The sequence below is a fragment of the Siphonobacter sp. BAB-5385 genome (assembly GCF_002261125.1).
In the GTDB taxonomy this organism is placed as follows: domain Bacteria; phylum Bacteroidota; class Bacteroidia; order Cytophagales; family Spirosomataceae; genus Siphonobacter.
The window spans coordinates 1-57,671 of the sequence record NZ_NMPS01000178.1 but is presented as its reverse complement, the minus strand read 5'-3'; the positions used below and the strand labels follow the sequence as shown (position 1 = coordinate 57,671).

Sequence of the window (57,671 nt, the reverse complement as noted above, 5' to 3'; positions counted from 1 at the left end):
TGTTGTCACTGTATACCGATGATGGGAATGGCCGATTTGAATTAAAACCCAATGAAATTCCCAATCCGATTGTTTTTAAAAGTCCCGCTTCAGTCGTAATCGCACGGCTTTCCGCCAATTATATGGATTACAATGACTATGTACTCCGAAGTGGAGACTCCCTGCTGATTAGCTACCGCGATTCGATCCCGCAACTGAACATTCTGCATCGAAAGCCATTTCCGGCTGATCTTCGGGTAGATGAGCTAATTCGCAAGGGCGTGGGACGTACCGAAAAATATACACCACTGGGCTGTTATATGGATGCGGGAAAAATTTACATGCGGGACATCATAAACGATCCCGCCGTGATGAAGAAAATCGCCACCCTGACACCGGTGCAAAACATTGCCCGCATTGACAGTGGCATCGCCCGGGTCAAGCGGAAACTCTACCCGCAGGTACTGGCGGATCTCGCCGTGGCCCATATCGTGCTGGATTCTTTGCAACAGGCGGGTATGCTATCGCCGGAAGTGTATGCTTTTCATAAAGAGAAGGTACAGATGCGGACGAACCTGGTCGAACTGGAAGCTGGACATCTTTCCAGTGATCGTATTCAGGCGATTTTAGCAGACTACAAGAAAAATCCCTACCACTATCCGGAAGTATACCATCACGAATTCCTGGATGCAGTTGCCGATCGGCTCGTGGCCCGAAAGGCCCGATTTATGGACCTGAAAGACGGAGTAAACCGGGATTACCGCCAGGCATTTGAACTGATCCAGACGAGTGCCCTGTTTCCGGCTCCGGCAAAAGACTATCTGCTCACGCGGGAAATGTATCGAATCGCCCGGACCTTTTCCCAGGCTGACTTTCTGCACTATCACCAGACGTACAAAGGGCTGGTGAAGGATACGCTCTACACGCAGTCTCTGGAAAAAAACTTTGCTTTGAAGTTTGATCAGCTACGAAACACCACGCGGTCCCTGGTGCTACTCGACAGTAAAAACAAACGCATTACCCTCGAAGATCTTAAGAAACGTCACGCCGGAAAAATCATGTACGTGGATTTCTGGGCCAGTTGGTGTGGTCCCTGCCGGGCCGCAATGCCGGAATCTATGCACCTCCGCAAGGCTTTACAGGAAGAAAAAGTCGTGTTTGTGTATCTATCCATCGATAATCAGGTTAAACCCTGGCTAGCAGCCAGTATGCAGGAGCAGCTCAGCGATTACCCGGAAAACTATCTGATCGTCAACGCCCAGGCTTCCGATTTCATCAAGGCAACGAAAGTACAGGCCATTCCCCGGTACATGATTTTTGACAAAAAGGGAAAGCTCACCCACGCCAATGCTCCACGGGTTGAAAGTAAGGAAACGGCTGCACTGTTGAGTAAACTGGCGGCGAATCCCTGAGGGAGTGACAAAACGGGTATTCTCCTGCTTCTTGTAGCACCGGATTACACGAACGGGCAGGAGAAGACAGGAGGATCCATCGGGGCCTAAGCAGGGTAGATCCATTGGTGGGTCCTCAATCGTTCATTCATCGGTGGTCCTGTGTACGGAATTCAATCCCTTCTCAGGCTCAACGCGTACAGGATTTTGCTTTCAACTACTTCAGCTTTCTCCGCAACCAGGCTCGTACCGGTTCATCGTACCACTTTAAGCTGGCATACGCCAATCCAATGGCTCCCGTAAACGTGAGTAGTGCGTAGGGCCAGGCCTGGCTGAGGGTAATGCCTTTGTGATGACTCACCCAGGCTACGTAAAAATACACCAGCACGTAATGCGTCATGTAGAGGGGATAGGAAAGATCACCGAGGAAGGTGCAAATTTTCTCTTCCATAGGCGTATGCACCACGCCACTGGCACCGAGGTAAACAATGAGTGGAAAGACCACGATGATGCAGAACGCTTCATAGAGACCGTTCATCCATAGCTGAGCTTCACCGCCTAGGCGTGGCATCAGTAAAACCACCGCAATCAGCAGGCTACACCAGAGAAAGGCATGTTTGATAGCTACGGGTCGGGCTACCCGAGATAGAAGCAGTCCGGCAAAAAACGGATAAATCGTACGGGTGATGCCGATCTGCATGTGTTGAGCATTGAGTGTCCAGCCACCCGCAACGTCTCCATTGGGGTTTGTAACCGCAAAATGCAATAGTACGGCACCGGCCAGTATGACAAAAGCAGTCAGGGCCTTCGTCGATAATTTCCTCAGTCCCAGAGCGTAGAGTAGGTTGGCGATGTACTCGAAAAATAAGGACCATCCCACACTATTGAGCGGATGCATCTCCTGCCAGCCGCGTATATCCATCGAAAGGGGGATCGGGAGAAGCGTATAACCGATCAGCGTAACAAGAATCAGCTTCCAGACCGGAACGGTATGAATGAGCGGCCAGATCGGGGAGTCGGTAAAGTAAAAGGTAACCGCACCAAGGGTCATGCCCCACACCACGAGGGGTTGCAGCCGCTCGAACCGGCGACGAAGAAAGCCGCCCACGGTTAAGCGGTTCCATCGGTCGTCGTAGGCATAACCAATAACAAAGCCGGATAAAAGAAAGAAAAAATCAACGGCCAGGTATCCATGGTTTACTACATTTTCCAGGCGGCTGCTGGCCAGCGGCTCGGCCAGGTGAAAAAAAACGACCAGGATGGCGGCTACTCCCCGGAGCCCATCCAGGATTTGATAATGAGGCTTGGTGCCTAATTGATGGTTATGCATACATAGTAAGACCCTTGCGACTATACGCTGGTTTGAGCAGGCACGAAGCGGAAGGTAGGTTTAGATTCTCTGCCAGTTTTCCCTTCAGTATAGGGTGTGCATTCGCGAACTGCGTAGGCTTGCTTTTACCGTTGAGGTCCTGGCGAGAGCGGAGGCATGTCCGAATACGGAATCGAACGGACCGATTTCAATAGTATACGCAAGAACTCGAAAAAAGCAGAAAGGAACAAGACCAGCGATGGAGTAATGAAGGGAATAGCCTTTTTAGACAGGTGTAGCCATACAACCTGTACAATCAAGTAGATACGACCAGCTTGCGTGAAATATAAGTAGTTGTACGTGCCAGTTGACCAGAATTTTCCCCGAAAAAATGGATAGAACAGTCAGGATATTGCAGAAAAAGAGTTTTGCCACTAGGCTGCTTTAGCAAAGGCTCATCCCTTAGGGTCAGTGTGGGCTGATGCTCAGAATCAGCTGCTTATAGGTTCATTGCCTCAAAAGCCGAATGATCAAAGAACAGAAAGTATCACTGGCTATCGCCTGGGTATCAGAACAATCGGGTGATACCGGGAAACTGAAATCTTATAGAGAAAATAAATCATACGTTTTGAAGTATGCTCAGGGAATGGCTGATTTTACCCGTGGGCCCCTACTGGTTTTATTTTTTTACGGCGTTTCCAGACACCTTGACAAGTAGACCCGTGAATAATTTTTTACTCAGAAAATATCAAAAAACCGTCAACAGTATCGCCTTTTACCCGGCGATCATCTCCCTGGGATTTCTCATTTTGTGTGGAATCATGATCACTTTAGATTATTCAACGCAGGGAAAATTGATCAAGAGTGAGCTGGTGTGGTTACGTTTAAGAGATGCTTCAACGGCCAGAAGCATCATCACGGCCATTGCCGCTGGACTGTTGTCGCTAACCGTATTCAGCTTTTCAATGGTAATGATCGTGCTGAATCAGGCGGCCTCTCAGATGAGTAACCGCGTACTTGGTCAGTTAATCGGGAATAGGTTTCAGCAAATCGTTCTAGGCATTTATATCGGAACCATCATCTATGCTTTCTTTCTGTTAAGCACGATTCGGGATGTCGAATCAGGAATTTACATTCCGGCCCTTAGTATCTACCTGCTAATGTTCTTTACGATCTTCGATATTTTCCTGTTTATTTATTTTTTACACTACATTACCCAGTCCGTTAAATATGAAGTAGTGATCAAAAAAATAGTTGAGGATACGCTGGATGCAATGAAAAAAAGCTGTCCTCATTCGCAACCTGTTCCTGCCCAGCCCTTTACGCATACTTCTCATTTTGTCAAAGCTACCGAGTCGGGTATCTACGAACGGATTGATCTGGAAGCTCTGCAATCGCTTTGTTCGGAACACGGTATTCAGATTAATGTAGTCGTTACTCCGGGTACGTTCGTGCTACCAGGCACTCCTTTGATGGGAGTAAGTAAAATGATTCCGGAATCGCTGGAAAAGCAAATCATTGACTTGACGTCCGTCAGGCATAATCAAACCATTCAGGGCAATTATTTTTACGGGTTTAGCCAATTAAGAGAAATTGGATTGCGAGCCTTGAGTACAGGCGTAAATGACCCCGGTACCGCTATTCTTAGTTTGCACGCCCTGGTATCCCTCTTCTTGTACCGGTCCAGTCATTTTCCGGCCGAGGCGGTTTACGATCAGCAGGGAAAAATTTTAATAGTCATTCCTGAAATCAGTTTTGATGCGTTGGTTTTGCAAAGCCTCCGACCACTGTGGGATTACGGTCAGGATGATCGATTATTCTGTAACGAAATGCATTTGATGTGTCTGCAATTGCAGGGGCTTACTTCCCACGTAGTCTTTAAGAAACTCCTGTCTGACATCGAGGCAAAGCAATCCACTTTCAATGCTGATTACAAATAACATCATTCATTTGTAGAACCGGACAGGTCGAGGATACTGCCGTTTTACTACTGTTCTCTTCTGATCAATACCGGCCTGGATATAAATAGTGTGTTATCGGACGATGAGCCCTGAAAACTATGGGAAGTTCCTGTAAATCAGTAAACCATTTGACGCGTTCCGTAGGTACCTCAAGCGGGATGCACATAACCTTCGAAGACGCATTTAGCCAGAGAATAGTAATAAAATGGGCTCAACGGACAAAAGGCGTAACAGCAAGCCAGATAACATAAGATACTGGTACACTGTTTTTCCCTAAAAAAGTACGTGTTCATTTACAGTAATTACCAGCATTTTGTTGAATTAAAATCAACCCCTTTAGTAGAATTGTTCAATTATAAAACGATCCATCCATGCAATCATTTATAAAAATCAAGTGGTCGAATGTCACAGCCAATGTCCTGATGTGGGCTTTCGTCCTGGTGTTGCTTCAATCCTGTAACTCAGAAAAATACAATTTTGCTACTTCAACGGTCGTGCCAGCCGCAGAAGGAAGTGTAGAGGTGGAGAAAGATGGCAACGATAACTATGAAGTTAATTTGAAGATTACCAGATTAGCTGAACCCAGCAGACTTACGCCACCCCGGAAACTCTACCTGGTTTGGGTACAAACCGAGAAAGACGGAGTAAAAAACATTGGACAGTTGAAAACGGATAGCGGATTTCTTTCAGATGAACTCAAAAGCTCTCTAAAGACACTGACGCCCTTTAAACCCATAGGATTTTTAATTTCAGCAGAAGACGACCTCAATGCCGCTCAACCCGTCGGGCAGATCGTAATGCAAACCGAAAAGTAAAGTAGGACGTTAGTGACGAGGGTTCTTCGCAATAGTTTCAAAAATCTTCTCCGGATATTTGAAACCTGTGTTGACGTTACGAACCAAGCTAGACGGATTAAACCACAGGTCGATCCGTTTAGGTACTGGAGTGGCCCAAACTAATACATCAGGAGAGATCAACCCCTGAAAACCATTGCTTTTCAGGGGTTGATCAACGAGCCAGCAACCTCTTCAATACTTCCTCGCTGTTTTGATCCGTAGAATCTAGTTCGACGGCTTTTGTGTAGGCAGCTATCGCACCTGCTTTATCCCCTCGCTTCAGGCATAAATCGCCCAAACGGGCGTGTACGATCGCTTCCTTGGGAAACTGTTCTTTCGCAATCATCAGTATTCCTTCGGCTGCGGGCAAATTGGCAGGGCGTTGCTGGAGAAAATCATAAGCCATGTAAGTGAGTTGGAAGACATTCAGATGCATTGCTGCGTACCCCTCCATGGCTTCCTTGATCCGGCCCATTCGGATTAGTTCGCTGGGTAAGTACTGGTCCTCAGCCAGACGCGGCCAGGGCGTTTTTTCCCACGCCAACCGGAGCGAATCGATTTTACCCGATGGGCCCCGACTGAAATAGGCATGGGTCGTGTAATCGGTCAGGGCGATGGTATCGGGGCTGATGGGGACGCAAAGGATGGGTTTGCCATTGTTGATCTGCTCGACAAGCAAATTGCCCTCCCGCCTGATTTGTACCACTTCATCGGCACCCCGCTGGTAGCGGCCTACGTACGCGTTCAGGAGCGAATCTGGTAAAACTTGCCTGACCAGGGGCCTGGGCAGAAAGTCTTTCCAGTTGTAAACGGGTGCTACGGCCCGACGAATCTCTTTGGCTAATTCATTGGCCCCATTGTCATTGTTCATCATGACTATTACACCATTACCGCCCGTCAAACTTCCCGTAACTTCAGCTAAAAATCCGGCATTGACGCCCGTGTGGGTAAAGTATCGACCGTCTTCACCCGTGCTTGTTTGCTGTCGCAGTAAAAAGACTCCCAATCCCATCTGTTCGTCATAGAATCCGTCACTCACCTGAGTCTGGGGTGTCATCATTGCCTGAGCCGATGCCTGTTGTAATAGACCACGTTTTCCCCCGTAACTAGCCTGAATGTCAATCAGAAGCAGAGCCAGATCATGGGCTGTGGTGTACAAACCAGCCGCGGCCTGTTGCGGATAGACGTAGGGCATGCCTTTAAACCAGCTATTGGACGAATAAGCCCACGATGCCCGGGTAGCTAGTGAAGCGGGAAGAGGTTGGGCAAAGGTTGAATGCCGCAACCTGAGCGGCTTAAAAAGTAACTCGTCGGTTAAGGTTGCAAAATCTTTACCCGTTACGTCCATCATCGCCAGCTGTACTACCAGATAGCCACCACCGGAATAGCGGAATCCCTGATTGGGTTCACTGTTGACGATTACGGGCCGACTTTCCGTGCCGGGTTTACCCGCCAGAATATCCACAATCGATGGCAGGGGCGTCTGGTTGGGTGTGAAGCCAAAGTAGGCGGACTGACTCGTTCCGCCGCGGTGACTCAGCAGCATCCGCAGGGTTATTGGAGTTCGACGCGTAAATTCATTCTCCGGCAATTTCCAGGAAGTCAGGTAGTGATTGATGGGGGTATCCAGGCTAAGTCGCCGCTGCTCAACCAGGCGAAGGGCCGCCAGGGCAGTTACTAACTTAGAGATTGATCCTGCTGAAAAGAGGGTATGCGGGGTGACTGGCTGGCGAGTGCTTGTATCCGCCAGACCGTACGACTTGACCCAATCGATGTGGTAGTTGCGAACAACGGCGATGCTTAGCCCCGGAACCTGATGATATTGTCTGCGTTTTTCAAGATTCCAGCCCGATAGCCCCGCGATGGGCACGTAAGGCATCAAACCCGTCTCAACAGCAGCGATTCGGTCGGCCCGCTTTTCGGGTACTTGAGCAATGACGAACGGGAGGAATTGGGCGAGGCCAAGCCACGTGCAGAAAAACCAACGCAGGAGTCTGTAGGATTGCATGATCGACTGATTTGACCCAAAGGTGTACGCTTTACAAATCAGGATCGTCCCGAATCATAGAATGGCACTTCTTTTGGTACATTTTTGGCGTGCAGCCGGTTTGCTCCTTGAATACCCGATTGAAGGTGGTTTTGGACGGAAAGCCCGCTTCCAATGCCAAAGCCAGGAGCGTAAATCGCTCGGCGTCTCCGGCTTCCAGGCGTCGCTTGACTTCTTCCACGCGATGCGTATTGATGTACTCAGCAAACGACTGCCCAAAACCCGTATTGATGGTTCGGGAGACGACGTTGGGAGAAAGCCCAAGCCGGGCTGCCAACGAAACCAGCGTAAGCTCCGGGTTCTGATAAAGCTTTTGGTAGTGAATAGCCTGTTGAATCTGGTCCTGATGTTCTTTATTGACGGACGAGGCTGGTAGTATCTTCGCCGGGAGATGTACTTGTGTAAGGGTGTGACCGGTGAGGGCGGCGATACAGGTAAAAATCGGGAACAACTGAGCGGTAAAAAAGAATCGGGTATCTTGAGGTGATAAATACAGGAAGTTGATGAGTGGATCAAGCAGTGCCAGTCCGTAGAAGAAAGCAAGACCCCGTAAGGCAGGTTTCATCCAGCCTGCCGGATCAGGTGTCTGTTGCACTCGTTTTCAGCTAAGGTAAAGATAGCTGAGCATCAGTAGACCACTGACGTAATACTCCACATAACGGGTGTAAGGTTTATGAACCGTTAGCCAGAACCAGGCTTTGGTAGGGAGCGGTTGAAAAACCAGAATCAGATAAAACAGGATCTGTAAGGCAAGCGGAACAAAATGCCAGCTAGTGAAAGGTTGGGTTGGCGTAGTGCGGGCCCGCACATACCCGTAAACAAACGCACCGAAACCCCAGGAAAAAAATAAAGGCGAAAAATAGAGCCAGCGGTTGCGATAGTAAATGCCGGATCGACTTAAAAAGTAGTCAATCACCTGACAGGTGAGTCCAACGATTAGCAGTGCTAACCACCGATGGGCTGAACGTCTGGGCTGAAGTAAAAGCCTGCCCGCCGTGGTAATGCCCTGAGCAATGCAGAAAAGATCAAAGAGGTTTCTTAGGTTTAAATAAGCCGTCATGGGCAAGTGAAGCAGGAATTGGGCTCACCTAAAGTACGGATACGCCGTGAATTCTGCAACAGAGGAAAATATAGACAGACACAGACCCGAACGTACCTTTCCCGGCGAACGAGTTACCTATTGAATAGGATCCAAACAAACATCCCGGCACCTACAGCACCGGGATGTAAAACTTCCGCTAAAATTGATAATCATTTTTGCACCAGGGGCACAAAACACTTCACTTATAAACCCGCTGATTCTAGTGATATCAACCGGTTCGCAATCTTCAGCCTTACAAAGGGAATGATCTGTTTAACGAAGTCTTTTCTGGGGCTATGGGTAAAATGTTCCTTTCTCCTTTCCTGGATAGCCTTAGCTAAACCGAACGGTTTTAGGCTCATCGGCTTGAGAAGAAGAGCTGGTTTGATTACATAAATCAGGGCGTTAGCTGTACCGTTTTGGAGTAGATCAAGTCAGAGACATTTCTGGTTTTGATTCCGACGCGAGCGAAGAGAAAGCCCGTTTTCCTAAGATTAGTTTTTTCACTATTGGACAGGGTTTTCAAATTTAACGTAAGGGTATTGGTACCCGGTACGACATTGGTAAACGCCCTTTCGAGAACCTTGGACGTATTATCCACAATAGCAGTAGGAGTCAATTGAATCACCGTTCTTTCCATGACAGCGGTGGAAACTACCTGCTCAACGTTGAAGGTGGCGGTAAATACCGAATCCTTGTAAGTGCTCGTGTAATTACTCAACCAGAAATAAGGCGTTACTTCAAAGTTTACATTTTTCTCTTCCCCTCTCAAGGTAAACCGCAGGGTGTCCGTATTGGGTACCCAGGGACCCCGGCCCGGCGTCAGGTTGAGGTAGTAATCGCCATCGAATGCATTAATGGTATAAGTGCCGTCTTCTCTGGAAAATACTTTGATGAATCCCTGGATCCAGCCTTCGCCCGTCTGGTGAAGCTGAAGCATGTTGGATCCGGTGGCATCAGAAGCCGTTCCCATCAGTTGCATGGGCTGACCTTTGTATAAAAACTGACCCGAAACCCTGGAAGTAGGATAATCCCAGTTATCAATTTCCGTGCTACAGCTCATCAGCAGACACACCGGCAGAACGAGTAAGAGACGATAAAAAAGCGATGCTATAGTCATGAGATCAAAGCTTATTGTAAAGGATTGTACACCAGTTTGGGGTTGTTGGCTCGCCAGCTTGGCTGAATGGCCGCGTAATAATTCATCAACGGGAAGTTGCGGGGGTTTGGAGCCATTTTATAGGAAACCTGTTTGGTAAACACCCACTTGCCATCGTTCGCGTCGCCCGGAGCTACTACTTTGTACGGGAAGAGCGAATACATCTGAGCCGTCGGATCATTCGGTGTTCCATTCCAGATGGTGTGAGCTAACCGCCAGCGTTTCAAATCCCAGTACCGGTGATCTTCAAAAGCAAATTCAACCCGGTATTCATTCACAATATGGTTGAAAGTGATGGACGATTCGGTGACGGGCGTAATACCGCCCCGGCGGCGGGTAGCATTCAGGTTCGTAACGGCCTTGGCTTTATCCCCAAGCTCGAAAGCGGCTTCGGCGGCAATCAGGTAGGCTTCGGCGATACGGAACCGGGGCCACCACATCTCGCTAAAGCCTGGGTTTAGGCCTGCATTGGGAGCTTCATCCAGGAATTTCCGAACCAGAAATCCGGTTTTGTTCACAAAATTGTCGGAATTGGCTACCGGACCGTTAATCGACGTAACCAGATTGCCCTGCGTATCCCGACCGCCAGCGGCGGAAGTCCGCAGTACATACTCATTACCCGATTTGTTAAGCTGACCCGCCTGAAGAATAACGGGGGTTTGACGGTACGGGGCGTTGGGATAGATAACCGTTCCCCAGAGCCGGGCATCCTTTCTGGAGAAAGGGTCTTCGACGGAGTTATAGAATACGTAGCTACCGTCATCGTTTCGAGTTTTGATTTGCGGAGCACTACCGTCTTTGTTTTCAAAGGCTTCCACCAGATTCAAAACTACGCCCAGGGCATTACCCTCCGTAAAATCCCGCTGGGAATACGGCATGGTAAAATTCGTAAACTGCGTCACTACGTTTGGACGTAACCGGTCCATTGCCCAGATTACTTCCGTGTTGCCCGCTTTTACGCTCGTTGCCTTATAAAAAGAGTCGCCCAGATTTGTAGGGTCGATTTGTAAAACATAGGGTCCCTGCTGAATCACCTGTTCGGCGGTTTCGAGGGCTATTTTGTAATACTTACTGGCCTGATCAGCGGGAATACCTGCCTCCCAGTTCTGCGTTCTGACGCTCGGAGTAATTTTGTTACCGTAGTTGGCAATGGAGGCTGCGTATATTGCAGCCCGTGATTTAAGCATCAGGGCCGCCCATTTATTGGCAACACTTCCATTCGTGGTTTTGGCAGCCGTTAATTTGGTAGCGGCCAGGTCGCACTGAGCAATTACATAATCGTAGATGCCCGCTTCGGTCGAGCGTGGTACCTGAAACTGCACCGGATCGATACCCGACTGATAGGTATAAACGGTATCGCCTAAAATCGGCATGCCTCCAAAACTGCGGGCCATGCAGAAATGATACCAGGCTCTTAAGAAAATGCACTGAGCCTCCAGGTTGCTACGGTCTGCTTCCAGCAGGGACGAACGGGCCGCACTGGAGCGAATGCCAACCAGAAACTGATTCATGCGTCGAACCAGTCCGTAATCATACGTCTGAAAGAAGTGACGGGGAATTACTTTTTCGTCATCCGTAGTGGTTGGCGGTCCGTACGACAGGTTGGCCTCATCCAGCAAGTGATAATTGCCGTGATTACTGTTGGTCTGTCCATAATTAACGGAAGCATAAAAGTTTGCCAGAACCGATTGAGCCAGGGCTTTGTCGGTAAATACCTCACTCTCAGGTAATATATTGGTTGGCTCTGTATCCAGTTCGGTTGTACATCCTGTCAGGTAAAACAGGAATGCCAGGGTTAGGAAACCAAGAGAAATTTTCATGATCTTTCGAAATAAAGGTATTACAGTTTCAGATTAAAGCCGGCATTAACTAACCGGGGGTTAGGATAAGCTATCCCTGAGTTAGCCGTCATTTCCGGATCCAGTCCACCGGGCATATTCGTCAGGGTCAGAATATTCTGAGCAGAGACGTATACGCGTAAGCCCGAAAGCTTGGCTTTTTTAATCATACGGTCCGGTAGCGTGTAGCCAAACTCAAGGTTACGTAACTTCATATACGTAACGTTTGTCTGCCAGTTGCTGTTGGGCCAGTGGGTATTCATCCAGTTATTGACGCCCTTGGTCAGCAGGGGGTATTTACCGATGTTGAATCCACTGTTTTTATCCCAGATGTCTTTGTACCAGGTAGAGTTATCGGCGAGGTATTGCGAAACATTGGTATTGCCATCAAAATATCGCATCACCCATTGCTGTTCGTACGTAAACTTGGAACCTCCGGCAAATTCGGCTCTGAAATCGAATCCTTTCCAGCTGGCTCCGGCCTGAAAGGCAAAGTTTAGCCAGGGCGTTCCACCGTTTACACGATAGGTAACGTTTTTCATATCCAGATCCGTGATGTATCCATCGTTGTTGGTATCCTGGTAGATGTAATCACCGGGACGAAGGGTCGTATTCCCATAGTGATCCTGATCGATGGGGTGATTGGCAATTTGCTCCCAGCTTTGAAACTGCCCAACGGAAACGAGCTGAAAGCTACCATCCCGGAAACGGCCTTCGGTACTGCCAAGGTCGCGGTAACGATCGTAGGAGTTGGCCCATCTGGGTTTGTAACGCGTGCCCGTAATCCAGCGGGAAAACGTAAAATTACCACCTACGAAATAGTTGAAATCCCGCACGTTGTCTTTCCAGCTTAGGTGCATTTCAATACCCTTGGTATGATCGCTGTTCAGGTTTTCAGCGGGTAAGCTAAATCCAATTTCGTTGGGTAACAGTACATCATAGCGACTGGCTAATTCACCCGTCTGGTGACGATCAAACCAGTCAAAACCCGCCGTCAGACGATTGCCCAGTAAACCTACGTCTATACCTAAATCCAGAACAAACACCCGACCCCAGGTAATATTATCCGTAGCCAATCCCGTAATACGGCTGGAAACCACATCCCGACCATCCAGAATAGCAGAGCCCTGATTAAAGTTATAACCGGTAATATAGGTCAGAGCACTTCCCAACTCCCTGCCCAGTACCCCGTAAGAACCACGAAGCTTGACTTCATCAATTTTCTGACTCAGAAAAGTATTGTTTTCCAGAATCCTTCCTGCGAAATCCGGTACGCCAGCGATCCCGAAGGGAAGAAGCCAAAGCGTTTGCCCTTTTTGTAAAAGTAGGACCCATCATAACGACCTGATAACTCCAGAATGTATTTGTTATCGTAGTCGTAATTGAAACGGCCCAGAACACCCAGGCGACTCTGATTAAAAGGAATGGCGTCTATTACGTTGGCCGTGGATTTGGTCGTGAGGAATGGAATACCATTCGCTTCCTGATTTCCCCAGATATAGACCCTTGAATAGTTTGCTAACTTCGTTTCCATCCCCGTAACCAGATGCACGTGATGTTTGGCGAACGTTTTTTCGTAGTCGAGTTGTACGTTACTCGTCATTTCCTCCGCGTTCTCTACGTTACGTTCCAGATAACGGGCATTGCCCTGATAAGCAATGGTATACGCGTTAGTAGGCTGGTCGAAGCGGTACAACAGAGGCGATTTCTCCCGCAGGTCGTTTCGGATATTTCGGTACCAGTAGCTAACCAGAGCCCGGGCTTTAAGGCCGTCAAAAATGCTGTATTCGGCGGTGCCGTTGATTTGCATGATCCGGATTTGTGATTCGTACTTGCCGGACATTTCTTCGTTGATCCACCCGTAGCTGAACTGGGGATCAATAGCCGAGATTCCCGGGTAACGGGGATCATCATTGACGAAAGGCCGTTTGGTCGGTAAATTCCGGAAGGCGGCCTGCAGGGCAAAATCGTAATCGTCTCCTGGAAGACCCGGTTGCCGATTGCGTTCCAGACGGCCATTCATTAATACGCCTACTTTAAGCTTCTTAGTAATATTGAAGTTGACATTGCTTTGAAAGTTGGTCCGGTCGAATCCGTGAAAATTCCGAAGCATACTCTTCTGCTCGACACGGTTGAGGCTGATGTAGTAATCCGCGTTGTCACTTCCACCGGAGACGTTCAGGCTTCCGTAAATTTGGGGTCTGGTTTGCCAGATGTAATTGTACCAGTCGAAAGACTGAAAACCCGGCTCGGTTCCCCGCACCCATTTATCATACTGTTCCCGGTTGATAGTTCGGGCAGCATCGGGCACATTATTGTAGGTTTCGTCCTGAACAATGGCTTTCATGTACGTAGCTGCATCGGCGGGCTTGTTATAACCTGCCGGAATCTGGAGGCCATAGTAGCTTTGAAGCGTAATGGTTGGTTTCTGATTACGCTTTCCTTTTTTCGTGGTTACGACTAACACGCCGTTGGCTGCCTGCATCCCGTAAATGGAAGCGGATGCATCCTTTAGAATGGAAATGTTTTCGATATCATTGAAGTCCAGCTGGGCAAAGCTGCCATAATCTTTCTGAATCCCATCAATAATAACCAGCGGAGTCCCGTAGTTACGGATTTCAATGGCGGGAGCACTGCCCGGACGGCCCGTAGTCTGACGAAAGGCAATACCCGGAATTTTACCAACCAGGGCCCCGGCTGCCGTTACGGTACTGGCGTGTGACAGTTCTTCGGCATTAACCGTAGAAATCGCCCCGGAGACGGTTTCTTTCTTATTTTTCAGACCGAACCCTACTACGACAACCTCATCGAGTACTTTGTTATCATCCCGAAGCGTCAGGTTGATGGAACTTTGCTTGCCTACGCGTACTTCCTGGGTTTTGTAGCCCAGAAAACTGAACAGTAACTCATCTTCCTCGCTGTTTACTAAAACTTTAAAGGTTCCATCGCTGGTCGTAACCGTTCCACGGGTGGTTCCCTTAATCAGGATATTCACCCCAGCAACCGGGTTTCCTTTTTCATCGGTCACGGTTCCGGTTACTGGAATTTCCGCTCCCAGAACGGTTTCTTTCTTTAAAGTTGAGGCAGGTGGCGTAATTCGCTTCAACAGAATCTGATTACCGGCTGATTCGTACGTAATCTGGATCGGGTTTAAAATCTCATTCAGTACCGTCTGAATGGGTTGATTCTGTGCCTGGTAACTAATTTTTTGCTTGGACTGAATGATTTCCCGGCTGTAGATGAATTTGACACCGACGAGTTTTTCTATCTTTTTGAGAACATCTTCGACGTTCTGGTCTTTGACGACAATAGAAATGCGGCGGTCCAGATCATTTTGAGCGTGAACCTGGGCTGGCAGGAAAAGCAGGAGACTGAAGAGCCAGCACACCATCGGCAGCACGGTCCGCGGATAGCCTTTTAGGACACGTAAGGGTAGAAGCATTGTGGATAGAGGTTTTGGAGTTTATAGAAAAAATGAGCAATAGAGGTCTTGTTCTCCATCGAATAGAGAAAGCGTGAGAACAACACTGGAACAGTTTAAGGATCGGTCGTCAGGTCACTTCAATCGCTAGCGTTCTGACCATTCAACGGTTAGGGAGTACAGCTATGGCCAGTGACGTAAATCGTATCTCCTTGTGTTTCATAAGAAGCTTCAACTGCCGAGCAGATCAGCCTTAGTTTTTCAGCAAAGGGTACGCCGTTTAAGTCACCCGTAAAGGTGCAGCCCTGTAAATTGTGCGGGTCAAATTCGATTTTGATGTGATACGTGTTCTGAAGTCGGCTAAGTACCTCAGTGACGGGAGTAAATTCAAAGTTTTGGTTATCGTTAAGTACAGAGGTAAGATTTTGTTTATGAAGGGCAGGAGCCAGGGTTTGCTTGGTTAACTGATTCGTGATAATATCAAGTTTAACCTGTTCATTCTTTTCTAAAACTAAATAGCGATCAGGGTTTTTCATGGAGTTTACCGTAACCGTACCCGTTTTTACTTTTACAAAGGCAATCTTCTGATCCCGAGAGGCCTGTACCTGAAAACTGGTACCCACTACCCGAGTAGTAAGAAACGGTGTGTAGACCCAGAAGGGGCGAGTTTTATCTTTCACTACTTCAAAGAAACCCTCGCCGATCAGGTAAATTTCCCGTTGATCAGCCTGCATGTTGTACCAGAGCTGCCCTGCCGGGGAAAGCAAAACCGAGGAGCCATCCGTAAGGCTAATGAGCTGGGCGGACGGGCCCGTATTCACAACTTTCTGCCAGCTGTTTTTCGTAGCAATGATTTTCTCTTCAATTGGAGCGGTATTTGAACCAGTTGTTGAATTCCAGATAAAATCTTTCAGGAAAAAACCGATGATGACCAGAGCTGCCAGGCCTGCCAGCGGAGCCAGCCATTGCAGTCCGGGCCGGAACCTGCGAATCCTGGAGGTAGTAAGGTTTCGTTCGTTAGCTTCGTGAATGGCTTGCTTAATCTGCTCGATTTCACCCGTATGCTGAGCTTCTGGCTGGACCTTGTCACTGAGAACCAGGCAGAGGGCAGCGGCCTGTTCGTATAAGTCCCGTTTGTCTGGATTTTGCCGGAGCCATTCCTGCCAATAGGTGTAATCCTGGGGTCTGCGACCCGTGATCCACTCCCGGAAGGCATCATTAGCTAGAAAGTCCTCTAAGGTATCGAAAGAAGTCATGGATGATCCGGCTTCGTTGGCATGATTTACTGCTTATATGCAGCAACTCACCGGTCATACTCTGTTTAATGCTAAAATTTTAAAAATAAATACAAAAAGATAAAGAAGTGCTGGGGCTGACAATGGTTCCTCATTTTTGACATGGCCCGGGTCAGGAAATTGGAAACCGATTGCCGATTCACCTGCATGACTTCAGCAATCTCCCCAATGCTCATATTCTGGTAATAGTGCAGGTATATGGCTTCCCTTTCACGGGAAGAAAGCTGATTCATTAGCAATTGCAATTGCTGAACACGGCTGGAGAAGGCTTCATTCTCAATCAGGATCGATTCCCCGCTGATGTTTTCCGGAGTTCCCAGCTCCCAATCCAGGTCATGGGTAATCATTCGCTTGGAAGAACGAATGTGCATGAAAATATGATTACGAAGTCCCTTGAGCAGATAATGTTTCACCGATAGGGTGTCATTAATCTGGGTTCGGTTCTGCCACAGTTGTAAAAACAGATCCTGTATGCAGTCCTTAACCACAAACTCGCTGACGGAAAATTTCTGACCGTAGTGCTTTAAGGTAGCATAATATCTTTCGGCAATAGTACCTAGTGCCGCTTCATTGCCAGCAAGATACGCTTGCCATAAATCAGAATCAGTGCTGGTCGTATACATCGCGGAAGTCAGGTAATGGATAACAGATGAGAGCCGGGTAGTCTAAAAAGCCTAGGAATACATTTTGGGATTATGCAATTTTTACTATATACCTGTACATTTTCCAGGAAAGTTTACTAGTAAACAGTCGTATGAAAGCATGGTATAGGCATTTCAGTTCAATCAATCCATGCAAATTTATTTATATAATCTATTTTTATCAATGAATTGTTCAATGAATGTTTTTTCGTTGGTGTAAAAATTTTAGCCGAGTGTTGAATCCAACTAATTCAAGGAATAACGTACCTACGGATCGTGAGTAATCTCAACCCATTATGGTTTTTTTTCGCCAGAGTTCGTCCTTTTTAATGCTTCGGTAGTAAGTCACTGGTAGTGAATTCCTTACCTGCATATAATCTGGTGTTGAGTATACGGAGTCATCTCTACGAGCTGTTTTTAAGGTGAAGACTGTACGCTGAACACGGCTCCTGCCGATACCTGATTTTCCTACACCAGGCTTTCGTTATTTTTTGGCAATCGAGCATCTTCTAAAGGTTCAGACTTGTCATAAAGTCTGTCTACGTCCTTGCTCGCCACGATTCAAGATAGGTCTTCGGCAAACTCATCCTGTATTTTCGGGTTTAGGTAAGTAGCTATAATAGCTTTACAGGCCTGGGAGCCTTTTGTAGGTTTCCAGGTCAAAGCCATGTATCGTATGTCTTCTTTCTATAATTCTCCCGTCGCGATTCTGTATCAGGCCGCCCTGCCTCCCGTCAAAAACGGCATCATCAAGCCCATGAAACCCGGAGGCTATTCCGATAGCGGGGCGGATATGGCCTTCACCTTACAGCAGGCGGGCATTCCGGTCGTAACGCCAGTCGGGCATCCGGACCCTACTCAGGTCTATGATTGGGTTTTCCCGGATACCCGACAGGGAATTGAGCAAGCCTTAACCCTGGGAGCCAAAAGGCTATGGCTGAATACCATTCTTTTCGAAACCCACCCCATCCAGCACTATTTAAATCAGGGAATTCCGGTTGTTGGTCAGGACCCGAGTCTCGTAGAATTGTATGACGACAAATGGGATACCAACGCGTTGTTACGAAGTAAAGGTTTACCCATTCCTTCGGCACACATTCTCCAGCGTGTTGCGGAGCTTGAATCCATTCTCCAGCAAGGACTCTTACTGCCAGTTGTCGCCAAGCCCATTCGGGGCAGAGGAAGTGCGGGCGTTTCGCTCATCCATACGCCGGAAGAATTACGGGCTACAGTAAAAGCCATGCTGCAATCAGCGGAATTTGGTGATGCGATTATGATCGAAACCTATCTCCCCGGTCAGGAAGTAACCCTGACCGTGATGCCTCCGGGAAGGTATCATCTGGAGGGGGCAAGCGTAGCAAAAACCCGGTATTGGAGTCTGCCTCCCGTCAAACGATTTAATCATCAAAACGGCATTGCCCCTTACAATGGAGTGGTAGCTGTGGTGGCCAATAGTGCAATCGTTTCGGATGAAGAAAGGAGGACGGAGTCACTACAGGTCCTCATGCGACAGTGTGAACAGGCGGCGGAAGTTGTTTCGGCCAGGGCTCCCATTCGCATTGACTGCCGGCAAGACAATCAGGGCACTTATTATTTATTTGACCTGAACCTGAAACCAAACATGACCGGTGCGGGTCGTCCGGGGCGTGAAGATCAGGATAGTTTGTCCGCCTTGGCCGCCCGAAGCATTGGTTGGAGTTACCCGGATCTGCTGGTAAACATGCTCGCTCAACAGTGGCACCGGTAAAACCATAACAGGACTGGATCAGAATTGACTAGCTACGTTTCTAATCGGGTTGTTCGCTTTACTCATTTTTTCTTAGTTTAAGGGTCGTTAAACACTCTTAGTAGCATTTTCCCCTGTTCCTGGCAATATATGTTCCTTACCCTGTATGATGAAACCTTCTCCGGTCAGCAGCTTCATAGTCTGGTCCTGGAAATAAACACTGAACTGGTGACGGTCAAAGACCTCATCACTGCCCGCGTTTTAGCTGAAATTGAATGTTTTACGCAAAAAATGCCTGCCAAACCTTTCGTGGTACCCGCAGAGGCTGATGCGTTGACGGAGACTTCCCTTCGAACAATTGATGCTGAAAAGCAAGTTTACGTAGCCCTGGATGCCTTCGAAAAAAACGGCTTTTTCATATTGGTGGATCATGTGCAGGTGGAAAGCCTGACTGAGCAAGTTCGCGTTGCTTCCGATACTAAAATTAGCTTCATCAAATTGACGCCACTGATTGGCGGTTAATGTAAAAAACTAGTGAAAATACCTTTGAAATACAGCGTACCATGGATTATTACGAAAACCGAAACGCTGCTTTTTTTGCAGAAATAGCGAACGAATCTGAGTTTGAGCGAGTCATTCGCGAGCTTGGGAAACAGTACCTGCTAAAAAAGCCAGAAGGGAGTGCATATGAGCTAAAACTGCGGGAATGTCCCCTATATACACAGCAGGTAGCTTTATGGGAAAATGCTAAAAAGATTGCCTTTGTCCTGCACTGTTTAAGTACGAGAACCAAAGGTGAGCATGAGGTGGCGTTTACCCTTAAACGAAAATTCGTAAGCCAGATCGTGAAAGATGTATTGGTTCTGGACCATCTGGCCATCGCCCAATTATGGGAAGGCTTTAAAGGTCAAACCTTTGATCGTGATAGCTTTGAAGACTGGCCCTTGGTTTCCTTTTTCAATACAATAGTCAAACAGTTTCGGGATAAATCCTTAAGTCCGGAGGAAAGAAATGTACTTGCTCAGCTTTTAAAAGATCAGCAGGAGTTTGATCCTTCCAGGTATTATTATGGCTATACAGCCTTTAAAAATGATCGTATTCGCATCATTGATCAGCTTACGGTTCTGCTAGAGAAGAAAAATAAGGGCATAGCTCCTAGCCTGTTTACCGAAAATGATGGCTTTGCAGGCTTTGCCAATGCACGCATTGAAAGCTTACCCCTGACAGAGCGGGAGTTATGGTATGGTTTGATCGATCTGGCCAAACGTACGTCCGGTAGCAAACCCACTAAAAAATTTCTGTCCGATTCCCAGGTATCCATTCAGAAAGTAGGGGAAGAGCAGTTCTATGCCGTTATTCATTCCTGGTTTGAATTCATTACCAACCTCAGATTTGTATACAAAAAAGTAACGGACTGGGAAGGGATTACCCGGGAACAGGTAGACTTAACGCAGTTCATAGCCGACTACAACCAGGGGATTCTTAAGCCTTTGGTTTGGATGTGTACGCCGAGTTATCGGGAAAAAACCGTTCATATACTCGGTGCGATGGCCGAACGGCTCTATCAAAGCCTGCCCGGGATTGGCGTTCCAAGCGTTGGACTAGCCAATGCCTGTGTGTATGCCTTGTCGACCATGCGGGGAGGAGTGCCTTATCTTTCCCGATTAAAGCTCAAATTAAAGAAACCCAGTTTACGCGAAACGGTTGAAAAGGGCTTACTGGCCGCCGCTGAACGACAAGGAGTTTCGATTCACGAAATCCAGGAGCTTTCGCTGGAACAATACGGATTGACTGCGGGTAAACTTACGGAAAGCTTTGCTGATTACCAGGCTACGCTCACCATTACAGGCGTTGGGAAATCAGAAATTACCTGGTTACTGCCGGATGGTACAACTCAGCAGTCGGTTCCGGCTGCCATCAAAGATCAGCACCTTTCGCAGCTCACCCAGTTCAAAGCTCTGCAGAAACAGATCAACCAGATGCATGCTTCGCAACGAGGCAGGCTTGATCAACTGTTTAGAGCTCAGTGCTCCTGGGCCTTCCCTGCGTTCAGAAAATACTACCTCGACCATGGTTTATTGAGCTGGCTTAGTAGACGATTGATCTGGTCATTTGACGATTCGCAAAAAAAACAGTCCGCCTTTTGGGAGAAGGAGGGTTGGGTGAATGCCTGGGGGGAAGCGGTCATCCCGCACGAAGAGGCACGCGTAAGCCTATGGCATCCGGTACTGGCTACCGCTGAGGAAATCAGGGCCTGGCGAACGTATATGCAGGAAAAGCAGATCGTTCAGCCCCTGAAACAAGCCTATCGGGAAATCTACATCCTGACGGACGCTGAGCTACGCACCTGCACGTACAGCAACCGAATGGCCGCTCACCTCTTGAAGCAGCATACCTTTGAAAAACTGGCGAAGAACCGGGAGTGGAAATACACCCTGGCGGGTACGTTCGACAATGGTCATACGGGCAAAGCGGAGCTAAAAATCCCTGATTTCGATCTTCAGGCAGATTATTACGTTCATGCTCTGGAAAACGGCGAAGACTCTATCGTCAGTAGCGGGGTCTTCAAATACATTGTTACGGATCATGTACTATTTCGTCGTATCAGTACCCGGCAAAACGTTGAATTAACAGACGTGCCTCCGGTCGTTTTTTCGGAAGTCATGCGGGATTGCGATCTGTTTGTAGGCGTATGTAGTATCGGAAATGATCCTACCTGGCAGGATTCCGGCGGAATGGATGAATACCGGGATTACTGGCAGCAGTATTCCTTTGGTGCCTTGTCCGAGTCGGGAATAAACCGGAGGGAAATTCTGGCGAATCTTTTACCCCGTTTAAAAATTAATAAAGTCGCCGAGCTTCAGGAGAAATTTCTGGTAGTAAAAGGAAAATTACGCACGTACAAAATTCATCTGGGGAGTACAAACATTCTCATGGAACCCAATGATCAGTACCTATGCATTGTAGCCGATTACCAGCAAAAAGACCCGGCGAGGGGTTTGTATATTCCCTTTGAAGGAGACGAAGGGCTTTCCCTGCTGCTTTCCAAAGCATTTTTGTTAGCTCAGGATCACAAAATCACCGATCCATCTATTCTTTCCCAGATCAACCTATAACAGCAGTCACGCTGAGTTTATTCAGGCGTCGACTGGCTGTTATGAGTAAACGTTTGCCTGATAGGGAATTCAAAGAGCTTCGCCTGGTAAGTATTAGCCTATGTAGCAAAGGATGTAGGCCTGTTGCTCATCCGCTTGCTGAAAGGTTGCCTTCAGATCCTCCAGATTTTCGCTTAGCTCGCGGGCCGTATACCCCACATTCGGATCATCGGAGTCGGCCCAGGCCCAGGGATAAATATTTTCCTCGTTGAGTTCTTGGGCATTAAAGTTTTGCCGGATGTGATCGACCGGAATGGTTTGTAAAACCTGATGAATGGTCTTGATCTGATCCGGACTCAGGTAAGGAATCATACGTTCAACCGCATCCCAGTAGTCGGCCGTCTCCTCGTCACTTAACGACTCAGGATCAACATTTTTGAAATCATAAGGAGTGATGAACTGATCGGGAGTGAATAGCCGTTGAAGGATTTCTTTTTCATCCTCCGATCTTCCTTTGAGCAGAACGTACTCCAAGCCCATAAAGGTTTTCTGTAGCAGAAGACTAAATTTGGCTTCAGCCATTGCTGCCTTATCCTGACCCTTACTGGCGTGAAGTTGTTCAAAATTGCTGGTATCCAGCGTATACAATGACAGGGATTGTCCCATAAGAAATAATGACTAGACCGTAAGGGGTGAACGTTTTAGTTGAGCTACTTCCTTTTTTAAAGCTGAAGATTTTTCCCAGTATTGAAGCCGTTCTTCGAGGACGGCTGGCATAGGCCTTGCCGTTTTTTGCTGTAAGTCAATGTATTGCAAAAGTATTTTCTTCGTGTTTTTCAGCGGCTTTTCTGCATTCATTCGTTTTAGGATACCTTCTAGCAGCTGACAGGCCACGTCATTATGGGTGGGAGACAGATTGATCATTGCCGCGAGCGTATCGACAAAGCGTTGAACGGGACTATACGCATGATTCAGTAAAACGCCAATAATCTGTGTGAGCAGGTCCGCATCGACCCGCTGCTCTGAAATCAGTTGGGCCAGTATATCCATAGCCAGTTGCCGACTGTTCGCCGTTTCTTTGAGTATCCCTGCTGCCAAAAGCAGATGAGCACTTTCCAGAAGTGGGGTTTCGGTTTCCAGAAGTTGGGTCAGACTCCCCTGGAGCGTACTTTGGGTACCCGACGGACCCGACTCCGATCCTTGTCCACTGCTTCTCAACGCCCTGAAAAACAAAGGTTCAGGCTGATTGGGTAGCAACGAGAACAGATAATGAATACCAGGTTCAATCTCAAAATCTTTCGACTCTTCCCAGACCGTGTATTTTGAAAGATACGATCCATGAAAATGTTGGGAATACAGCAGCGGCAAAGGATTTGAGTCGTAATAAAAAGCATCAGTGCTGAGTAAGAGTAGGTCAATCTCGGGAGAATCTTTGTAGTACCTGTCTTTCTTCACCCGGAAAGTCCTGGTATCCCATTTCGTTTCAAAAGGTCGACACACATTGGGATAGGTTCCGAAAGCATACCTTTCAAACTCCGGATAGATGCCCAGATAATTCTTCGTACGGGCTGCTACTGCCAGAAGCATCGGCCAGATTTCTTCTGAAGCGAAAGATTCTACGTTCGAAGTTTCAATGGAATGAAAGGGATAGGGTTCCAGAGCGTCAAGCGATTCCTGGAGATTCTGATCCGCATTTAGTACATACGTCAGTAAAGTTTTAAAATTTGGCGTACGAAGCTGCTGAGCTTTACCTAAGGCGGCTTCTGTCTGTTCAAGTCGAAGGCGGGCTATTGCTACGGCTAAATCAATTTCATTGATGACAACCTCCGCTTTTTCAAACGCGAACAGACGTTCTACCAGAATCTCGGGATCAATCCAGAAAGGCCGATGCGTGGGTGTACTCAGCAGGGAGAGTCGCTGGTTTGCTTTCGCCAGGGCTTTCGCATACATCATTCGTACCCAGAAAACAGTAATAAATTCATCATTGGAAGCGGGTGATACCAGATGGTTCAACGCTGTCGTTTCAAACCCATTGGACCAATCCTGCAGGAAGCCACGAATGAGCCAAATGGTTTTGCTTGACATAGCCTCAAAATGAAAGCTACTCACCTGATCCTGGAAATCTGTTGGAAGATCGAATCCTTGTTGAAGAAGGGAATCCAGTAAGCGTTCCACTTCTGAAACATCAAAGTGGGTAGTAACCTTACCGATTAAGAATAACAAGTCTTCCCAGTTCGTGACAGCAGTAATACGCCGATCTTCCGTCAGCACCCGTATGAATTTAGGCTGATACACGTAACGTTCGATGGGAGCGGGCGGCGTGGACGATAAAAAGCTTCCCAGTAATTCATAGGCGTTTGCCGGAAGGATGTCGGTATACAGCAACAATTCCTCCCGGAGCCATTCTTCCTGCGGCTGACTCCAGCGGGCAACGATCCGAATGACTTTTTCCTGTATGGAAGCATCTTTTACCAGCAAGGCCGGCAGGGTAACCCGCACCGTTTCGGCCGTAGCTGCGGGATGATAGAGGGGTAATTCTTCCAGAATGAGTAACGCTCTACTAACTCCCAGCTTCGCGTGTTTACCAATCAACAAGAGTTCGCTGGCGAGCAGAAAATCAGCCCATCGAAAAGCAGGATGCCTGCTCAGCGGTTTCAGCTCCTGTAGAACCCAGTTGATTCCTACGCCGTGTTGTGTAGCGAGTACCGCAAACAGCTCCGACTGTACCTGGATTGTTTCTTCAGAGCTAAGCTTAATTTTTTCCGCTATGCTCCTGAGCCACAAAAATTTGGTTCGGTGAAAATCATTTCGGGCCAAGTTGGCAAGTACCTCTTTTAATACATCCTCGGGAAGGATGATTTTTCTGGAAAGCAATTCTGCTACAAAAGGAGTCCCATAGGTTTCATACCCATAAGAACTGGTCAGGTCGACATGGGTAAACAATGACAGCAAATCCCTGGCAAGAGTACTTGTTTCGGTTAATGACTCGATCTCGTCAAAAGTTAACTCCATGCGATCAGGCTAACGACTCGCCCGAATAGATGAGGTTCATAACTAATAAGCTGACGCGATTCGAGTCTTTTCAAAAAGGCATAGGAAGGAATCCAGTACCTTTTTTGAATCATAGTATTAATCCAGCTTGGGAGCCAGGAACCGAAGTTTCTAAACTGGAAGATGCGGATCAGCATATCTTCTTCTACATCCGTTCGTACGGTTAAATACGACGGAATACTCATCAGCTCACTTCTGGTGAAGGTCAGCAATGCGGCCATGTAACAGCTTCGACATTGCTCATTGCGAATGTCCCCTTCCGGTATAAAAAAACTGAAAAGTTGCTGACTAAGCTGGCGAATAGTAGCCTTAATGGCTTTGTGCGTACGCTGTGGCGTGTTTTGTAAAAAGGCAATCAGTTCATCCCGACGGTTGGAAAGAATGAGTTCTTGCAAGGTGTCCTCAGGGCTCATGAGTAAAAGCAAAAGGGGATGTTAGATACGGCTTAGTTCCAGAACTATTTTTTTCAAAGCCGGGTACTGCTGCCAGTGGTTCAAGTGTTCGGATAGGTGATCAGGTAAACGGCGACGATTCATCTGCAACAGATCCTGATAGATTGACAGGAGTTTGGCCGTGTTTTTAGGGGGCTGACTATAAGCCTGATTTAGCAGAATCTGTTCAATGAACTGAATGAGGGCGTCTTCGTGCAGGGGAGAGAGTCGTCGTAATGCTTCCAGGCTATCAATCACTCGCTGGAGAGGAGCAAAATTCTCTTTCAGTAATTTACCCAGCTCCTGTCCCAGTGTTCGGACGTCCAGCTTTCGTTGTTCTATTTTTTGAACGAACACTTCCTGTGCCAGTGCCCGATCCGTCGCTTTAGCACTGATAAATCCCTGGGCGAGTACCATTAATCCGTACTCGTAGAAAACGGCCTCTTCGGGCAGTAGGCTTCGTAAGGCTTTTTCGAGTGCCTGTTGATCCGACTGATTGGTTTTGTAGCGTAAGGCTCGTACCTGCAAAACGCGGTAGTAAAGTGGCTCGCGATACTGAGGAATGAGCGAAGCAGAGAAAAGAAAATCAGCAGCGAAGCTGTAATCCTGCGTCTCTTCAAAACGGCCATGTATGGGATAGTGCAATGAATAAAGTAGCGTCTGAGGAATCTGAGTATGTACTTCACAGGCAAATTCCAGGCGTTGAAATATTACCGGATTTCTACTCCATCGGTGGTTTTGTTGCTCGAATCCATGTTCCCAGGCAAACGGATAGAGCGTCGATACGTTGGGATAGACGCCAAGATCCGTGGTTTTAAATGCTTCCCAGTTTGCCCGCGGGGATTTGGTACGGGCCGCTACTGCATAATAACTCTGGTTAACGGTGACATCCGAACGTTCGCCGGAAACCAGCAAGCGTTGGTACATCTTTTGCCAGAATGCTTTCTTTTGCTCCGGCAGAACTAGTTCCTGAGCCGGGTCAAGTAAAAACTTCAGCACCCGGGTTTCTTCACTCTCTTCCAGCATTTCAAGTCTGGTGAGGGCCTCCTGAGTATTTTCCAGGCGGGTGCGGGCCAGGGCGATGAGGAAATCGAAGGGTTGACAGGCCATTTTTGCCCGCTGATAGCATGCCAGCCGTTCGATCAATACCGAAGGGCTGATCCAGCACGGAGCGTGGGTCGGCGTGCTGAGAAAAGGTAAAGTCGCTGCCCGTAACGATGGGATCTGTTTAAACCGCTGCTGCCAGAAAGGAATAAAGGGATCGTGGTACTTACCAGGCTTGTAATGATGCACTCTGGCGTACTGAAACCCACCAATCCAGTCTCTGAGCAGCAGTGCTACCAGCTGATCCAGGTCCCAGCTCAGTTCAGCGTACGAATGGCTTTTTAGCAGGGGCTTTACTTGTTCCTCGGCGTCTGAGGGTAAGGCCGGCAGGTGCACGATTGCATCCATGATCCGCTCCAGCTTGATTGGGTCATCACTGCGGAGGGGAGTGGTCAGTTCGTACAGAAGTTCTTCCCAGGTACGGATGAAATGAATTCGATTCTGTTCCCTGATAAGCTGAACGTTAGGACTAGGGTCGTAGTGATAGGTAGCCTGTTCCGTCGAGGCCAGACGGGTTTCATAAGCTGCCAGCTTTTCAAGGGATTTCGCCGAAAGATTACTGCCGTACAAATCAATCTGTTCACGTAGCGTTTCATCCTGCGTGTTTCCCCACTGACTGATAATTTTCGTGGCTTTCTCCTGAATAACCGGATCGGTAGTAAGTAAAGAAACAACCGCCAGCTCGGTAACCCGGCTTTGGGTTTGCGGATAGGCTTCAGGAAATTTCAGCAAAATATCCAGGATTGATTTTCGGACATTTTTGGTGTCAGTTCTGCTCAGTACCTGTTCTGAACGCTGTAAAAATTCTTCCCAGGCAAAGCCTTCCTGAAAGACCATTTTTTTTAAATGGCCCATAGCCAGATTCAGTGGCAGAAAAGATTCAGTATTGAGCAGAGCCAGTAAAGGCAACTGCAAACCGAAAAGCTCCGCTGCTGTAGGTTCCAGTCCAGTAAAGAGATCCCTGAACCACCCCAGCAGGTCTTTGCTGAAGTCATCGCGGACGAGGCCTTCCAGGCACAGTTGCAGGATTCGATACCGATCCAGTTGCTTTCGCTCGATCAGGTACCGATAAATGTCCATCCAGGACAGGGCTTTCAGGTTCCGGTTGGCAAAATGAACTTCGGTGGCAATAGCCGTTTCGTAGAAAAAGACCGATTCGAGATCGTGGCTGATTAAAAAGGAGTCTCGTGAAATGGCATACAACAGATTCTCGGGAGTAGAAGTATTATTAAAACGGCTTTCAAAGTAGCCTAAACACATTTCTTCCGCAAAAAGCTTTCGATCGTGCGTAATCACCTCCTGCTCGAGTAATACTCTCAATTTATGGTAAGTCAGTCCATTCCAGCGGTTCTTTTGTTTGGACTGACGAATCCACTCATTGGCCCATGCAAGGGATTGGGCGTATTTCAGAACTTCCACCAGCTGGTACAGAGGCACATCCTTCACGTAGGAGGCTAGGTACTGCGGCAGGTTTATTCGTTCCTGATTGGTAAATAAGGCCAGAGCCGCCAGAAGGAGGAACTCCCCCCGCGATTCTTTTCTGGGATGCAAGCCGATGGTAGCATGATTGGCTTTTGCCAGCTGACGAATACGAACGTTTACCTCCTTGATATCTTTAGCGGGCAAAGCGTCAACCCAGGGTAGTAACGCATCAAAAGTTAAGGTCTTTACCAGCTGTTCAAACTGATCAGGATAGGACATGAAGGGAAGAATAAAAACGCAAATTAGGACTGAAGAGCTAACTGAACGGCTAATACGTGTTTACACGACCCCCGTAAGCCCTCGTGGGACGCATACCAGGGACAGGTACAGCGGGCTTTGTTGCCTTCAATCAGTACCCGGTAAAAATTATCTTTACTACCTCTTACCCGGGCCTGAACACGATCAGACGTTTGCTCGAGTATTTCGATTCCATCGGCTTCCAGCAGCGACTGGGCATTTTTCAGGCGGGGGTTCAGACTCAGGATACGGCTGGGCCTGAAGGGCAGTTTTCGGTAGAAGAACTGGTGATCGATTACGTCGTAGCCCAGCAGTCCCATGGCTGAAAGATGCATACTCACTCGATTCAGCACAACGGGGTCGAGGTCTTTTTCCAGGGAAAGCAACGTAGGGTTAAATGCTTCGTTGGTTTGGAAAAGCTGTCGGGCTCCCTGAATATACGACTCGGGTACGGCCTCCATCAGCGTATCCAGAATATTGCCTTCTCCGGAAAATCCGCGTTTTGTTTCTCGGGACAGTGTTAGTAAGAACCGCAGAGTTCCGAGCTTGAAAACAAAGGCAGTGGCCTGTTCATCCGGACTTTGAAAAACGTCCAGACCCTCCTGCAGAGGCACAAGAGCCTCCAGCAAACGAAGCCGGTGTAGCCCTCCGATTCGCAGGGATTTACCCGAAGCTACGGGACTGAAAACCGGACGATTGGCCCGATAAGTCAGAAAAAAATCGTTGGAAGTTTCTCCCCTGGGCAGAGACTGGAAGAGCTGAAGGGTTTGTACTTTACTGTAGGAACCGAAAGGCTCCATCGTGGAAAGATAAGCCTGAACAGCCGTGAGTCCTTTAATCCAGCGAGTGGGTAAGGTTACTTTACGTTCGATGATTTGCTGGCCCTGTTTCTCCAGAATAACTTCTTTTTCGCCCACTGAAAAAAGGAGTTTATCCTGGCGGCTAACGGTACTTAAAGCCTGAATCATGGGCTCGTTGAAGTCAACGTTCGTAGTACCACTGCCCAGAAATTCACCATCCAGCGAGGAAGGTAACATATCGACCCGGGCATAGACGCCGTTACACCCCGAAAATGCTTCCAGCCTCATCAACCCAGCCCCGGCCGTGACAATGGGATCCCGCATGGCTGACCGCTCCGCAGCAGACAAAGTAAAGCGGGAACGAACCACCTTCGATAAAGTCATAAAGGCTCGGGCAGTTACGTACGGGTCCAGGAGTGAGCCCCAGAAGTAACAGGGAATATCTTCTTCCAGGGAATCTTCATTGAAAGCAGCTAAACTTAGGAAGGGACTCGCCGAATGGATTTTCAACGCAGAAGCGTTTGCATAGTGATAGGTGTAGGTAGACACGGTAATTCTGGATCAAATGAAAAGCAAAAGGTACAAACAAATTTGAAAACAAACCAGTACTTAATTTCCCGATCATCTTTAAAACGTATTTTCTGCTATACTAAGATAACTTCGTACTGAAAGTCATTTTATTTAAATATTCTGATAGCTTGATTTTATCTTAATCAATGGATTACTATTTGCAATAATGATAGGATCAAAAAGTTTCAGTGAAAAAGTGTCTGGTAGTTATCAGAATTAATTAGACTTATTTAATTGTATGTTTCATCAAAGTTTTAGATCCAATAGTAGAATGATTTATAATAATATTGAATGATACTTTATTTGTGAAAATTTACTCTATTTGCAGTTATTTGAAAATGCTTTTGTATAACACAGCAATGGTTATACAAAAGCATTTGATACTTATCGAAGGTTTCTATAATTGAATAAATGTTCTGGTGGAAAATTTGCTATTAATACCAGGGCCTGATGCTACCCTCTGATGAACTTATCAACTTCGACTGTATATTCTTCAGCAATAACCTAGTTGATGGTTTTTTGGTAAACTGCTGATTTTGAAAAATTTGAAACTTGTTGTTGCCCTTTTTGCAACGGCTTCGTATAGTTGATGCATTCAGGAAGATGATAAGTAGTTGGTAAGTTAATTAAAAAGTACATAAAGGATATTATCCTGCCTTGGTTGTGTAAATAGAGTATTACATTAATCAAAAGCGGATTTTATAAATAAATAGTATTTAAGCTTTTTTAATTAATTTGATTAAGGTTTTACTTGTATTTATGAAATTTGAGTTATTACTAAAACAATCATTTATTTTCAAGGATTATTGATGAATCTATAACTCTATTTTACAATAATTTATATCAATCTCATCGCATTCTGCTGATCAGTGTGCTGAACGAATAGGGAATTGGTCGTTTGCTTTTATAGAAAGTAGAGCAACGTTTGACTGAGTCCAAAAGCAGTAACTATTGCAGTGTCGTTCACTTTTACAAGCCTCAACGCTACTTGCCTTTTACCTAATACTAACAGTAGCTAGGTAAACCATTTTCAGGGTATTCAAATTTCTAAAAATGCGAATGGTAGAGTAGGACTACGGGACTATTCTGCGGCTAATCATACTAGCCCCAAAGGGCCCTGATTCATAAAAGGCTACATAAAAAATGAAAATCGTTAGGGCCTTGACTCGCTTCATTCTAACTTTCTGCCATGACGATTTCACCCCTGGATTTACTGGTGTTACTGGGCTCTCTGCAGGGCTTCATTCTGGCTGTTGTATTGGTACGCCTACGTGAAGGCAATCGGCTGGCAAACCGATTGCTGGCTGGATTGCTTGGCCTGATGGCCCTGGCGAGTCTGGGTGTAAGTGTTCCCATTACCCACCGTTGGGTGGGCCTTCTGCTTGATTTTTTCCCATTTTACAATATAATGCTGTTAGGTCCGCTGCTGTATTTTTACGTGAAAGCCGTGCTTGACCCTGCGTTTCGTTTGGGAAAATCCGAATGGCGACAGTTGGTTCCGGTGGTGTTGGATTGGGGTGCGAAGTTGATCGGCTGGACTTTTCTGGCCGGTTTGCTTGTAGGGGCAGTAAGTAAGGAGCAAGGCCCCGCCTGGGGTCATTGGATGAATCAGTATGAAACCTATGCCGACCTGCCCCGGTGGATTTCAATGACCGTTTACCTGCTTTTATCCAGACAATGGCTGCATAGACAGGCTATGAATGAACGGGAAACGGAACCGCAAAACATCCGCTGGCTGCAAGGCGTAGTAACCCTCTTTCTGATGTTTCAGGGCGTTTGGCTTTTGCATCTGGTCCCCACGCTTATTCCCTCGATGCGTTCGGCGGCTCTAAGTCAGTTCGGCTGGTATCCCCTGTATATTCCAATAGCCGTACTGATTTACTATCTGGGCTTTAAAGGGTATGTACAAACGTTGAGTCCGGCCGTATCCATCGCTCGCAAACCTAGTTCGACTACCCTGGCGGAGGAGACCGTTCAGGCAGTTCTGCATGCCCTTACCAAAGCGATGGCCGAAGATAAACTGTACCTGGACCCGGAACTAACGGTTCAAAAAGTTAGTCAGCATACGGGCCAGCCCGCCAAATCCATTTCGTTCGTGCTTAATCAGCACCAGCAAAAATCCTTTAACCTGTTTGTCAACGAATACCGGATCGAAGCGTTTAAGCAACGCCTGTACCAGGATCCCCTACAGCAATTGACGCTAACGGGACTTGCCTTTGAATGCGGTTATAACTCCCAGGCTACGTTTCAGCGAACGTTCAAGCAAATGACGGGTCTGACCCCCAGAGCGTATCTCAAACGTCAGACCCCGTAGAAAGTAACGCTCAAATCCGGATTTGAGTAGACTTCTGCTTCGATTCACGCCTATTTGGGCCTGAAATCAATCAAGACGTTTGTATGAAACGAATGCTTAGTCTGGTCACCTTTCTACTTACTTCCTACGTAGCAGTAGTTGCTCAACCCCTCAAAACCCTACCTCATCAGGCGGACGAATACCTGCGATCAGCGAAGGCGGCCTACCGCTTTAACGGGGTCGCCCTGATGGCCCACCGGGGAGAGGTCATCCTTCACAAAGCTTATGGCTTTGCTCAGGTGAGCAGGCCCACGCCTAATGATACGTCCACCCGCTTTCCGATTTTATCAGTTACCAAATCATTTACGTCGGCCCTGGTTTTAAAACTTCAGGAACAGGGAAAACTCTCAGTGGAGGACAAGCTCAGCAAATACCTTCCTGACTTCCCCCATAGCCATCAGATAAAGCTGCATCACCTGATGAACCATACGTCGGGTCTGTTTAATTACACCGAGTTGATTGATGAGGAAGATTCCACGATCGTTTGTCATCCCATTTCCAGACAACTCTTTTTTGATTTGATGCAGGACAAACCTCTGGCGTTCACTCCCGGAAAACAGTTTAGCTACAATAACTCGGGGTATTTTCTACTGGGTCTGGTCATTGAACAGGCGACTGGTAAACCTTATGAGCAGGCAATGCGGGAGCTGATTTTTCAACCTCTGGGCATGAACCATTCGGGTTTTGACTATCTGAACCTGCCGGCTGGTGCCAGGGCCTTTGGATATGATACGCTAACGAGTACGCATGTGTCAGCATACCCGCATCCTGATTCGACCGTGTTGTATGCCGCCGGGGGCATCTACAGCACGGCCCGGGATTTGTTTCAATGGGCCAGGGCCGTGGCTGCCAAACAGCTTCTCGCCGAAAAAACCTGGAAGCAGGCTTTTAAAGAAGGTTACGGCTGGCAAACCGGAACCTATGAAAACAAAGGCTACGTCCGGCATTCGGGGGGCTATCCGGGCTTCATGGCTGAATTCATCTATTATCCAACCGAAGACCTCACGATCATTCTGTTAAACAACTTTGGTACCTATACCGATTCGATCTTTCCAATAGTCATGGACCTATCCAGTATGGCATTCGGTAAACCCTATGATTTATGGCAGGAGAGAAAGGAAGTCGAATTGAGTCAAAATGAACTTGAATCGTACGTAGGAACATACCGACTAAATAAAAAGTACGCTATCGATATTGTAGTAAGGCAGGGGAGGCTCTATGCTCTGGGGCATACGTCTGGTCAAATGCCCGAGCTAGCCTTACACGCTACGAGCCCCGGTCATTTTTTCGTCTGGACCTTTAATAACTACGTGACCTTTAAAAAAAAAGCTTCCGGGGAAGTAAGCGGTTTTGTACTTCGGGAACACGGCAAGGATAGTACCTGGGAAAAAGTAAAATGAGTGGGTCGCGTCTATGCTGGGTCGGGGTATTTTAAGTACCTTGCTGTTTGAAGAATACACCGTTTCGTAAAGGGTTGATCTAGTGTAGCCAAAACCTTTGGGAAGAGGTTGATAGCCGGATTTCACCCGTTTAGGCAAGCGGATGAATGAGTCGTATCCCTTGAAATCCGTACATGCCGAATCAATCCGCTTTCAAAAATCGCTTTGTATCCCTGGACCTGTTGAGAAGTATTGCCATCACGATGGTGTATCTGTTTCACTATGGTCGACTGTTCAAGTCACCTGCCTGGATTACGGATAGCAGCAGTTTTGGCTGGGCGGGCGTTGATCTGTTTTTTGTGCTGAGTGGTTTTTTGATTGCGACGCCCTTGCTGGAAGAAATCAGTCAGCGGCACACGCTGGATCTAAAGACTTTTTTCATCAAACGGTTTTTCCGAATCCTGCCAGCCTATGGGTTTGTCTTAGCCCTCTACTACTTTTTTCCCTTGGTGCGGGAACGCGGAACGCTGGCTCCCCTTTATAAATACCTGACTTTTACCCAGAATATAAACCTGGACATTCTCCATCATAGTGCCTTTTCTCACGCCTGGTCCTTGTGCGTGGAAGAACAGTTTTACCTGTTTTTCCCGTTGCTTCTGCTGATTTTACTACATTTTCGTCTGTACCACCTGGGCCAGTGGGTGCTGTTTGGATTCTTCTGCTTTGGCGTACTGATCCGGTACCTCTCCTGGAGCTACGTGCAGGACTATCAGGAAGGCAGCTACAGTCAATGGTACATCTGGGTGTATTTCCCAACGTATACCCGGTTGGATGGGCTGCTGGTAGGGATTAGTTTAGCGGCTCTTCATCAGTATCGGGCGGGCGGGCTGGAAAAATTACGTCCGTACGCCGCCATCATTTTAGTGAGCGGCTTGCTCGTTTTAACTGCCGGAGCCTTAATCTGTACCGACCTCGCTTCCTTTACAGCTACGCTTGTGGGCTTTCCCATCGTTGCGTTAGGCTACGGAACTATCGTTTTATCGTTAATCCTTTTACCCAAACAGAAGTTTCCCGGGCGAAAGCTCTGGCGAATGCTGGCGGAATTATCCTATAGCATGTACCTGAGTCACAAAATTGTAATTCATCTGACCCAACGCTATGCTGGCGAATGGGGGCTGGCGAAGGATGGTAACGCCATGTTTTTGCTTTGCACGCTTTTAACGGTGGGCGTCGCTTATCTTATGCACATCGCGATTGAGCGGCCATTCTTACAACTCCGTCACAAGGTTTTGCCCACTCCGGTGGTTCAGGTACCCCATGTGGGGGTAGTACGATGAGCTAAGGTTCCGGCCAGAAAGTCGGTTACTTAACGATGAAAAAGGAACCGTTTCCGGGGCCGGTCAAGCGATGTCGAATTCTCCACTGATCCGTTGATGCTTCCTGATTAGGGGAAGTATCCAGATAAATTTCCGGTTAGCTAAGGAGCCTATCCCTAAGTAAACAAAATCATGGTAAAAAGCCTTATGGCTACGTATGATCATTCCCGGACCTGGAGAAATTTTATTTAATCAATTGAAAAGCAACCTTTTGCAGAGATAGAGTGGTCGCTGCGTGAATTCTTCATAAGTTAATCCAGAAAAGGCGGGTTGGTATGCGTTGATTCATTTACTTTAACGCCTCACAGAAGTTCTTACCACTTTTTATAAATCACTGGCTTACCGTACGTGTAACGTGATTCGACCTCAACCCCTGAACAGCCAGAAAACCTAGCCATGAACAGCACTGGTCTATCATCGACACTAAACCAAAAAGGACTATTCACCCGGCCTTATCTAATTGCAGCACTTGCCGTTTTGCTTTTATTTCTGGTTTATGCAGGGATATACACCTTTTATAACGGCTACGATGAACGTTCCGCCAGGCAAAAGGAGCTAAACCTGAACGTTCCAGTCGATTCTCTGTATCTATCTCAGCGTCAGTACGCCAGGCAAATGGATAGCCTTGTGTTACCGTACGTGAAAGCCCGTCAGACCAGTGGTTACTTCACTCATCAGGACCGCCGGATTGCCTACCATCAATACCGATTAGCAGCACCCATAGGCAATGTTATCATCTCCCACGGCTTTACGGAGCGGAAGGAAAAATATCAGGAGATGGTGTATTACTGTTTGAAAAAGGGGTATCAGGTATTTATTCTGGATCATTTTGGTCATGGCAGCTCCTCGCGGGCTTCGAGCGATTCTTCCCTGGTGCATTGTAGCGACTACCACGTGTGGGTGGATGATCTGCAAACTTTTATCGCGACGATTGTTCACCCGCAAGCCAACGGTCAAAAGACCATTCTTTACGGGCATTCCATGGGTGGGGGTATTGCTGCCCGTACCCTGGAAGAATACCCCCAACTGGTAGATGGCCTGATTCTGAATACGCCGCTATTTAAACTATTGATCGAAGGTATTCCGGATTTTGCGGGCGATCCCGTTGCCAGGACTCTGGTGTCTCTGGGAAAGGGAAGTACCTACGCCCTGGGAGCCCGGGCTTTTGATCTGAAGAAAGATAAAGTCTATCACCCGCTCATCCCAGCGACTTACTGCGACGAGAAAGGAGCGTATTGGCATCGGTACACGCTGGGCCTCACGCAGCATCCAAGCTTTGGGGCCTCCTGGGCGACGGCTTCCACCCTGATGGACCTAACGCACTCGGTCGTTAAGCGAACAAACGTTGAAAAGATTACCATTCCCATCTTACTGTTTCAGGCTGAACGCGATGGCTACGTAGATCCCAAAGGTCATTTCACGTTTGCCAATCGGGCTCGTAACCTCGAATTTTACCGGGTAAAGGGAGCGGGTCATGAAATTTATCTGGAGTCGAACGTTTACACCATTCCTTATTTTCAGGAGGTCTTTCGCTTTATGGGAAATGTTAAAAAGCGGCAGTAGAGGAATGCTTGTCCGTGAATGCTTCCCGTATCTGAGGTTGGGCTGGTTACTACAATTGGCAAGAGCCGGGCAGAACCAATAGGTTGCAATCTTGAAAGTTCCAAACAGGTGTAAAGACAGGATTTACGCTTGGTTCCAAGAAATTTGAGTAAACAATCCGATGTTTTGAGAAATTCAGATACGCTTCTTTTCAAAAGCTGTTACTGTTAAAATTATAAACGTATAGAAATAGAAGTTCATACTCAGGTTTCTGCCTTGATACAGTTAATAAACGTTTCTGTTTCGTCCCTTCAATCTCAAAAGCCATTCCCTTCACCCTGACTGGCCGTTCTTTTTTACAAAATGACGTATTCAAACTAACGGTACACACGTATGGAATACATTCGCTTAGGTAAATCGGGTCTGGTGGTTTCCCGGATCTGTCTGGGAACCATGACCTACGGTACGCCCACGGAACGCTGGCCCTGGGCTTTAAACGAAGAGCAAAGTCGCCCTTTTATCCAAAAAGCTCTGGAGTTGGGGATCAACTTCTTTGACACCGCTGATGTCTACTCCAACGGCAAAAGTGAAGAAGTGGTAGGTCGGGCACTGAAAGCATTGGCCTGCCGCGAAGAAATAGTTCTGGCTACCAAAGTATACAACCCCATGGGCCCCGGACGCAATGAGCGTGGCCTGTCGCGTAAACACATCATGGCCGCCATTGACGCCAGTTTACAGCGTCTGGGCACGGACTACGTGGATCTGTACCAGATACATCGCTGGGATGATCAGACGCCCATTGAGGAAACAATGGAAGCTCTGCACGACGTCGTTAAAGCGGGGAAAGCCCTGTACATCGGAGCCTCTTCGATGTATGCCTGGCAATTTGCCAAAGCCCAGTATACCGCCGATCTGCACGGCTGGACCCGGTTTGTATCCATGCAGCCGCATTACAACCTGGTGTACCGGGAGGAAGAACGGGAAATGTTACCCTTCTGTGCCGATCAGCAGATTGGCGTAATTCCCTGGTCCCCGCTGGCACGGGGTCTGTTGTCGGGCGGACGCAGCAGGGAGCGTAACGAAACCGAACGAGCCCGTACGGATGCCTTTGGCAAAAGCCTCTACACTGAAGCAGACTTTAGCATTGCCGATCGGGTGACGGAAGTGGCCCAGCAGCGGGGCCTTCCCAATGCTCAGGTAGCCCTGGCCTGGATGCTTAGCAAGCCCGTCATTACCGCTCCGATTGTGGGAGCCAGTAAGCCTGGCCATCTGGAAGACGCCGTGGCTGCGGTCTCGGTGCAGTTGACTGCCGAGGAAATTCAGCGGCTGGAAGAAGATTATCAGCCCCATTCCATTAAGGGCCATTGACTACTAAAAAGGCAAGGATCCTGGCGTGGCGATCGCGTGGGGTCGCAGGCCGGAATCCTTGCCCTAGTAAGATCAGTACGTAGATAACCAGACTTTCTTAATGTGAGTGTCTGGTTGACAGCTTGTTCTAGTACTGGCTTTGCAGGAAAAGTGATTTTATTTTAAAACAGGTTGTTTTTTCTTTGGGCTGGAAACGGTTTTCCAGGCCGTCTTTTTTAACTGCTCCGCAAAATCCGCATCGACCTCCTGAGGGTGAAAGGAAAGTTTTAGCGGGGATTCCTGAAAAAGAAAGCTGTACCAGACCAAGGAGCCTAAATAACAGCCAGCGGCGTTAGCATGGTGGGAATCAAAGCCTAACTCGTCCTGCTTCCAGAAGTAACCAACGTGCAGGGAGTGATTCTGCTTGGGTAGGGCAGGGGGCCTGGGGTGATCGAAATTGAATTCAGTATCTTTCTTATATCCCCATTGTGGATCGGAGCTAATGGCCCAGAAAGCATCGCCATTGGGAATCAGGGGAATGCCTAACTCTTTGGCCGTGGCATGATAGGCGGCTCTGGATTTTTCCCACATCTGCTGGGCACTGCGGGCGGACTGTCCGTTGCCAATCTGCGTAAAGTCTTTGGAATCCACGCGGTAAGCCCAGGTTTGGTGAAGAACAATTTTGGCCTGCGGTTGCAATTTCTTCACGTATTCGTAAAGCTGCCGGGCATAGGGCTGGTAGGTTTCCAGGTTTCCCGAGAGAATGGAGGCCTGTTGCAGTGTAATGACATCCCACGTGCCTTCGGCAAGCAACATTTTCAGGGATTTACCGTGGTAGGGTTTGCCTTTGGGATCTTCCGGATTTCGTTCGGCCGCCTGGGCGTGATCCCAGTGCCGTTCGAGCGAGCAGCCGCCGAGTTCGGCTCGTCCAATAATCAGGGTGTGGCCGGCTTCCTGACTGAGTTCGGGTAAATATTTGGAGGCATTCTGGGAGAAGCTATTCCCAATCATGAATAAACGTAAGGCATGGCGGTCTGCTTTTTTCGAGGTGGATTGGCCCCAGGCGACTTGTACCAATAATAAAAATAGAACCAGATAGACCGCTCTGGAATGGGTGCTGGAGCAATTGAGGGGATGTTTACGTTCAGGCATTTTTCAAGAATAGGTTTACAAATGGATGGACAAGGTCCTTCTGTCAGCGGTTTGGATGCCTTGTTCAACCGCGAAGATAAGACACCGTGCTTCATATAATGCTATTCCTGAAGGGCAGATGCGTAATGCCTGATGCTTTTACTTTCGAGCAGGCAAGGAAATGATAGCATGAAGAAAGTACGTTAAAATGTAAACGGTTTTTTAAATTATTGGGTGAAACCAATAGTCCCGGAAGAAAAATAATCCCTCATTTTTATCCATTGGATAGGTATAGCCCGGTTGAATCAAATAGCCGTCCTTCGTCCTCAGTAAGCCCTGATCGGTATACGGTAATTGCTGAAGTAAGCTTAAACTACGTTTGAAATTTTCGTGAGACGGCCGAGCCTTTTCACAAGCCGCTTCACCCGTTACTGTAAACGAATAAAAAGGAAAGGTAAACCATCGAAAAGGCTGGAACGTATCCTGATCCAATCCCTTCCAATGACCTGAAGTTTCGCGTATACCTTTGCTGATTTTGTTAATGGTATAAGCCCTGAGATTGCCAAGCACGAGTAAGCTATCGACTTGCCCCTGATGGTTTACCCTGAATTTAAACTCTCCATACATCGTTTCACACTGAGCCGAGGTTTCTTCGGTACTGAGAATTCCCTTCATAATAAAGGCGGATACCGGCTTTTGTCCCTCGTAGGGGTAAAGCCTTGCCTGGATAGGCGTTTCGAAGGAAATCGTTATGTCTTTATCCTGCCCGGAACTCTTCAGGTTTAAAAGGAAAAATAGTGCTGGCAATAAAAATTTTATCATTGTAAAATTGTGGCAACCCGGTCATTCCCAAGCGATCTAATTCAGATTTCTGAATTCCACTGGAGTCCGCCCTGTTTTTTGTTTGAAGAGTTTATTGAAGTACTGCGGATACTCAAAGCCCAGGGAATAAGCAATTTCACTCACCGATTTTTCCGTGCTTAACAGAATCGTTTTCGCTGCTTCAATCAGGTGGTAATGGATGTGATCCTGGGCGTTTTTGCCCGTTTCTTTTTTGAGCAGGTCACTCAGATAGCTGGGCGACAGGTGTACGACCTCCGCCAGGTATTTTACCGTAGGCAAGCCCGTTTCGCGAATGGCCGTCTGCTTAAAATAAGTACTTAGAATTTTGTCGATCTGGATGACTACACCGTGGTGGGACGTTTGGCGGGTAATAAACTGTCTTCCGTAAAAGCGGTCACAATACTGCAAAAATAATTCAATGGCGGCAATCAGGATCGGCTGGCTGTGCCCATCGATGTTTTCCTGTAGCTCGGCTTGAATGGTACCCAGGCAACCGAGGAGGATACTTTTTTCCTTCTCGGACAAATGCAGGGCTTCTGACACTTCGTAGGAGAAAAAATGAAAATCCTGCATCCGGGTATGAAGGGAAGTACCCCGAATCAAATCGGGATGAATGTACAAACCCCAGCCTCCCAAATCATCGGACATCTCCTCCGGTATATCCATTTCAATAACCTGATTTGGTCCCATACTAATCAGGCATCCGTCCTGAAAGTCAATGAGTTTGCGGCCATACCGAATGTGATTACTGGGATAAGTTTTAAACATAATGGAATAAAAATCAGCCGAGAGCTTGACGCTTTGCTGCGGAGGCTGTTCTACCTGGCTAAAATCCAGTACCGCCACCAGGGGATGCTGATGCGGTCCCGACCCGAAGAACCGGAGCAGGTCTGCAAGGGTAGCAAAATGAATAAATTCCTGCATGAGTTAGGTCAGGTTTAACCGCTGTCGCAATATACGTCACCGTAGAGTTCAATCATTTAATTACGTTGCTTCGAATAGACTCATTTGTCTTCGCAAGCACGCCTGTTTGGTAATGTCTTCGTATCGAAAGCTTTGTTCTTTTAAAGCTTTGTTATCGACCCAGACTGCAATTGGCCCTGTAGGCACGGCTGTTCGATAGCCCCTGAGCCTTCCAGGCTGGACCTCGCCACACCTGATCATTTCCATGGCATGAGTCCATTCGCAATGCGATGGACACGAGTAGCAGGAAAAGTGCGACGTTCTCGATACGGACTAAAAGACCAGCTGTATCTACAGGACGAAAACCGCATGCTTACATGCTTATAAGCGACTAAAAGCCCTGTTGTCTTTACAAGCCAAACATCACTTTAACTTCCCGGCGGAAGTCTTCATCGGATAACTGCCGACGCTGATCGATCATTACGGCTGCATCGGCACCCGCGGAATAGCGTAACTGATCGGAGCCATCGGTAGCCGCCTGGTACACTACTCGGGCGATGGTTGCGGGACTGGAGGCCTGTTGAAAGAGGGTGTCAAAAGAGGTTAAAGCTTTGGCAATTATAGGCTGGTACTCGGTTAGCTTCTCATCCACGCTAAGGTCGAGGGAGCGGCCCGTAAAATTAGTCGCTATGGCACCGGGTTCAATGAGTTTCACCCGTATACCCAAAGGTTCCAGTTCATAAGCTAGCGATTCGGAGAAACCTTCTACGGCAAATTTAGTCCCGTGGTACAGGGAGCCCAGCGGGAAAGCCATTTTCCCGCCCGTAGACGAAATGTTCAGGATCATACCGCTCTGTTGTTGGCGGAAATGCGGCAACAAAGCCTGCGTAACGTCAATGAGCCCTATCACGTTGGTATGAAACTGACGAATGACTTTATCCCGGGGAATGGATTCCAGGGGGCCATACGCTCCATAACCCGCGTTGTTCACCAGCACATCGATGGTTCCAAATTGCTCCAGCCCTTCGCGTATGGCATTTTCGATGGTCGCTGGCTCCAGCACATCAAGTTTCGTTACCCATACATTCGGCAAGTTCCGTAGTTCAGTCTCCTTTTCGGGGTTTCGCATGGTGGCAATGACATTCCATCCGCTGGATTGAAATAATTGGGCGGTCTCTTTTCCTAAGCCGCTGCTGGCACCGGTAATTAAAATCGTCTGGTTCATGCTCTTTGTTTTTTTGTGATGCTGCAAAGGTGGGCTGAGGTGGCGGGACACCTGTCATACGAATTCCGGGAGATTGTATGCTTTTTCCGGATTTAAACAGCAGACTGATTCGAAGCTCCGAAAAGTCAGGAATGTTGGGGGGAGTGAATCCCTTTGATGCCATCGCTGGACAGGATTCACTAATGACGATTGCTCAGTTCTGCACAATTATAAACCAACGCCTGATAGGTGTGTGGGTTAGGAAGGTTCCTGTTGTCTAGCGTTTTCCCGGCGTTGGAATATGGTTTTTAACGTGCATTCTACAATCCTACCTTAAACACGCGTATGAACACCTCTGTCATTTCTTACCGCTACAACCGTCGCGACATTGAAGCGGGTATTTTGCACATTGGCGTGGGAAACTTTCACCGGGCCCATCAGGCGTTTTATACCCATCAGGTACTTGAGTCGCCCGATCAGCGGCAATGGGGCATTTGCGGCGTTGCCCTACTTCCCTCAGACGAAGCTCTGGTTCGTAAATTGACCCAGCAAAAGGGCGAATATTCGCTCACCGTCTGCGGACGCGAGGGTCAGGACCAAGTGTATGTCATTGGGGCTTTAATCGAAGTGATTTGGGGTGTCTCGGACCCGGAGGCAGTACTCAATAAAATGGCCGATGAAGCCATTCGTATCCTTACACTGACGATTACCGAAGGAGGTTATAATCTGGATAAAGCTACGCAGGCCTTTAATTTTGAGCACGAAGGGGTTAAACACGACCTCGCATTTCCGGCTCAACCCCAAACGGTCTTTGGGTTTGTTGCGGAAGGACTACGCAGGCGTAAAGCGGCTGGTCATCAGGGCCTGACGATTCTATCCTGCGACAACCTGCAACATAACGGATATACAACCCGGAAGGCGTTTCTGAGTTTCATCGAAGCCCAGGATGCTTTACTGGCCGAGTGGGTGAAAAGCCACGTGACGTTTCCCAACAGTATGGTGGACCGAATTACCCCGGTTACCTTACCCGAAGACGTCCAGCGGCTCAATACCCGAAGTGGGTTAAATGATCAGGTACCCGTGTACTGTGAGGACTTCATTCAGTGGGTGATTGAGGATGATTTTATGGCCGGTCGGCCCGCCTGGGAGCGGGTAGGAGTCGAATTTACCGAAGATGTAAGTGCTTACGAAACCATGAAGCTTAGCCTGCTGAATGCTTCGCATACCTTGTTGTCCTATCCGGCCTTTTTAGCCGGGTACCGTAAAGTAGACGATGCCATGCATGATCCGGTCTTCGTCCAGTTTGTTCGGAATTTTATGGATAGGGACGTTACGCCTTACGTTCCCGCACCGGGGAATACCAATCTGGAGCTGTACAAACAAACGCTGGTGGAGCGTTTTGCTAATCGGTCGGTCAGTGACCAGCTAAGCCGACTGTGTTTCGATGGTATTTCCAAATTTCCCGTGTACATCCTGCCCAATCTGGCTCACATGATTCGGGATCAGAAAGATCTGACGCGGCTGGCCTTCTCATTCGCTTCGTACCGACATTACCTCAAGTATAAAACGGATGGTAGTGGGCAGACTTTTGACATAGCCGAACCCTGGCTAACGACCGAAGATGAGCGGGTTATTGCAAGTGAAGATCCGGTTGAATTTTTACGCCTTTCTGCTTTTCAAAGCCTAAACCTGGGTGTGGTTGATAGCTTTGTCGGACCGTATCAGGCATTTGTCAAACGCATTCAGAGTGAAGGGGTAAAAGCGACCCTGGTATCGATCCTCCACTAACGCATCCCGCAGGCATTCTAGTTTGAACAGGTATGGAATCTAAATCTCAGCCCAGCATCGTACCCTTTGCGATCATTACCTTCATTTATTTTATCATTGGATTCTTAACTACCATCAACGAACAGCTTCAGGCTCCGCTAAAATTTACCTTGTTAGTGGATGCCGGAAGTTTACGGAATACGCTAACAACGCTCATTTCCTTTTTCTTCTTTTCCGGATACCTGATCAATGGGACGCTGGGCAGTCGGTGGGTGAATGCCGTGGGGTATCAGAAGACGATCCTGCGAGGCCTGGGATTTACCATCGCGGGCTTGCTCATGTATTTCACTTCTTCGCTGGTAAGTGATCAGTTTCCCAATTGGACCTTTAGCGTGACCGATGCCCAAATCCCGACCGGCTACCTTATTTTTTTATTGGGTTCCTATCTGATGGGCACTTCGGCGGCAGTAGTCCAGGTGGTGGTCAATCCTTACGTAGCGTCTTACCCGTTACGGGGAACCCAGCCTGTTCAGCGGTTGAATATTACGACGGCCATTAATTCCATCGGTACGACGTCAGCCCCTTTTTTTGTAACCGTAGTTATGTTCAGCGGAATTCCCATGGATCGGATTCAGATTCAGCAATTGTTAGTACCCCTGAGTCTGTTGATAATCACCATTTTGTCGGTAATTCTGATCACGAGTCGCCTCCACATTCCCGACCTGGAAAATACCCGAGCCGGATCCACCGAAAAACTGGAACGAAGCATTTGGTCGTTCCGCCACTTTGTCTTGGGAGTTGCGGCTATTTTTTTTTACGTGGGAACGGAAGTAGCCATCGGTGCCAATATCAACCTGTATGCCTTCGAACGCATGGATGCCGGTCATCCCATTACGTTTTTTGGTCGAACTGATTTAACTATTGCCGGACTGGATTTGGGTATTCACGCCTTGCTTTCTACGCTTTACTGGGGAGGGTTTTTAGTAGGGAGGGCTATCTCCAGCTTTTTCACCACTATTTCGGCCCGAACGCAACTGATTGTCACTACGGTTCTGGCGACGCTACTGGCCGTTTTCGCCATGGTTGCCCAAAACCTCTGGTTTTTAGTAGCCATTGGTCTGTTACACTCGTCGATGTGGAGCTGTATTTATTCGCTCTCCATCCGGGGATTACAGAAATATACCTCAAAAGCGTCCGGCGTATTTATTTCCGCCGTCTTTGGCGGGGCCGTTTTTACCCTGATTCAGGGCGGATTAGCCGATCTGTTCGGCTCCTGGCGTTGGACCTGGTCGCTTACCGTTTTGTGTGAGTTGGTGATGCTGGCGTATGCCGTATTCGGGTATCGGATCCGGGAACAGGATCAGTTGGTTTAAGGTGATTTTATATCGTTTTTCGCTCTTTTGTAAGAGTGGAATGGGGTTAGTGCTACGTAGTCATTAACTTCTGTCAGAGATCATGTAATGGATGAGAGCAATGGGTGCTTCGATGAAATGTCCGTTGACAGGTTCGGGATTCCTGGATCAGGTTAAACTTTTAATTCGATCAGACGGCATATGGCTTTCGACGAATCAGGTGAAGTACCCACAAAGAGGACAGACCTAAATATCTGTTTAAATTGGGTTGCAAAGCAGTAAATAACCGGATTTGCGTGATTATATGGCTAGCTTTGTCGTCTTAATCACACCATTGTTTTGGGTTGTCCCTACACTTTATGCTCAAATCCTTTACCTTCAAAAAGCAGTCTCTCCTACTGGTTGCCTTCTGTTACTTCACCTTCCAGTCCGCTCATGGACAGAATTTCGCTAAAACCTTAAATCCCAGCTTTTATAAAGCCTATGAAACGGGAGCCGCCCCCCGCCATGTGACTGTAGCGGACTTAACTCACGATGGGAACGCAGATATTGTAACGGCCAACGTCGCTTCCCAAACGGTTTCCGTATTAGTAGGGAAAGGCAACGGGGATTTTGCCGCTCCCGTTCACCTTAGCGTTGGAAAAAATCCTTCATCGGTAGCGGTTGGGGATGTTAATAATGATACGCATCCTGACGTAGCGGTCACAAATTCTGGGGATAAAACGATTTCGATCCTGCTGGGTAATGGGAAAGGTGAATTTAGTTCAGCCCGATCATTGCCAGTGCCAGCAAACGCCCAATCGTTGGCGATCGCTGACTTTAATGCTGATGGTAATCTGGACCTGGTTGCAGCGAATAGCTTATCTGCTAGTGTGTCCATCCTTTTAGGCGATGGACAAGGAAGTTTTGCCACGGCATTTACTATAACGGTAGGAGATAGTCCGCAAGCAGTGGCCGTTGAAGACCTTAATGGAGATGCGAAGCCCGATATTGTCACTGCAAATCTGGTGGGCAATGTTTCGGTCTTGTTAGGGCTAGGAAATGCAGCTTTCAGTCCAGTCATGAACTACGCAGTAACTGGACCAGCGGTAGCTGTCAAAATAACAGATATAAACCAGGATGGGAATCTGGATCTGCTCTCGGCAGATCTGTCTGGCAGGGTATCTATCTTACTGGGAGACGGCAAGGGAAGCTTTTCTCTAGTAGGGCAACTACAGGCGGGAGGCGAACTCTCGTCAGTAGCCGTGGGTGACCTAAATAAAGATGGCCTGCCTGACATTGTAGCTACGTTACGAGTCGCCAATGGACTGGCAGTTTTCAAAGGAAAGGGAAATACGGAGTTCGCCGCAGCCGAAGTCTATCAACTAGATATAAATCCATCGAGTGTGGCCCTGGCAGATTTCAACAAGGATGGTTATCCAGATGTAGTGACCGCCCTTGAAGAAGTCTCTAGTGTAGGTATTCAATATGGTAACCGTGAGGCTAGATTTGGTTCTGCTACGGTCTTCAATTTGCCCAATACCCCTAGCTACCTGACTGCTAATGATTATAACAAGGATGGAGTACCTGATTTGGTAACCGCCAATCGTTTTGCAAGTACGGTGTCGCTGCTGACCGGGCAGGCTGGGGCTCTCGGCTTTTTGCAAGCTCAGACGTATCAGGCCGGTTATTCAACGGATCCCAAGGCGTTGACCTCAGCCGATCTGAATGGAGATGGTCACCTGGATATCATAACCATCAACCCGATTCGAAAAAGTCTGACTGTCCTTTGGGGGGATAGTAAGGGCTCCTTTACCGAAACAACGTATGCGATTGCCGGAGCCTCAAATCCCTTCTTTATTGCTTCCGGTGATTTGGACGGAGACCAGCGGCCCGACTTGGTAATTGCCGATGTCACCAGTCCTGCCGTATTTATCCTGCGTAATACGGGCAATCAGACCTTTGCCTCCCCTACGAAGATAACGATACCCAATGCACCGAAAGAAGTGAAAGTGGAGGATCTGAATGGGGATAATCTACCAGACCTTGTTACGGCTGATGCGAGCAGCATATCCGTACTCCTAAACAAAGGAGGAGGCCAATGGGCCTCGCCTGTTAGTTATCCAACCTCGGGGAGTGTTTGGTCTGTAGCTATTGGTGACATTAACGGCGATCAAAGTAAGGACATCGTGGGTGTCATGAATATCGATTCACCGAATACCGCTATTCTTTTGGGCGATGGGCAGGGTGGATTTATTCCCCAAAGCTCAATCCATATGGGATACGACCCCCGATCTGTTGTCTTAAGTGATTTCAATGGAGACCGCAAGCTTGATATTGCCGTTGCCAGCTACACGGATAATAAGCTTCTGGTGGGCTTAGGAAATGGCTATGGCGGATTTTCTGAGGTTACCACCTACACCGCTGGCTATGGTCCTGTATCCCTGGTAACAGGCGACTTTAATGGCGATTTCAAAACTGATATTGCGTTGGCCAATTTGGATGGTAAAGCCGTTTCCGTCTTTTATAATTATTTCCCGGAAAGTTCATTGCCCGTTCGTCTTCTCTCCTTTACTGCTACGCGGCAATTGGAAACCGTTCGTTTGGAGTGGACTACTGCTGCTGAAAAAGATGCCGCTCACTTCCTGGTAGAACGCAGCAAAGATAGCAGGACGTTTGAAGCCATTGCCCTCGTGAAAGCAGCGGGTAACCATGGACGAGCGTACGTAAGTTACGACCAGGCACCCTTGAAAGGACTCAGCTACTACCGCCTTACCCAGGTGGATGAGGATGGCCGTAAAAATACCTACCGTCCCGTATCCGTGCGTATGAGTGGAACGGACTTGATCTACCCGAACCCATCCAATGGTCATTTTGTGGAGGTGGAAGCCAGTGTAGATGCTGATATTCAACTCGCTACGTTGCAGGGACAAAACTTAGGATGTAGGAAAGAATCGATCAATGATCAGAGCTTACGGATCTATCCTAAACAGTCTCTGAAGCCTGGCGTATATCTGTTACGTGTCGGGGAAGTGACGCACAAGTGGATTGTGCAGTAAACACACACGTTCATTAAAAAAGGCAGTGTTCATGAGGGAACACTGCCTTTTTTAATGCGTTATTTGTCCCGTTTGAAGGTCTCAATGCCCAACTAAAACGGACTTTCGGATCAATTAAAGTTTCTCAAACCGCTCTAGGGTAATAAAAGCTACCTGCTTATCCTGGAAATGAATCTGTACCTGATCGAACGAGCGGTTATCTTTTGGGTAAACCAAGGTCCAGGGTAAACGGGCCTTAACGGGATCGTAGATAGCATAGCTGTACCGGGAGGTAAGCACCATCTTCTGAAATTTAGAGGCATAAGCCGGGTTTTTGCTTAGCTCCACCAGTTTACTGTACAATTGCTCGGGCGTGTCACCCGGTTGCAGAACACTTTTGGAATCGATCGCCTCGGGCCATTGGCTTAAGGAGCGGCGATTATTGAGCGTTAAACTTTTGACCTTACCTGCGGCTAGTTCAATCTGTACGCCCGAATCCGTATCGTATGATTCATCCAGCGTCAGCCAATCAAACTGACGAAGGCGATTTTTAAGGTCGGTAACATCGGAGAAATACGTATTGACCTGACTGAGATACGTCAAGGACTTTTGCTGCCGATGCTGCTCGAGAACCGTATAGACTTCATCGACGAAACTATGAATGCCCACTCCCGCATAACTTCCCTGCCGAATGGTATCACGAGCGACGAGCTTGACTGTGATTGGAACGGGAGGATCCGTGATGATTGGTTCCAGCTGCTCTTTCGAGCAAGCCATGAGAGCAAACAGAAAAAATAAAGAAATGCCGGTCGAAAAAAGTCGCATACGGAACATTGGTTTAAAGATTCTCTCTAAGACCCTGATTATCTGCTTTGCGTTGTAAGACGCCACCTGATTTTTATCGGAATGGTACGCAGGGGATCGTAAAAAACAAGGCAGTTGTCAAAGGCGAATGCAACGTTGAGAGGCGGTTCTTCATCTCTGGAAGGTAACTTGATCCGTATTTAAACCCGTTTAATGACCTTCACGATGAAACGATTTTTTGTATACGCTGCCATACCCTTGCTGCTTAATTCCTGTACTTCCACTAAAAACTGGCAAGGCTCTTCAACCCCTGAACGAACCCGGGCAGCATTCAAAGAACTAAACGGTACGCAAAGTTTTACGCTCCGGGTACCGGATAATGATACCTATCTCGCGTACCAATTCAAAGAAACCAGCGGTGAATTAGAGGCTTCCATTCAGTCGCCCTCCTCGGTTGTTTTCAGTAAGAAAATTGATTCGCTGGAAGAAAAGCGAATCCATCTGGTGAATCAGAAAGGAGCCGAGTATAAAGTCACGGTCAAAGGTAAGCAGGCTTCTGGAGCAATAGATGTTAGGTTTGTAGGTGCTGATAAATAAGAGGTAGTTTCCAGTACTTAATGGCCTGATTGATTCACTTAATGCAAGCGTTTTCGCTCCCAGAGGATCTTTCCTGGATTATTCGGCCTGGAACGTAGATCAGTGAACGAGTCATTACTGAAGCTTTTGGTCAACAAAAGCTTCAGTAATCACTCGTTCGTTTGGCAAGTATGAATGGTATGAAAAATAGTATCTTCCTTCTTTTCCTTAGTTTGTGGTGTTATTCATCGTTCGCTCAGACGAACCTGACGGGTCGAGTAGTGAATCAGGCGGGTGAGGGCATTCCGTATTGTGCCATTGGGATCCGACGTACGCCGATTGGTACCTTAGCCGATGAGCAGGGCCATTTTAAACTGACCCTTGCTGATTCCTTACGGAACGCTGAAGTCATTTTTAGTGCCGTAGGTTATCACGATAAGGCCATCGCCCCTTTTCCCGCCGTACCCGAATCGGTCGTGGTTTTAGAGCCGAATGCCCGGGTGCTTCAAACGTTAGTCGTTTCAGCCAAAAAAAACAAAGCGAAAGTAGTGGGCGAAAAGTCACGTCCGATGCTTACGTTTTCGAGGATGTTCGATCAGCACGCTCCTGCCGTTGAGCAGGGCATGTTGCTAACTGTACCGCCGGAGGCCTGGCTGAATGCCTTCAATTTTTACATCATGCCGAGTTCAAAGTACGCCGAGATTACCCTGAAGCTCAATAGTTACGAGGCTTCGAACGGGACCCCGGGCCAATCTTTACAACAGACGCCGATCCTCTACAAAACCACGACTACCGGCTGGCAAACCATCGATCTTTCCAGCTACCAGCTCAGAGCAACCCGGACGGGGAAAGTTGCCTTCACCCTGCAACTCGTTCAGCATACGGCTGCTGCTCAGGATAACTTCATCTTCGGATTATCGGCCAAAAAATCGCTCGCGAATCAGTTACTGTTCCGCTATCAAAGTCAGGGGGATTGGGAAAAACACGCCGGTACTTTTATTGCCAACGTGGCCGTCAGTTACGCGAAACATACGACGGAAACGCCAGCCGACCGTTCAACCGAATCTTTAGAAGAGCCGGACGCAATGACCCGTACGATGCTGCAGGTATACCAACATTATGAAGCAGCAAAAAAGACCCGCTATGGGCAGGATTCCAGTGGTGCCTATGCGGATTTGGGAGATGCCAAGCTGTACTATGAAACCTATGGGCAAGGAGATCCACTGGTCTTGTTGCACGGGAACAACGGGGGTATAGCCGATTTTTACCAGCAAATTCCGGCTTTGTCCAGACACTATCGGGTGATTGCCGTAGATACGCGAGGGCAGGGGAAAAGTACGAATCAATCTTCCGCTGACTATACGTACGACACCTTTGCCAGCGATCTTACTAAACTAATGGCCCAATTAAACCTTCCCAAAGTACATATTCTGGGGTGGAGCGACGGTGGAAATACGGGTCTGTCTTTTGCCCGGAGCTATCCCGAAAAAGTAGGGAAACTCATCGCTATTGGGGCCAATCTTTCGCCCGACGGAATCAAAGAAGAAGTACTGACGATGTTTAAAAACCAGGTAAAGCAGAATTCCGGGGATCATCGCCTGCTTCGGTTGATGCTTGCCCAGCCGCAGTTGACGGCAACGGATCTTCAGAAAATCAATAGTCCCGTATTACTCATCGCGGGTCAGAACGATGTCATTCTGGAATCGCATAGCCAGCTGATGCAAAAACTGATCAAAAACGCCCGACTGGAAATTTTCCCGGAGGCTACCCATTATTTGCCTTTTGAACAACCCCAAAAACTTAACCAATTGGTACTTTCCTTTTTAGGTGAATAATTGTTTGAACACTAAAGTTTTATGAACGAGTACGGTCTTAGTGCACCCTACTCGCTTCTTTTTCAGTTATCCCAGATTTTCGCGGAAAAAGGGAATAAGCTGCTCAATAGCCTCACCCGTAGCCTTTGGATCATCGTACAGATCGTAATGGACGGCTCCAGCCACCACATGAATCTTTTTGGAGGTAGAGGCCGCTTTATTGTACAGTTCAAAACTGTCCCGATACGAACCAAAGCCACCGATTTTGTCACCTACCCAAATGCATAAGGGCTGCGTTAGTAAGTGATCGGTCCGATGGAAGGCTGTCAAAAACAACGGCTAGGCTGAGCCCCGTGTACAGAAATTTATTATCCGGGTTCGGATGTTGTCCGCGGGGCGTCCGGTAGCACTTCCAGCATTTGCTGAAAAAGGCGATTCCTGAAGACTCTTTACTAAAAGCCTGGGTGAACAGACCGGATTTAAACTTCCAGGAATACAGGATTTGCGGGGTAGCAAAAAACAGACTATGCTACCGGACGAACAAGGTTTGATCGGCTTAATGAAAGAGACTCTCCCCACTGGAAAGGCCTATTTTATAAAAGTCCCGACGCGAATAGTCAGGTAGTCACGGCGAAGACGGATGCCCCTCGTACATTTTAAAGCCCTTGAGCTTTAAATCCAGCGGCTGTAATCGCTCGACCGTATGTTCACGTTTGACTTTCATTGCAACAGATCTAGGTATCAACTAATCATTACGGTGACGGAGCGGATACTGAAAAGTCTGGAAACCTTTACTCGTCTTTTAACGGATACTACCTGTAATTTTTGCATACAAAGCATACAAATAGGATGAGCTGGTTTTATAAAGGTGAACGCAGCACTATCCCTTCAATACGTAAAACGAGAGTCGAGGTTAATGTAAAAAGGCTGCTTCCGCGTCCTGTTGCACTTCCACTTGCTGTTTAATGGTTTTCTTACCCACCAGTAACACAATCAGGGCGAGACTGGCAGAACCCGCCATGGCAGCCACCATCGGTAAGGCCGAGGGCTCTTCAAACTGACTCATTAACACCGAGATCAGGGTTCCCATGCCCATTTGTACGGCTCCCATCAACGCCGAGGCACTACCCGCATTTTTAGCGAAGGGGGCTAAGGACAAGGCGGAAGCATTAGGATTGGTAAACCCAATACAGCTTAAAAACAGGAAGAGAAAAACAAGCGTAATGGGCAACGTCAGCCATCCGTTCAAGGCTACCACTAAAAAAGTCAGAGCGATAAGCACCTGACTCATCAGGGCTACTCTGACAATTTGTTCGCTCTTGTATCTATTTAGCACTAACGTATTGACCTGACTTGACCCGATAAATCCCACGGAAAGAAAGGCAAAGATCCAGCCGTACACCTTTTCGTCGGTATGAAAGACTTCCATAAATAAAATGGGCGAACCGGAAACGTAGGCAAAGAGTCCGGCAAAGGCAATGGCTCCCGTGAAGGCATAGGTATAAAACTGCGGTTCCCGTAAGACCTTCCAGAAGTTTTGCAGAATGGGTTTCGGCTTCAGGGAAATGGAGGAGTCGGGCTGGTAACTATCGGGTAGCCACAGGAAAACGGCCAGTAAAATCAGCAGTCCCATCCCCATCAGGATCATAAATACCATTTCCCAGCCAAATACCGAAGTAACGTAGCCACCCACGGTAGGGGCAATCATGGGGGAAGCTCCTACCACGAGCAGGAGTAGCGAAAATACCTTGGCGTTATCCTTCACCGGGAACAAATCGCGGACCATGGCAATGGAAGCAACCGAAGCCGCACAACTACCAATGGCCTGAATGACCCGCATGAAAATCAGACTATCGATACTTTCGGTATATGCACAGCCCGCCGAGGCCAGGATGTAGATCACCAGTCCAACGTACAAGGGTTTCTTCCGCCCAAACCGATCGAGTAAGGGTCCGTACAATAATTGTCCGACGGAGATACCAATAAAAAATCCGGACAGCGAAAGCGAGACTTTCGCCGCCGTCGTGTGCAAATCTTTGGCAATGGCCGGAAAGCCCGGCAGGTACATATCAATGGAAAAGGGTCCTAATGCCGTAAGGCTACCTAAAATCAGGATTAGGAAACATACGTTTTGCGAGACATGGGAACGGATTGAAATACTCGTTGTAGGGAGAAGACCAGTTCGTCAGAAAGATTAAGGTACAAAAGCGGGTTCTGACTTATGGATATACAAATATTTCACTTTAATAATTTCAATACGGGTAAAATAGCTGACATGATTCCCTAAAACTCGTATCCGAAAGCCTTACCTGCTTTGGGAAAGCGTGCAGAAGAAAGGGCACGCATCTAAACCCAGGGCCAGCATAGTTCGCTTTGAGGTCTGTAGTACAAATGGTGAGCAAGCGAAAGCCTTTAGAACCCGATCAGGTACGAATCAGTCAGAGGGTTGAATAAGGCTAAATCTACTGGCATTTTCGACGTTCCGCTCGTACTTGTCAAGGCATCCCTGGCCGGCATGGTTTTTCTGTGCTATCTGCTCAGAAATGCTACTGCGGTATACGTAAAAACGGAGGGCATGATTCTTTAATCATGCCCTCCGTTTGATTGACTACACCTTAGCGTTTATAATCGACCCTTTGAAAAAGGGGACCATTTTTGGAAGGAACTACATTAAGTTTATGTTCACTGGCTAATTTTCTCAAAATAGCCTCTCCCTCTGTCAGCGGCAAGTTACTGAGTTCGGAAAATTCGCGTATCGTGAGGGTGGGATAGTGCTGGAACAGACTCTCCCAGGAGGAATGAAACGCACGCTTTTCGATGGAAGGATAAACGGTTTTAATAGCGTTTTCAAACGTACTGTAGGGTTTAACACCGTATATGAACTCCTGTTTTCCCGCCGCATTCGTAACGAAAATGGAAGGAAACCCCCGAACGCCCATCTGACGGGCCAGGGCCAGATCTGCCTTGAATAAGTCCTGGGCCTGGTGCTCATATGCTTGCCTGAGCTCTTCTGCGTTTAAGCCCACCAGGGTAGCCGCATGGGCCAGGTGCTCCCATTTGGTTATGTTCTTTTTCTCCAGAAATACCATTTCCCGGAGTAACCGTAAAAAGGAGATGGCTTTCTTTTCATCCTGAAGCTGAGCCGCTTTAAAGGCAATGGAAGGCGGATACGAAGAGTCCAGCGGGTCTTCCAGCCATACATCGCCATCAATGGGCATTTTGTAATGAGCACTTACTTCGTCCCAGTGATGAGCAACATCGGAGGGTTTACTAATGCCGCCGCTATTGTAACTCCAGTCGGGAAGTAATCCACCCATGTGGTACTCAAACGCTACGGATGGGCCATACTCCAGTTTCAATCTTCTTAACTGCGGCTCGATTCCCCAGCACGATGAACAAATGGGGTCGGTGAAATAAATGATTTTAACGGGTTTATCTTCTGCTTTGATGGGATCAAGGCTTTTATTTTCGACTTGTCCAGGGATTTCGCAAACGCCCGTCTCGGGATCGCATAACAAGGGATTTGTATTCATGGCTTTTGGGATTTGAGCGTAACAATGATAACAGGCAAGGAAAAGCAGGAGAAGGATAAACAGTGAAATAGCCTCAGCACGTTTATCGATTTGTAGAGACGTGGGTAAAATAGTTTTCATCAATTTCTCAGCGATCGGTTGACGCGAAAGAGGGGCTACTGATTCGTACTGGAGGTACCAGCTGGCCGTACCCTTAGCCTTGGCTTCGGACAAATGTCTTTTTCGATGCAAAGATCAAAACTCAGAAGGCAAGAGTCAATGAGTCAGGAAAACCTGACTAGCAAACAATCGTTACATAAATGCAGCACTGGTCTTTAATGCAGAACGGATTAAAATCCCTCCTTACTGGATCTACGGCTCTTATTCGCACCCCTACAAACTTCTTAGAGCCGTAGATTCGGCCGATCTTCAACCCAACCTAAATTGAAGTGGAAACCGTCAGGACTGCTTCGAAGAAGTAATCAACCGGATAGGTCCGGTTTTGCTGCGATAGGCTTTAAAAACGAAAAACTCCCGAAGTAGCGGCTTTCCATCGCTTCACTTCGGGAGTTCTTGTACTCGGTGCTAAACTGGGTTACCCAGATCAGCGTAGTCATCGCAGATACCTAAACGACGCGTACGTTTACGGCGTTAAGGCCTCTTTTGCCGTTTTCTACTTCAAAAACCACTTTGTCGTTTTCACGAATGTCATCCGTAAGACCGGAAATATGAACAAAGACATCCTGGCCACCTTCGGTGGGCGTAATGAATCCGAAACCTTTGGTTTGGTTGAAGAATTTAACGATTCCTTCTTGCATGAAAATAGATGGTTTAACTGATTTATTATTTACTTACTTTATTGATCCGAACGGCACTGAATCCTCGGGCCGTTTTTTCTTTTTCAAACGTGACGCGATCCCGCTGTTTGACGGGTTGTGCCAGTTGACTGGAGTGGAAGAACAAATCTTCCCGGGTTTCATCATCGGTGATAAACCCAAAACCTTTAGCTTCGTTAAACACGGCTACAATGCCGGTTCGCTGCGGGTCTTCCTGAATAATGGCAGCCGCTCCTAAGCGAATATCTTCCGGATTAATTTCTTTCCGATTGCGGATATCCGGCGGCGTAGAAGTCAGATTGCCATTTTCATCAATGTAGGCCATCATGTCCTCCATCGATTTGCCTTTATTATTGCTGGTCTTCCGCTCTTCTACTCTTTGAGCTTTATCCTGCTTCTTCTTCGCTTTTTTCTTCTGATTTTCTTTCTTCGAAAAAGATTCACTCATAGTTGGTCATTTATGGTTAATAGCTTCCCCAGCGGGGTTGCTGTACGTCATCATAGGCATACGAATGCCTATCAATTTCTGGATGTTCATCCAGTCTGCCTTTTCCTCTGAATTACAAAAGGAAACGGCGACCCCGTTAAATCCCGCCCTTCCGGTACGTCCAATACGGTGCACGTACGTTTCGGGTACTTCGGGAATTTCATAATTTACGACGTGGGGTAATTCGTCAATATCAATGCCCCGAGAGGCAATATCCGTAGCCACCAGTACTCGTATTCGGCTATCCCGGAAATCGTTTAACGCTTTCTGCCGGGCGTTTTGAGACTTATTGCCGTGAATGGCCGCTGCCTGAATACCCATCTGAGCCAACTGTTTGACCAGCTTGTCTGCTCCGTGTTTGGTGCGGGTAAAAACCAGGGTACGGCGAATGGAAGTATCTTTTAACAGCGTAACAAGTAAGCCCGTTTTCTGTTTCTTCTCCACGAAATACACCGACTGCTGGACCGTTTTGGCCGTGGACGAAACCGGTGTTACATTAATTTCGACGGGACGGCGTAAAATCGTATTGGCAAATTTACGAATTGCAGTCGGCATAGTCGCTGAAAAAAACAGCGTTTGTTTGGCCGCCGGTATCTTCGTAAGAATCTTCTTGACATCGTTCACAAAGCCCATGTCAAGCATACGGTCGGCCTCGTCCAGAACCAGTATTTCCAACTGAGAAAGGCTTACGAATCCCTGCTGCATTAAATCCAGGAGTCGGCCCGGTGTGGCAATAAGAATATCTACTCCTTTTTTTAACGCTGTTACCTGCTTCCCCTGAGGCACCCCACCAAAAATGGACAGCCGTTTCAGAGGCAGATATTTTCCGTAGGTTCGGAAATTTTCATCGATTTGAATGGCCAGTTCCCGCGTGGGCGTCAGGACCAGAGCCCGGATGCCGGATTTAGCGGATGCTTTCTGACTCAGCAGCTGGAGGACCGGAATAGCGAAAGCGGCTGTTTTGCCCGTGCCCGTCTGGGCACAACCAATAATATCCTTGCCTTGCAGAACCGGTGGAATGGCCGTGTATTGAATCTCAGTAGCCTGCGTATAACCTGTATCGGTTAAGGCCCGGAGTATAGGTTTAATTAAATTTAAATCTTGAAAGTTCATGGTCTATGGTTTAATCGTATGCCGGTAAGTAAAGTATGAGCTAATGGTTTCCTGTGGTATATAGGTAAATTTGATGCGGTTTGAGGAATGTCGGGATGGCGTTATCAAGGAGGCGGTACGTTCAAACCTATCGTTATACGAGTAGACCTAAGAAAATCAATTAAAAATTTACGCTGGGGATACGTATACGTTAGGTGAGTTAAGAAACGCAAGTCGCTCGCCAGAGAGCAGCCAGGCAGGCAATGGCTATAAAAACCGGATCAAGTGAGAAAAAGAAGCAAATTCGAAACATCTGGCCTCTGGCAGCAACTGCCCGAAAAACCGTTTAAGTGCAAAAAAAGCGGTAGCTGAGAGAGCGAAAACTGGTGATAGAGGAAAGAATGATCCTAAACTATGTCAGCAAAAGCAAAGGCAGAAACCTATTATTTCGTAAAGGTACGCATTAATTAACGAATACGATCAAAAATGTTTGATTTTACAAGAATGACAGGACTGGACTCAGCGAAAAGCAGCAGGTTGAGTGAAAGGGTGTTTCGTTAAGGAAGTCAAGAGAAGACTTACCAAATCTCTGTTAGTGATTGATCGTATGGAGTAGTGTAATCTGCAAGTGAGAAGTGGGGCTTTGTTTGATTGCCTGGAGGACGATTACAACCTAATCTCGATGGACGACTTCAGTCACTTGCGTTGCAATCCGTAGGGGTTTGCGTCAGTCGTTGAGCTGCCTTGCTAAAGTTTTGATTCTACTCTGGTACGATTAAGACAAAGAGCAGTCCTGGATTACGAGTATACGTACATGATATTTCAATTCCACTCTGGTACGATTAAGACAATAGCAACAACGTCGAAGAAGCATTTGAATAC

General features: G+C 47.6%; 42 protein-coding genes (1 of these 42 running past the window's edge). 16 read left to right on the top strand and 26 right to left on the bottom strand.

The genetic code is table 11. From position 1 onward, the window contains the following. Positions 1-1,391, top strand: the 3' portion of a protein-coding gene (locus BWI93_RS17820; protein WP_094813705.1) for a TlpA disulfide reductase family protein. It extends 178 nt beyond the left edge of the window; 1,391 of the gene's 1,569 nt are visible here — the last part of the coding sequence; its start codon lies off the left edge, out of view; the stop codon is at positions 1,389-1,391. A gap of 196 nt (positions 1,392-1,587) precedes the next feature. On the opposite strand, the gene BWI93_RS17815 is transcribed toward BWI93_RS17820, so the two are convergent. Beyond that, positions 1,588-2,700, bottom strand: a complete 1,113-nt coding sequence (locus BWI93_RS17815; RefSeq protein WP_094813703.1) for an acyltransferase — start codon at positions 2,698-2,700, stop codon at positions 1,588-1,590. 614 nt (positions 2,701-3,314) lie between these two features. Here BWI93_RS17815 and BWI93_RS17810 point away from each other — a divergent pair. Continuing rightward, the gene (locus BWI93_RS17810) at positions 3,315-4,619 is read left to right on the top strand and encodes a DUF2254 domain-containing protein (protein ID WP_094813701.1); all 1,305 of its coding nucleotides are present in this window, start codon (positions 3,315-3,317) and stop codon (positions 4,617-4,619) included. 392 nt (positions 4,620-5,011) lie between these two features. Then, positions 5,012-5,455 (top strand): hypothetical protein, encoded by a 444-nt coding sequence (locus BWI93_RS17805; protein WP_094813699.1) that lies wholly within the window; start codon positions 5,012-5,014, stop codon positions 5,453-5,455. A 193-nt stretch (positions 5,456-5,648) separates the two neighbouring features. Here BWI93_RS17805 and BWI93_RS17800 read toward each other — a convergent pair whose 3' ends face one another. From BWI93_RS17800 to BWI93_RS17760, 9 genes are all read right to left on the bottom strand, one after another. After that, positions 5,649-7,484, bottom strand: a complete 1,836-nt coding sequence (locus tag BWI93_RS17800) for a serine hydrolase (protein ID WP_094813697.1) — start codon at positions 7,482-7,484, stop codon at positions 5,649-5,651. Positions 7,485-7,515: 31 nt separating this feature from the next. Beyond that, positions 7,516-8,118: a helix-turn-helix domain-containing protein gene (locus BWI93_RS17795; protein ID WP_141217513.1), complete on the bottom strand. Its 603-nt coding sequence runs from the start codon at positions 8,116-8,118 to the stop codon at positions 7,516-7,518. A gap of 6 nt (positions 8,119-8,124) precedes the next feature. Then, complete coding sequence (locus BWI93_RS17790) at positions 8,125-8,583, bottom strand: hypothetical protein (RefSeq protein WP_094813693.1); 459 nt, start codon at positions 8,581-8,583, stop codon at positions 8,125-8,127. A gap of 418 nt (positions 8,584-9,001) precedes the next feature. Continuing rightward, positions 9,002-9,724 carry a DUF3823 domain-containing protein gene (locus BWI93_RS17785; protein ID WP_094813691.1) on the bottom strand — a complete coding sequence of 241 codons (723 nt, stop codon included), beginning with the start codon at positions 9,722-9,724 and terminating at the stop codon, positions 9,002-9,004. 11 nt (positions 9,725-9,735) lie between these two features. Then, on the bottom strand, positions 9,736-11,583 hold the full coding sequence (locus BWI93_RS17780; protein ID WP_217902304.1) for a RagB/SusD family nutrient uptake outer membrane protein: 1,848 nt from the start codon (positions 11,581-11,583) through the stop codon (positions 9,736-9,738). A 20-nt stretch (positions 11,584-11,603) separates the two neighbouring features. After that, complete coding sequence (locus BWI93_RS17775) at positions 11,604-12,773, bottom strand: hypothetical protein (RefSeq protein ID WP_094813687.1); 1,170 nt, start codon at positions 12,771-12,773, stop codon at positions 11,604-11,606. Positions 12,774-12,829: 56 nt separating this feature from the next. After that, entirely contained in the window at positions 12,830-15,043 is a 2,214-nt protein-coding gene (locus BWI93_RS17770) for a SusC/RagA family TonB-linked outer membrane protein (RefSeq protein WP_094813685.1), read from the bottom strand. A 149-nt stretch (positions 15,044-15,192) separates the two neighbouring features. Further along, the gene (locus BWI93_RS17765) at positions 15,193-16,278 is read right to left on the bottom strand and encodes a FecR family protein (RefSeq protein ID WP_094813683.1); all 1,086 of its coding nucleotides are present in this window, start codon (positions 16,276-16,278) and stop codon (positions 15,193-15,195) included. 71 nt (positions 16,279-16,349) lie between these two features. Then, positions 16,350-16,940 (bottom strand): RNA polymerase sigma factor, encoded by a 591-nt coding sequence (locus tag BWI93_RS17760; RefSeq protein WP_094813681.1) that lies wholly within the window; start codon positions 16,938-16,940, stop codon positions 16,350-16,352. A gap of 694 nt (positions 16,941-17,634) precedes the next feature. Here BWI93_RS17760 and BWI93_RS17755 point away from each other — a divergent pair. From BWI93_RS17755 to BWI93_RS17745, 3 genes are all read left to right on the top strand, one after another. After that, entirely contained in the window at positions 17,635-18,705 is a 1,071-nt protein-coding gene (locus tag BWI93_RS17755) for a carboxylate--amine ligase (RefSeq protein WP_094813679.1), read from the top strand. Positions 18,706-18,834: 129 nt separating this feature from the next. Then, a complete protein-coding gene (locus tag BWI93_RS17750) occupies positions 18,835-19,206 on the top strand; it encodes a hypothetical protein (RefSeq protein ID WP_094813677.1) in 372 nt (123 codons plus the stop codon). Positions 19,207-19,247: 41 nt separating this feature from the next. Beyond that, on the top strand, positions 19,248-21,800 hold the full coding sequence (locus tag BWI93_RS17745; RefSeq protein ID WP_094813675.1) for a DUF4132 domain-containing protein: 2,553 nt from the start codon (positions 19,248-19,250) through the stop codon (positions 21,798-21,800). Between the two features lie 93 nt (positions 21,801-21,893). Here the strand turns inward: BWI93_RS17745 and BWI93_RS17740 are convergent, their stop codons facing one another. The 5 genes from BWI93_RS17740 to BWI93_RS17720 are packed head-to-tail and all read right to left on the bottom strand — an operon-like array spanning position 21,894 to position 29,433. Next, positions 21,894-22,445 (bottom strand): DUF1877 family protein, encoded by a 552-nt coding sequence (locus BWI93_RS17740; RefSeq protein ID WP_094813673.1) that lies wholly within the window; start codon positions 22,443-22,445, stop codon positions 21,894-21,896. Between the two features lie 12 nt (positions 22,446-22,457). Next, on the bottom strand, positions 22,458-24,791 hold the full coding sequence (locus tag BWI93_RS17735; protein WP_094813671.1) for a DUF6493 family protein: 2,334 nt from the start codon (positions 24,789-24,791) through the stop codon (positions 22,458-22,460). Continuing rightward, a complete protein-coding gene (locus BWI93_RS17730; RefSeq protein WP_176454264.1) occupies positions 24,782-25,225 on the bottom strand; it encodes a DUF6493 family protein in 444 nt (147 codons plus the stop codon). Before BWI93_RS17730 ends, BWI93_RS17735 begins: the two co-directional genes overlap by 10 nt. A 39-nt stretch (positions 25,226-25,264) precedes the next feature. Beyond that, complete coding sequence (locus BWI93_RS17725) at positions 25,265-28,066, bottom strand: DUF6493 family protein (RefSeq protein WP_094813667.1); 2,802 nt, start codon at positions 28,064-28,066, stop codon at positions 25,265-25,267. Positions 28,067-28,089: 23 nt separating this feature from the next. Next, complete coding sequence (locus tag BWI93_RS17720; RefSeq protein WP_141217512.1) at positions 28,090-29,433, bottom strand: SWIM zinc finger family protein; 1,344 nt, start codon at positions 29,431-29,433, stop codon at positions 28,090-28,092. A 1,210-nt stretch (positions 29,434-30,643) separates the two neighbouring features. On the opposite strand from BWI93_RS17720, the gene BWI93_RS17715 reads away from it, so the two are divergent. The 5 genes from BWI93_RS17715 to BWI93_RS17695 all read left to right on the top strand — a co-directional run bounded on the left by BWI93_RS17715 (position 30,644) and on the right by BWI93_RS17695 (position 37,472). Then, positions 30,644-31,768 (top strand): AraC family transcriptional regulator, encoded by a 1,125-nt coding sequence (locus tag BWI93_RS17715; RefSeq protein WP_094813665.1) that lies wholly within the window; start codon positions 30,644-30,646, stop codon positions 31,766-31,768. 83 nt (positions 31,769-31,851) lie between these two features. Next, positions 31,852-33,207, top strand: a complete 1,356-nt coding sequence (locus BWI93_RS17710; protein WP_094813664.1) for a serine hydrolase — start codon at positions 31,852-31,854, stop codon at positions 33,205-33,207. Between the two features lie 173 nt (positions 33,208-33,380). Further along, positions 33,381-34,523, top strand: a complete 1,143-nt coding sequence (locus BWI93_RS17705; RefSeq protein ID WP_094813663.1) for an acyltransferase — start codon at positions 33,381-33,383, stop codon at positions 34,521-34,523. Positions 34,524-35,177: 654 nt separating this feature from the next. After that, positions 35,178-36,125 (top strand): alpha/beta fold hydrolase, encoded by a 948-nt coding sequence (locus tag BWI93_RS17700; RefSeq protein ID WP_176454263.1) that lies wholly within the window; start codon positions 35,178-35,180, stop codon positions 36,123-36,125. Positions 36,126-36,497: 372 nt separating this feature from the next. Continuing rightward, a complete protein-coding gene (locus BWI93_RS17695) occupies positions 36,498-37,472 on the top strand; it encodes an aldo/keto reductase (RefSeq protein WP_094813661.1) in 975 nt (324 codons plus the stop codon). Between the two features lie 156 nt (positions 37,473-37,628). Here the strand turns inward: BWI93_RS17695 and BWI93_RS17690 are convergent, their stop codons facing one another. From BWI93_RS17690 to BWI93_RS17675, 4 genes are all read right to left on the bottom strand, one after another. Then, positions 37,629-38,603: a DUF4886 domain-containing protein gene (locus tag BWI93_RS17690; protein ID WP_094813659.1), complete on the bottom strand. Its 975-nt coding sequence runs from the start codon at positions 38,601-38,603 to the stop codon at positions 37,629-37,631. 201 nt (positions 38,604-38,804) lie between these two features. Beyond that, positions 38,805-39,257: a hypothetical protein gene (locus BWI93_RS17685; protein WP_094813657.1), complete on the bottom strand. Its 453-nt coding sequence runs from the start codon at positions 39,255-39,257 to the stop codon at positions 38,805-38,807. A gap of 183 nt (positions 39,258-39,440) precedes the next feature. After that, positions 39,441-40,349 carry an AraC family transcriptional regulator gene (locus BWI93_RS17680; RefSeq protein ID WP_094813655.1) on the bottom strand — a complete coding sequence of 303 codons (909 nt, stop codon included), beginning with the start codon at positions 40,347-40,349 and terminating at the stop codon, positions 39,441-39,443. A gap of 388 nt (positions 40,350-40,737) precedes the next feature. After that, positions 40,738-41,553 carry an SDR family oxidoreductase gene (locus BWI93_RS17675; protein ID WP_094813653.1) on the bottom strand — a complete coding sequence of 272 codons (816 nt, stop codon included), beginning with the start codon at positions 41,551-41,553 and terminating at the stop codon, positions 40,738-40,740. Between the two features lie 324 nt (positions 41,554-41,877). Between BWI93_RS17675 and BWI93_RS17670 the strand changes: the two genes are divergently transcribed. The 3 genes from BWI93_RS17670 to BWI93_RS17660 all read left to right on the top strand — a co-directional run bounded on the left by BWI93_RS17670 (position 41,878) and on the right by BWI93_RS17660 (position 47,689). Beyond that, positions 41,878-43,320: a mannitol dehydrogenase family protein gene (locus BWI93_RS17670; RefSeq protein WP_094813651.1), complete on the top strand. Its 1,443-nt coding sequence runs from the start codon at positions 41,878-41,880 to the stop codon at positions 43,318-43,320. 32 nt (positions 43,321-43,352) lie between these two features. After that, positions 43,353-44,672 carry an MFS transporter gene (locus tag BWI93_RS17665; protein ID WP_094813649.1) on the top strand — a complete coding sequence of 440 codons (1,320 nt, stop codon included), beginning with the start codon at positions 43,353-43,355 and terminating at the stop codon, positions 44,670-44,672. Positions 44,673-45,010: 338 nt separating this feature from the next. Beyond that, positions 45,011-47,689 carry a T9SS type A sorting domain-containing protein gene (locus BWI93_RS17660; RefSeq protein ID WP_094813647.1) on the top strand — a complete coding sequence of 893 codons (2,679 nt, stop codon included), beginning with the start codon at positions 45,011-45,013 and terminating at the stop codon, positions 47,687-47,689. Positions 47,690-47,803: 114 nt separating this feature from the next. Here BWI93_RS17660 and BWI93_RS17655 read toward each other — a convergent pair whose 3' ends face one another. Beyond that, the gene (locus BWI93_RS17655; RefSeq protein ID WP_094813645.1) at positions 47,804-48,493 is read right to left on the bottom strand and encodes a hypothetical protein; all 690 of its coding nucleotides are present in this window, start codon (positions 48,491-48,493) and stop codon (positions 47,804-47,806) included. A gap of 204 nt (positions 48,494-48,697) precedes the next feature. Here BWI93_RS17655 and BWI93_RS17650 point away from each other — a divergent pair, with 204 nt between their 5' ends. Next, a complete protein-coding gene (locus BWI93_RS17650; RefSeq protein WP_141217511.1) occupies positions 48,698-49,069 on the top strand; it encodes a hypothetical protein in 372 nt (123 codons plus the stop codon). Between the two features lie 179 nt (positions 49,070-49,248). Then, positions 49,249-50,883: an alpha/beta fold hydrolase gene (locus BWI93_RS17645; protein ID WP_176454262.1), complete on the top strand. Its 1,635-nt coding sequence runs from the start codon at positions 49,249-49,251 to the stop codon at positions 50,881-50,883. Between the two features lie 66 nt (positions 50,884-50,949). On the opposite strand, the gene BWI93_RS17640 is transcribed toward BWI93_RS17645, so the two are convergent. The 6 genes from BWI93_RS17640 to BWI93_RS17615 form a co-directional block, all read right to left on the bottom strand. After that, the gene (locus BWI93_RS17640) at positions 50,950-51,192 is read right to left on the bottom strand and encodes an alpha/beta hydrolase (RefSeq protein WP_141217510.1); all 243 of its coding nucleotides are present in this window, start codon (positions 51,190-51,192) and stop codon (positions 50,950-50,952) included. Positions 51,193-51,775: 583 nt separating this feature from the next. Then, entirely contained in the window at positions 51,776-52,930 is a 1,155-nt protein-coding gene (locus tag BWI93_RS17635; RefSeq protein ID WP_255157937.1) for a multidrug effflux MFS transporter, read from the bottom strand. 547 nt (positions 52,931-53,477) lie between these two features. Then, positions 53,478-54,395, bottom strand: a complete 918-nt coding sequence (locus BWI93_RS17630) for a ClpXP adapter SpxH family protein (RefSeq protein ID WP_094813769.1) — start codon at positions 54,393-54,395, stop codon at positions 53,478-53,480. Between the two features lie 605 nt (positions 54,396-55,000). Next, on the bottom strand, positions 55,001-55,192 hold the full coding sequence (locus BWI93_RS17625; protein WP_094813637.1) for a cold-shock protein: 192 nt from the start codon (positions 55,190-55,192) through the stop codon (positions 55,001-55,003). 25 nt (positions 55,193-55,217) lie between these two features. Further along, positions 55,218-55,658: a cold-shock protein gene (locus tag BWI93_RS17620; protein ID WP_094813635.1), complete on the bottom strand. Its 441-nt coding sequence runs from the start codon at positions 55,656-55,658 to the stop codon at positions 55,218-55,220. 6 nt (positions 55,659-55,664) lie between these two features. After that, the gene (locus tag BWI93_RS17615; protein WP_094813633.1) at positions 55,665-56,810 is read right to left on the bottom strand and encodes a DEAD/DEAH box helicase; all 1,146 of its coding nucleotides are present in this window, start codon (positions 56,808-56,810) and stop codon (positions 55,665-55,667) included. Positions 56,811-57,671 lie beyond the last annotated feature (861 nt).

Bases quoted from the DNA above. Each gene is read 5' to 3' on its own strand.
- BWI93_RS17815 (WP_094813703.1), bottom strand. From the start codon at position 2,700: ATGCATAACCATCAATTAGGCACCAAGCCTCATTATCAAATCCTGGAT.
- BWI93_RS17810 (WP_094813701.1), top strand. From the start codon at position 3,315: ATGCTCAGGGAATGGCTGATTTTACCCGTGGGCCCCTACTGGTTTTAT.
- BWI93_RS17805 (WP_094813699.1), top strand. From the start codon at position 5,012: ATGCAATCATTTATAAAAATCAAGTGGTCGAATGTCACAGCCAATGTC.
- BWI93_RS17800 (WP_094813697.1), bottom strand. From the start codon at position 7,484: ATGCAATCCTACAGACTCCTGCGTTGGTTTTTCTGCACGTGGCTTGGC.
- BWI93_RS17790 (WP_094813693.1), bottom strand. From the start codon at position 8,583: ATGACGGCTTATTTAAACCTAAGAAACCTCTTTGATCTTTTCTGCATT.
- BWI93_RS17785 (WP_094813691.1), bottom strand. From the start codon at position 9,724: ATGACTATAGCATCGCTTTTTTATCGTCTCTTACTCGTTCTGCCGGTG.
- BWI93_RS17780 (WP_217902304.1), bottom strand. From the start codon at position 11,583: ATGAAAATTTCTCTTGGTTTCCTAACCCTGGCATTCCTGTTTTACCTG.
- BWI93_RS17770 (WP_094813685.1), bottom strand. From the start codon at position 15,043: ATGCTTCTACCCTTACGTGTCCTAAAAGGCTATCCGCGGACCGTGCTG.
- BWI93_RS17765 (WP_094813683.1), bottom strand. From the start codon at position 16,278: ATGACTTCTTTCGATACCTTAGAGGACTTTCTAGCTAATGATGCCTTC.
- BWI93_RS17760 (WP_094813681.1), bottom strand. From the start codon at position 16,940: ATGTATACGACCAGCACTGATTCTGATTTATGGCAAGCGTATCTTGCT.
- BWI93_RS17755 (WP_094813679.1), top strand. From the start codon at position 17,635: ATGTCTTCTTTCTATAATTCTCCCGTCGCGATTCTGTATCAGGCCGCC.
- BWI93_RS17750 (WP_094813677.1), top strand. From the start codon at position 18,835: ATGTTCCTTACCCTGTATGATGAAACCTTCTCCGGTCAGCAGCTTCAT.
- BWI93_RS17745 (WP_094813675.1), top strand. From the start codon at position 19,248: ATGGATTATTACGAAAACCGAAACGCTGCTTTTTTTGCAGAAATAGCG.
- BWI93_RS17740 (WP_094813673.1), bottom strand. From the start codon at position 22,445: ATGGGACAATCCCTGTCATTGTATACGCTGGATACCAGCAATTTTGAA.
- BWI93_RS17735 (WP_094813671.1), bottom strand. From the start codon at position 24,791: ATGGAGTTAACTTTTGACGAGATCGAGTCATTAACCGAAACAAGTACT.
- BWI93_RS17725 (WP_094813667.1), bottom strand. From the start codon at position 28,066: ATGTCCTATCCTGATCAGTTTGAACAGCTGGTAAAGACCTTAACTTTT.
- BWI93_RS17715 (WP_094813665.1), top strand. From the start codon at position 30,644: ATGACGATTTCACCCCTGGATTTACTGGTGTTACTGGGCTCTCTGCAG.
- BWI93_RS17710 (WP_094813664.1), top strand. From the start codon at position 31,852: ATGAAACGAATGCTTAGTCTGGTCACCTTTCTACTTACTTCCTACGTA.
- BWI93_RS17705 (WP_094813663.1), top strand. From the start codon at position 33,381: ATGCCGAATCAATCCGCTTTCAAAAATCGCTTTGTATCCCTGGACCTG.
- BWI93_RS17700 (WP_176454263.1), top strand. From the start codon at position 35,178: ATGGATAGCCTTGTGTTACCGTACGTGAAAGCCCGTCAGACCAGTGGT.
- BWI93_RS17695 (WP_094813661.1), top strand. From the start codon at position 36,498: ATGGAATACATTCGCTTAGGTAAATCGGGTCTGGTGGTTTCCCGGATC.
- BWI93_RS17690 (WP_094813659.1), bottom strand. From the start codon at position 38,603: ATGCCTGAACGTAAACATCCCCTCAATTGCTCCAGCACCCATTCCAGA.
- BWI93_RS17685 (WP_094813657.1), bottom strand. From the start codon at position 39,257: ATGAAGGGAATTCTCAGTACCGAAGAAACCTCGGCTCAGTGTGAAACG.
- BWI93_RS17680 (WP_094813655.1), bottom strand. From the start codon at position 40,349: ATGCAGGAATTTATTCATTTTGCTACCCTTGCAGACCTGCTCCGGTTC.
- BWI93_RS17675 (WP_094813653.1), bottom strand. From the start codon at position 41,553: ATGAACCAGACGATTTTAATTACCGGTGCCAGCAGCGGCTTAGGAAAA.
- BWI93_RS17670 (WP_094813651.1), top strand. From the start codon at position 41,878: ATGAACACCTCTGTCATTTCTTACCGCTACAACCGTCGCGACATTGAA.
- BWI93_RS17665 (WP_094813649.1), top strand. From the start codon at position 43,353: ATGGAATCTAAATCTCAGCCCAGCATCGTACCCTTTGCGATCATTACC.
- BWI93_RS17660 (WP_094813647.1), top strand. From the start codon at position 45,011: ATGCTCAAATCCTTTACCTTCAAAAAGCAGTCTCTCCTACTGGTTGCC.
- BWI93_RS17655 (WP_094813645.1), bottom strand. From the start codon at position 48,493: ATGCGACTTTTTTCGACCGGCATTTCTTTATTTTTTCTGTTTGCTCTC.
- BWI93_RS17650 (WP_141217511.1), top strand. From the start codon at position 48,698: ATGAAACGATTTTTTGTATACGCTGCCATACCCTTGCTGCTTAATTCC.
- BWI93_RS17645 (WP_176454262.1), top strand. From the start codon at position 49,249: ATGAAAAATAGTATCTTCCTTCTTTTCCTTAGTTTGTGGTGTTATTCA.
- BWI93_RS17635 (WP_255157937.1), bottom strand. From the start codon at position 52,930: ATGTACCTGCCGGGCTTTCCGGCCATTGCCAAAGATTTGCACACGACG.
- BWI93_RS17630 (WP_094813769.1), bottom strand. From the start codon at position 54,395: ATGAATACAAATCCCTTGTTATGCGATCCCGAGACGGGCGTTTGCGAA.
- BWI93_RS17625 (WP_094813637.1), bottom strand. From the start codon at position 55,192: ATGCAAGAAGGAATCGTTAAATTCTTCAACCAAACCAAAGGTTTCGGA.
- BWI93_RS17620 (WP_094813635.1), bottom strand. From the start codon at position 55,658: ATGAGTGAATCTTTTTCGAAGAAAGAAAATCAGAAGAAAAAAGCGAAG.
- BWI93_RS17615 (WP_094813633.1), bottom strand. From the start codon at position 56,810: ATGAACTTTCAAGATTTAAATTTAATTAAACCTATACTCCGGGCCTTA.